Here is a 46,492-nt window from a genome sequence, read left to right as displayed (position 1 = left end):
GTGTAGGGGGTTAGGGAGTGGGCATGCCGATGGAGATGGCGAAGTCGGCGATTTTGTGAGCTTTTTTGCCCAAGTCATATTCCTTACTATCACTTACCGCGTGGTCCAATATGTGTGTGAAATCTGTACGTCTCTTTACCACTCCAAAATTGAAGACGTCCATTCCTCTCCCTATTTTGAAAATATTGTTATCGAACCGTATGTGTCTGTCGTGTGCATACACACTGAAACCCTTCTGACCACGCAGGCGTACATCAATGTTGTTGATTCCGCTGGCATTGAGATAAGCAACCATATCTTTCAGTTCTTTCTTGATGTTCTCTCGCCTGTCAGACACTGTTTCTTTTCTATCTTGGCGCAGTTTTCTAGGGGCTGAATATATCGTAACATTGCAGCCATTAGAGTCTCTATCAAGATATTTAAGGAATCGACACAACCCAGCAATGTTATCATCGTGTACTAAAGCATGTTGATCTACAATCACAACATCTTTCGAATGTTGTGCGAGACTCTGAAATCGTTCTTTCCATAGGGCATCTACAGATGTATCGATTTCGATATGTCCTTTACCCAAGACTTCGGCTCGTTTGAATTTTTCAGACATGTCGATTTCAGACAATCTAATTCCTTCCACATCGCCACAGTACTTGCCTTCGCCGTCAGGTATTCCTAGTAATTCCGCGCGAGATTCCTTCACGATTGCGACCTCGAATTTATCGCTATGCCTTCCTAAATCATCGCACGTTAGAATCTTTTCCCAAGAGAAATTGGCTTTCTCATTCATAGAAAGCCAGCGGTAGGCATTCGTATTTTTGCGGCTTTTGATCACTTGCTCCCACAATGTTGTCCACGATTTGCTTGGGCCTTGTTGCAAACTTGCAACCTTTGTATGGATGGATGATCTGTCCTCAAATGGAGGGAACGCTAGAATGCCGCAGTACGCCCACTGCTTTTCCAAGCGTTTAATGTGAGCAGATGCCTTACCAGAATCGTCTATTGCATCAGGCTCAATGGCGAACTTTACCAGCATGTTCGTCACCTATGCATCCATAAGTTCGTTGAAACCTTCATCAAAGAAGCCATGAGGCCACGCATCTATAAAGTCGCCTTCTTCATCAAGACGGAGAACTTCGATAGTGCTACCGTTCTGCCCTGGATTGACATACAGCACGGAAACATCTTCGGAGTTGATTTCCCCTTCTCGGATGCGGCGCTGTAGACGCAGAATGAGCAGTTCGCTGTGCGTCTCCACAATCCATTGCTTGCGTTTGACGGGTTCGTCCGCAATGGTGTCAATCATAAGATCGGCTAGATGCGCCTGCAACCTAGGGTGAATGTGTATCTCAGGTTGTTCGACACAGATAATCGAATCCTCCGGCGAAGCGATGCCTTCGATTATCACAGGCAGGAGTTGATTTATTCCAAACCCTACATCGGCAAGAGTAACACGTGTTTTCGTGTGTTCATCCTTAAGTGCGATAGTGATATGTTCTCCCGCTAGTTCGGGGGATCCCAATGGTGAGGTGTCAAGCTCGTATGAGATTCGGAACTTCTTAAACCACTCATTCACACTTCCTACAACATTGCTAGGATTATAGTGAAGAATGTGAGGAGTGAATTCACCACGAATACCTGTAGATTCTCTTCCTCCACCAGAGACTGTATAAAGCCTTTCAGGATAGCTACGCAATGGCCCTAAGTACGTGATTCTATCCATATTATACCGATAGTCTGCCATAAGAGGTATTGTCAGTCGATTCGAACGTGGTGTAAATGTACCCGTTTCAATGAAAGGCCTTATTGTATATGGTAATCCGTATGCGTAGAGAGCCGTTTCAACAGATGAATTTTCCAGTAGACTGGACCATTCAGCTCGGGTCATAGAATTTTGTGCCACATCATCTCTGTCATGGCGAATTAGAGACGTGAGATTTTCAGCGGCGAACTTAGCAAAAGAATCTATAGAATCGGAATTTTGCCAGTTGAATTTTGGCGTTTCAAGCGAATCACCATTGTCCGAAGGCTCGGCAAAATTCCGTTCCAACTCCAACTGAATGTCGAGTGCCATTCCTTCATTGTAGTCATGAGTCAATCTATACCCAACTGACGACAATTCTGATGAATCTTTGCTATCGGAATCGTCGGACGGTTCCGCAACAAAAATCAGGTCAACGCAACCAGATAAGCCTTCCGTAAAGCGTTTCCGGAAACGGAAAGAACGGTTTCGACGAGTCGGAATTGGTAACGAGCGTGTGAGTGCCCGTTCCTCCGCATCAAATTCAACCTTTATGCCAAGTTCCAAGTCTATATCGTGCTTGTGTATCAGAGAAGGGAAACTCCCTAGGTCCGCGTACCTTCCACGAGGAATTAACTCCATCGCCCCTTGGTTGTAGTGTCCTTCGTGCGACTGCTTCAGCAGCAGCAACGCCTGAATAATTGAACTCTTACCGCCGGAGTTCGGCCCATAAATCAGCGTGATTTTGGACAGCGGCGCTTCCTGCATTTCGTCGCCGAATGCCTTGAAGTTTCGCAGTCCTATACCTGTGAGCATGCGCGTATCGTCCTGTGTGAAGGCGTGTTCGTTTTTGGTCAGCCACCCATTCTAGCAAAGGCTGGGTGGGTTACAAGGGTTAATTTACGTTGAAGACATTTGCAAGAAGTGGTGGTAGGCACATATTTCACCCCCATCCTAGCCCTTCCCCCATCAAGGGGGAAGGAACTTTTGGTTGCTCTCATCACCCACGAAGGGGAAGGGATTTTTGTTCGTCCTACTCCCCACTCACCAAGCTATTCAGCGCCCTAATCTCCGGCGACTCCGCATCCGCGTTCTGCCACTCTTGCGCCGCCATCTTCAGCGTGTTCTGCGCTTCTGTCTCCGCGCCGTTGTTGCTCTTTGCGCGGGCGAGCCAGTAGCTGTCGCGCACGGAGGAGCGGCGATTGAGACGCTCTCGCAGCATGTCTTCCGCCTTGTCATACTGCTCGGCGCGGATGTACGCCTCTAGCAGTGTGTCCTCGAAGACTTCGCGCTGTGCGTGGCTGCCACCAATTCGCGCGAGCTGCGGGAACACCGGCTCCAGATGGCGCGCGGCGTCTTCGTAGCGGTCTTGCGCGAACGCGCTGATGCCCTTGACAAGCGGAAGCGTTATCTCCTTGGCGAGCGCGTCTCCGTTGGATGCGAGTTCGCGCAGGCGGCTCTTCACGCTGGAAAGCCGCTCTTCGTCTCCGCTTGCGGCGAACGCCAGCGCAGCATGAGCATCTCGGAATGCAGGTCCGGGCGTAACCGCAGCCATGGACGCCTGCTCGCTGATTTCCTCGATAGGGTAGGGTGGGTTGACGCCGCCGTACATCCGCAGTCGCCACATCAGAGACGTGCTGTCTTGCAGCGACGACGCGCTTTTCTCCACGACCGTAGGGCGGATGACATTCTGGTACAGGCTGACGGCGTCGGAGTACTTGCCCTGCGCCAGCTCGAACAGCGCCTGATGCCACGACAGGTGGATGTGGAACGGCGCGCGGCTGTCGTATCCCTTCAGCCAGTTGCCGAGGAAGTCGCCGCCGTCCACCGCGTTGCCGCGCTCGAAATAGACATGCGCGACCGAGTGGGATGCGTGCCCGCTGGTCGGGCGCGCCGCGAGTGATCGTTCCGCCAGGGATAGCGATTCGTCGAGGCGTCCGACTTCGTGGTGCGCGAAGGCGTACTGCCCTAGGAATGCCCAGTCGTCGCCGTAGCTCGGCTCGAGCTTGCTCAGCATCGCGTAGAGTTCGTTGGGGAAGTTCTTCACGCCGGCGCCGCTGCATCCGAGCATATACAAGCGGTTGGATACGCGCATCATCAGGGCGTCTCGCGGGAACTCGTCGAGCATTTCAAGGATGACGGCGAGCGACTGTGGGCCGTGCCCGTTGATGAAAAGCGACATCGCTTCCACATGCTGCTGCTCGCGGCGGGTCGCGCCTTTGACTAGGCGCTTCGCCTCGGCGACGCTTGTCTTGGCGTCTGCGGCGGCGCCCTTAAACAGCTGCGTCATGGCGAGCGCGGCGTGTGCGAGCGCAAAGCCTTCGTCCGTCTCGACAGCCTGCTGAAAGCGCTGCTCCGGCCCGTAGCACTGCTCCAGCAGCAGGTCAACGCCTTCGACATAGTGCTCTGCAGCGGCAGGCGATGTCGTGGTCAGTTCGAGTCCATACCGGTCTCGGATAGTGGCTGTAGCGGTCATGGGTGTGCCTCCTATTTTAGTGTTTCAGTCGGTAAGTTTATCAGTGTGCGGGTTCGGTGTGTCGATATGGCGCTAGGTTCTTGTCGCGGCCGTGCTTGCCAGTTCTTGGCATTGTTCGGCATGTTCCGGTCTTTCAGGTTCGAGCGGCGGCGTCCAGTTGTCGGGCAGCGGCTCGTACAGTGGCTCGATGTTGCTGACGTCAACGGTTGCGCGCGCGACTTCCAGGTCGTACATTTGCTGGAGGTTCAGCCACATTTCGGCGTCCGTGCTGAACGCCTTCGCAATTCGCAGCGCGATGTCCGCTGTGATTGGGGCGTGGCGGTTCATGATTTGGCTGACGCGATATGGCGTGACGCCTAGGACACAGGCGAACTGGGACTGGGTGATGTTCAGGTCTTCAAGGAACTCTTCCAGATGATCACCGGGGTGAATGAACTTAATGTCGCACATTTGTAATTCTCCCTAGTGGTAGTCTGTTACTTCAATTTCTGTGGCGCCGGATTGTGTCCACCGAAAGTATACGCGCCATTGGTCGATGATTCGTATGCTGTACTGGCCTCTACGATTTCCTGCAAGGCTTCAAGTCTGTTGGAGCGCGGGTTGGCAAGAGATACTAAGCTTCGCACCGCAGCTACCCGCTGAACCCTTATTCGCGCCCGTTTCTGGATGTCAGGCGGCAAGCGTCGACTGAGCTCACCGTTGAAAAGCCGTTCGGTGTCTCTGTTTCTGAATCTGCTCACTGCACGATAATAATGCTACGCAATGGCAGTGTCAAAAAACATTGTATATCCTGTTAGATCCCGTCAGTCGTCCGCGAACAAACTCTCCACGAATGATTCCGAGTCGAAGGGGGCTAGGTCGTCGGGCTGCTCGCCGGTGCCGATGAAGAGCACAGGCAAGTCTAGTTCGTCGCCGATGGCGAAGACTACGCCGCCCTTGGACGAGCTGTCCACCTTGGCGAGCAGCACCCCCTCGCAATCGACCGCATCCGTGAAGGCGCGCGCCTGTATCAAGCCGTTCTGCCCGGTGGTGGCGTCGATGGTAAGCAATACCCGCTGCGAATCCGCGCCTTGCCTCGACAGCACGCGCTGCATCTTTTTCAGCTCTTCCATCAGGTTGAATTTGGTGTGCAAGCGACCGGCGGTGTCGATGATGACCACATCCACATCGCGAGCGCGGGCTGCTTGCAGCGTGTCGAACGCGACGGCGCCCGGGTCTGCGCCCTGCTGGTGCGCGACGACATCGACATCGAGGCGCGTACCCCAAACCTGAATCTGGTCGATGGCGGCGGCGCGGAATGTGTCCGCTGCGCCGATGAGCACGCTCTTGCCTTCGTCCTGGTAGAGCTTGGTCAGCTTGGCGATACTGGTCGTCTTGCCCACGCCGTTGACGCCGACCATAAGGATGACGAGCGGCTTTTCTTCAACTTCGAGTGCTTGGTCGGTATCATCGAAATCTACGAGATACAGCAACTCTTCGCGAAGCAGCACGAGCGCGTCCTGCGGGTCGGAGATGCGGCGATCTCGAACCTGGTCGCGCAGTCGTTCGATAACCTTGAAAGTCGTCGCCACGCCCAAATCGGCGGAGATGAGCAGCTCTTCGAGTTCGTCCCAAAGGCTGTCGTCAATCTGCCCGCGCCGGAACAGCCCGGTCATCTGCCCGAAGAATGTCTGCCGGGATCGCTTGACGGCTTGCGCGGTCTTTGTCTTGGTCTCTTGCGTTGATCGGCGGAAGAATTTCAGCATTTGATTGTCGATTCAGTCTCCAACTTGGCTTTGCGCGCTACTGTGGCGGCTCCATCATATTCTAACTGACTTTCGATGATGGTGAATACAAAATGAATGGCGGGATGGCGGCGCCCCGTCCTAACCTTACCCCGTCAAGGGATGACAGGGGTATGTAAAGTACAAGAGACAATTTCACAAGACACTAATGTTGTGGTTATTCCGAACGCAGTGAGGAATCTGAAGCATGTCCCTGCGAAGGCAGGGATCGTTGCATGCAAACCTGTTTTCGATTTTTAGATTTCTCACTTCGCTCAAAATGACAGGTATAAATTGGATATGTGAAATCGTCTTAAAGTACAAAACAATTGTTAGAACTTGGATAACGCATGGCATTGTGGCATCACTTTGTTAGCACATAAAAAGGTAGCCAGAAGCCATGCTCCTCCCGACCAAATGTTACCAGATAATGCGGATGATAGAGTGCTTTCTGCCACACATTAGACCTTCCCAGTTACGCCGCCTGCTGCGCAATGGCAGGATCCGAAAACGGACATGGTTGTTTCCCGAATACTGTCCACAGCCAGCGCCCTGCTTGAAGATAATCTGCCATCCTGATCCCTGGGATACCCGGATACATACCTCTGTCAGCCCCTTGATTGGGGAAGGGGCTCTTGGATTCGCAAGTGATGCTGCTTCGCAACGGGCGACAGCTTGGACGCATCATACGTATAAGGTGCGCTTGCATTATTTGGCGTGCTGCAAATTGGGAAATGTAAGGCATGCAAATTTGGGTTTAAGTTGGCATAAATCTGGTATGATAACGCTAGCCGCACGGATACATTCTTTGATATGAGGGTATGCGCGCGCTTGATGCTGCGCATTGACTGGAAGAAGGACTGCATTTCGGGCTGCTGCTGCAGGCACGACTCATATGGCTGACATAAACGGACGGGCAACGAATTGAACACCGAACAGCCCATAGAACGCGTGGTTGACCGCGCGCAGGAGCCGCTGAGCCGGAACGGCAGCGCGCGCCGGCGTGAGACCACGCGGTCGGTGATGCGCTTTGCAGCCATAATGGCGGTCAACGGGACGCGCAATGTCGGGCGTAGGGCGAGTGCAGGCACGCGTGATGCTGTCGAGGGCGCGATGCAGGCGCTCGGCGCTATGGGCGGCGAAACTCGCGCGTTCGTCCGCGATGCCGTCGTGGGCGTGGTCGAAGGCGCCGGACAGGTCATGACCGTTACCGGACCCGCCATGCGCGACATCGTGGCGGGCGGCATCAGCGGCAGCCGTGAGAATGGCGCGGAGTCAGCAGTGGCGGACGCCGGCAGGGATGTCGTGGCGGGCGCTATCGTCGGCGCGGACTCGGTCGGATTCAACGATGCGGAGGCGATAACCGCCGCAGTCGAAGGCGCGGTCGAAGGTTTTGCAGAAGCAGGCAGCGAGGTCGGCGCGGCGACACGTTCGACCATCCGCGGCGTCATATCGGGCGTTGCGGCGACGGATGGTGACGTCGTGACCGCCACGCGAGACGCTACCAGCTTGCTCATCGCGCGCGCAGCCGGCGCCGATCCGGATATTCCGAAGATTGCCCAAGTGGCATCGAACTCTGTGGACGCCGTGTTCATTGAGGCATGCCGTAACCTTGACATCGGCGACGAGGTGGTCATCGCGGCGGCGACCGGAGGCGTGGACGCCGCATATCGCATAAGCAGACCTTGCGGCGAGAAAGTGCGCGAAGCCGTCATACGCACGGCGACCAACCCAAACGTCGATCTGCCGCCGCGCGTTCAGCGCCGCATGCCGCACATCGAAACGCTGCTCGCCAGCGAACTGACGCCGACCGAAGGCGCATGGCGAATCAAGGCGATGATGAAGTCCGTGCCAATTCTGTATAGGGCGGGCGGAACTGACCTCGCGGCGTCGCTGTCGTTCTTCACCATCCTGGCAATGTTCCCGCTCATCGCCCTGCTGATAGTCGGCGCGGCGTTGCTCATCAACCCGGAAGTCATCCGCGTCTGGATTGAGACCACCGCGATTCACTACTTCCCCGCATCATCCGAGATTATCGAAGAGGTCATACAGTTCGCGCTGACGAACCTGCTCACCGGCTCCGTAGCGTTCGGTATAATCGCGGTCATCGGCATAATGGTCGGCGCGAACGGAATGTTCCGGGCGGCGCACCGCTCGGTGAACAGGATATTCGGCATCGAAAACCAGAATGTACTGGAATCTACATTCATCGAAATGGCCGTCGCAACGGTGCTTGGGCTGCTCTTCCTGCTGTCCATATTCCTGACGGCGTTCTTCCACACCGCCATCAACATCAGCCTGGCCTTGTCGGTAACGCCTTGGAGTATCACGAACTTGATAGCGATAATCCTGAGCGTGCTGTCCACGCTCATTCCTGTGCTGCTGAACGCATTCATCTTCACGGTCGTGTATCACCATCTTCCGAACGCAACCGTGTCGTGGCGAGACGCGACATTCGGCGCGCTGGTAGCGATAGTGATTTTCGAGATAGGCAAGCACATGTTCTTCTGGTTCACAGGCGTGGCAACGCAGCGCAATGTGGTCTATGGGCCCATCGCGTCATTCGTTGTGCTGCTGATGTGGACCTATGTCGGCGGAATGATATTCCTCTATGGCGCAACGCTGACAAGAGTCTCCGGCGAAATGCGGCCGATATCGTTTGCGAGGAATACGCGCTGGCGGTAGGTCTGCGACGGAGGTCCGTTCTCACGCCTATCAACCTACTTACGCCATTTAGCATTCAGAGAGCGATTAGCGCCGTCTGAGTCTAATCCCCTGCGCTCAGCGAGCGACCGGTGTGGATTAGGCGCTGCGCCGTTGTCAGCGTGGTCAGGGCGGCGATTATGCCTAGCACTACTAGCATCACGGCGGGGAACCAGTGCGAGATTATCATGCCTGCGCCTAGTGCCGCTACACGTTCGGGGCGGGTCATTATACCGACTTTGCAGTCTATGCCCAGACCTTCGGAACGCGCGCGCAGGTAGCTGACCATCACCGAGCCACCTACTGCTAGATACACCAGCACCGTGCCTTCTAACGAGTCGTTGCGGGCGTAGTGGATTAGCAAGCCCAGCAGTACAACAATCTCGGATACGCGGTCAACCACGGAGTCTAGCAGCGCGCCGAACGGCGATTCTTTGCCCGTGCTTCGAGCTAGTGAGCCGTCGAACAGGTCTAGCACTCCGGCGAGCAGCATTACCACGCCGCCTGCCCACAGCATCCCTTCGCTTATCAGCCACGCGCTCACGCCGGCTCCAAGCAGCCCTGCGAAGGTAACCATGTTCGGGGATACGCCCATCTTGGCGAGCACACCCGTTACCGGGCGTTCTAAGTAAGTCGATAGCATCTCACGCGCCGCGGCTCTGTTCATTCGCTTGCCTATCTCCCGTCTGCTTATCCGCAATCCGCTTACCCGCGCATACCTACGGCACACCGCGACTCGGATTCCAGCCATGCCTCGCGGGATGCGTCGTAGCAGTCCATCACGCGCCGCGCCACACGCTCCCAGCGATAGTCCTGCACATTCATTGTGCCGGCCGTGGAAAGCTTGCGCCGCAGTTCAGGGTATTGCAGCAGCGATGCAATCGCGTTAGCCAGCGCGCCTTCGTCCTTGGGCGGAACGAGCAGCCCTTCGCTGCCGTGCTTGATGACGCTCGAATAACCCTCGATGCCGCTTGCGACTATCGGTGCGCCCGCCGCCATCGCTTCGAGCAGCACTATGCCGAAGCTCTCCCTGCCCGTCGCAGGCGCGCAGTAGATGTCGGCGGTCTTGTAATAGCGGAACTTGTCCTCGTCCGACACGCGCCCAAGAAACACCACGTCTTTGAGGTTGCGTTCGCTGATAATCCGCAACGAATCGGCGTCTGGTTTGCCGCCGCCCACGACCAATAGCCGCAGGTTGGGCCAGTCCCACTTGAGCTTGCTGTACGCGCCGAGTAGGTACTTCAGGCCCTTGCGCTTTTCCAGCCGGCCGAGGAACAGCAGGTTCAGCATGCCGTCGTTTTTCAGGTGATCGAACGGCTGCGCGTCCGCGAAGTCGTCTACCTGAATGCCGTTGGGGATGATGTCGTAGTCGCCGGGGAAGTGGCGGCTGATGAAGTCGTACGCCGGGCGCGACACTGCGATGCGTCCTTGCAGCATACGAAAATACGGCATTGCGAGATGCTTCGCGCCAATCTTGTACAGATGCGTGCCTTCGTATGTGTGGAATGTGCCGACTGCCGTGGATTCCGCCGGGTCTATCAGGCTGAGCATGTCTTTGCTGATTAGACCGGCGAACGGCTCGTGGAAGTGCACAACATCGAACGCCTCGCGTTCGAGCATCTGCTTTATCTGCGGCTTAAGCCAGACGGAGAACGACACGCGCGCGATAGACCCACCACTCGGAATAGGAACCGCCCTGCCCATCGGGATGAAGTCGTCGTCGTCGATCGCATCAGGGGATTTGCACGGAGCGACAATCTTGACCGTATGCCCCCACTCGCGGAATTGCGCGGCAAGGCTGTTGATGTGGTCGGCGACACCGCCGTGAAAGGCATGGTCGTAAGGCGACACAAGCGCTATTTTGCGATGAGCTTCCATTTGCCGCAAAGCCCTTCCCTTCGTTCGCGTTGTGTCTTCACCCCATCCTGACCTTTCCCCATCAAGGGGAAGGGCAAGAGGAACTGTAATTTTACCTGTTGCTACCTATACCCAATTGATGGAAAATCATCTCGCTAGCTGTCGTCTTTGCCGACGATGAAGTCTTCAAGCATTTGGCGCGCTTCGTCATCGGTGTACTGCACCGGCGGCGACTTCATGAAATACGACGATGGCGCCAGTATCGGACCGCCGAGTCCCCTGTCCTTAGCAATCTTGGCGCAGCGAATCGCATCTATCACGACACCGGCGGAGTTCGGGCTGTCGTGCACTTCGAGCTTCAATTCGACATTCAGCGGCACATCTCCGAAGCTGGTGCCTTCCAGTCGGATGTACGCCCACTTACGGTCGCTGAGCCACGGAACATAGTCGCTGGGACCCACATGCACATTGTCGTCCGGCAGGTCATAGTCAACCTGCGAGGTAACCGCGTTGGTCTTGGAGACCTTCTTGCTGTACAGCCGCTCGCGTTCGAGCATGTTGAAGAAGTCGGAGTTGCCGCCGAAGTTTAGCTGGTATGTGTTGTCGAGCTGAACGCCTCTGTCCATAAAGAGCCGCGCAAGAACGCGGTGAATGATGGTCGCGCCTACCTGCGACTTGATGTCGTCGCCGATTAGCGGCGCGCCGGCCTCGCGGAATCTGCGCTGCCAGTAGTCGCCCTCGCCGGCGGCAATGAACACAGGGATGCAGTTGATGAAGCCGCAGCCAGCCGCGAGCACCTGTTCCACATACCACTTCGTTGCCTGCTCGGAGCCGACGGGCAGGTAGTTGATGACCACATCGACCTCGCGCTCCTTCAAAATGCCCGCGATGTCATCCGTCGGCGCCGGCGCCTTGCGGATGATGTCCGACATATACTTGCCAACGCCGTCGTGCGTCATACCGCGCTGCACGGTGATGCCGGTATGCTCCACATCCTGGAACTTGACGGTGTTGTTGGGCTTGGCGAATATAGCCTCGGACAGGTCCAGCCCGACCTTGCTCGAGTCCACATCAAACGCGGCGACAAAGTTAATGTCCCCCACGCCATATTCACCGAGCACCGGATGCATCAGCCCCGGAATCTCTTCGTTATTGGATGCACCAGCGTACTTGGAGACGCCCTGCACCAGCGAGGAGGCGCAGTTACCCACGCCGATAATAGCGACATTAATGCTTCCCAATTCGTGCACAACTCCTTAAATGAGAGCGAACCTTAACAGCCGCGCAGACGCGACATGCATTGCCCAATAGTAGCACTTGCACTAATCCCCTGACAAGTAAAGGCGGGCGGGACGCAGGGGCTTTCGGTTATTGCGTTGCTCTGCCATGTCATTTCGCGGGAAGCGAGAAATCTAAAATCGCTGTCTATGGACTGCCTTTTCTTTACACAGCGATTTTAGACTCTTCACTTCGTTCTGAGTGACAACAGAAAGATCTTGGGCGGGACGGTTGTTGAATAAGCCCTTTATCGGAATTGGAAGAAAGGTCTGCGATTTCAATCTTTAGAGGAAGGCCAGGATGGGGGGCTCACATACAAAGCCCACTTTCACCATTACACCACACCTCTATCGCGTAATCCTGCCAGTTCAGTATCTTCAATGCCCAGCAGCGAGTTCAGCAGCTCGGCGGAGTGTTCGCCCAGAAGTGGCGGCGGGTTGATGGCAGTGTTGTTGGATGCGAGCTTGATTGGGTTGCCTAACGCTGTGTATTCACCGCGCTGGGCGTCTTGCATTTGCAGCACCATCTCGCGCACTTGCAGATGCTTGTCGTTCAGCACTTCGCGCGTGTCTTGCACCATACCGCACGCCACGCCAAGCGGCACGAGGATGTCCATAGCTTCGCGCTTCGTTATCGTGCGTGTCCAGCCTGATATTATCTGCTCGACTTCGGCAGCATGCTTTCGGCGCGCGGCGTCGGTGGTGTAGCGTTCATCGCCGATTAGCTCGGCGCGTCCGGCGACGGCGAGAATCGTGTCCCACGAATCGCCGCTCAATACTAGCGCGATGTAGTCGTCCGGTCCTTCCGGATGGCAGGGAAATATCATCGACGGCGCGCCCCAGATACGGTTGCCGCTACGCACGAGCGGATTGCCATCCGCGAGCGTGTCTAGCATACGAATGCGCATCAGGTTGACCACCGCGTCTTGCATGGACACCTCTACGCGCTGACTTTCGCCGCTGTTGTCTCGCTGTCGCAGTGCGGCGAGTATGCCGATGGCGCAGTGCAGCCCGGTGCCGGAATCGCCCACACCCGGCGCGACGAATATCGGCTCGCCGCCGGTATCGCCGTTTGCACTCATCGCGCCGCCCATCGCTTGCGCAATGTGCTCGAAGCTCTTGATGTGCGCGAACGGTCCGTATGTCCCGAAGCCCTTGATCGTGGCATAGACAATGCGAGGATTCGCCTGTCGCAGCGTGTCATAGTCCAAGCCGAATTGCTCCATTCGACCGGGTCCGTAGTTTTCTACGACGACATCGGACATGCCCACCAACCGCTTGAATATGTCGCAGCCTTCGTCAGACTTCAGGTTCAGCGTGAGGCTGCGCTTGTTCGCGTTGAACACCAAGTAGTAGAAGCTGTCAATATCGGGAGCAGTCGCCCTCTCGCGGCGCGTGCGGTCGCCGACGCCCGGCTGTTCGACCTTTATCACATCCGCGCCAAGCCACGCGAGCAGCTGTGTGCACGACGGACCGGCTTGCACCTGCGTTAGGTCGAGTATGCGTATGCCGTTTAGAGGGCTGGAGGTGTGTTCGTTGCCGCTGATTTCGCCGTTCATTGTCCGTACCTATTGGGTGTTAGTCCTAGTCGTCCGTTAAGCCAACCGACTGTGAGTGATTTCTCCGTCTGCCACGTCTAATCATTGTGATATATGTCGCCGTCGGCGGTGCGTTGGACGAAGACTATACCATCTTTGCCGGTGTAGCGGCTTCGGAAGTCTTCGAACACGCGCAGGCGCTCGGGCTGGAATTCGGTCGGGCGCTCGTCTTCGTCCAACCATGGGTTGGGGAAGTAGAATCGCAGCAGAGTGGATTCGTCCGCGTCCGAGAAACGCAGGTAGTACAACTTCGCCATCATAGATTCGTGCCCGTGGTTGGAATTTTCCACGAACTGCGCGCCGGCGATGCTGTCCATGTCGAGATGGATGTGCCATTCGCCTGCTTCGATGTTCGCCCACCTGCCCGCAAATTCAGCAGTAATTGTCGGCGGCGCGTGCATCTCGCTCACCGCGCCTCCGGAGTCTATCACCAACAGCATCCCTTCGCAGCCCAGTATGTCGGTAATCAGCGTCTCTATAGTTTCTCTGTCCATCATTCACCCTGCCCTTTCAATTCTTCCCGACTCGGGCCTTCCTGAATAAGGCCTTCTCGATTAAGGTAACATTGACGCTTGCATTCGCAAAGTGGTAGCATCCCATCGTTCAGATAGACCTCCGATGCTACAGGCGGCGTATGCAGCAGCGACTGGCAAACCGCACTCCCTTTTACTACGGCTGGGTGATTCTCGCCGCCGCCGGCAGCGCGATATTCGTGCGCAACGCCGCAGCGAGCCTCACAATCGCCGTATTCGTCTATCCGCTGTCTGAGGAACTCGGCTGGAGTCGCACGCTGATTTCCGGCGCGGCGGCGGCAGGCGGACTCGCTGCGACATTTGCATCTCCCCTCGTTGGCTGGCTGATAGACCGATACGGCGCGCGTGCGGTGCTCACCACGAGCGTCATCGTGCTGTGCATATCGACGATGCTGCTGCGCTGGTCGGATATAACGCTGACGCTGCTCGGCTTTACTATACCTTGGCTATTCTACATCGGCTACGGCACCGGCCGCGTCATATTTTCCAGCCCCGTACAGATTGGCGCCGCCGTTGTGGTGTCGCGCTGGTTCATCCGGCTGCGCGGCAGGACGAACGGCATCCTGAACATAACACACTCGGTCGGCATGACGCTGTTCCCGCTGATTGCGTCGTTCGTCATCGCGCAGAGCGGTTGGCGGGATGCATGGTTTGTGCTCAGCGTCTTAGTGTTCGTAGTCGCGCTTCTGCCCGTTGCGCTGCTAATCTCCGATAGCCCGGAGTCGTTGGGATTGCGTCCCGACGGCGACGAAGAGGAACCTGCGAACGACAACACAGAAGGCGCGCCGCAGGTTGACGCCTCGGAAGAGCCGGATTGGACTTCCGCAGAGGCGCGGCGCACGGCAACGCTGTGGCTGTTCGCGTTCGCGACGGGCTTGCTGTTCTTGATGCAAGCGGGCACGAACACGCACAGCGCAGCGTTCTTCCAAGATCAGGGGCTTGGCACGGTAACCGCCGGCTTTGGCATCAGCTTCAACGCGATTTTCCTCGGCGTGGGAAGTGGTGTTTGGGGCTGGATTGTGGAGAAGGCGCCGGTACGGTTCGTGATGATGGCAGTCGCGCTAGTGATGTCGGCGGCGTCATTCCTGTTTACCACGACGAACACGGCGGTCGAAGCCCTGGCGTACTCCGCGCTGTTCGGCTTCGGGTTGGGCGGCATGCTTACCGTGCCACCGGTCGCCTACGCGGATTATTACGGCAGGCGCTCGCTTGGCACGATTCGTGGCATAACGGAGCCGTTCACCACATTCGGCCAGGCGGTCGGCGTGATGATTCCGGGGCTGGTCTTCGACTACATCAGCGACGAAAGTTACATGCCGTTCTTCATCGCGGCGGGCTGCATCGGCATCGTAACCGCTATAATCTCGCTGTTCGCCACGCCACCACGCCGCAAGGCGACAGACTAGCGACTTATTCATCCCATCAATATGCCCATCGATGTGAGTTAGAACTTGGCTGATTCACGCAAGCGTTCAAGAAACTTTGGCGCGGTAGTCTTAGCCGCGGGGACGGGCACGCGCATGAAATCGCGCACGCCAAAGCCACTGCATCAAGTCTGCGGCAGGCCGATGTTGCTGCTCGTAATGGGCGCCGTCAGGAATGCAGGCATCGACGACATCACGCTTGTCGTGCCGCCGGACGATAAACCTTTCCGCGATGCGCTGGGCAATACGACACGATTTTCCAAGCAGTCCGAGCCGCTTGGCACAGGACACGCGCTGCTACAGGCGCAAGACGCGATGCGCGGCGCAGACAATGTACTGGCGCTCTATGGCGATGTTCCCCTGATTCGCGCATCGACCCTTGCCGCTCTGATACAACGGCACATCGACAGTGACGCGGTCGTTACCCTCATCACATCGCAGGTCGCAAACCCGAAGGGCATGGGGCGCATCGTGCGCGACGATAACGGCAGCATTCGCGCAATCGTCGAGGAGCGAGATGCGGACAAAGAGACACGCGCAATAAGCGAGGTGAACAGCGGGTTTTACTGCTTCCGCACGGACTGGCTGTGGGACAATCTTGCGAATCTGACGCCCGCGCCGAACGGTGAACTTCTGCTGACGGACATCATCGGAGCGGCAACGGCGCAAGGCTTGCTTGTGGCATCAATCGCATCGGACGGCGCATCGAACGATCCGCACGAGACGATGGGCGTGAACGACCGCACACAGCTCGCGCAGGCTGAAGCCGTAATGCGCCGCCGCATCAACGAGTGTATGATGCTAGATGGTGTAACTATGCCGGATGCGGCGAGCGTGTACATCGACTGCGGCGTATCGATCGGGCAGGACACGATCGTGCTGCCCAACACGCATATCAAGGGCGAGACGGTCATCGGCAGCGGTTGCACTATCGGGCCAAGCGCCATAATCGAGAACGCGACCATCGGTGACAACTGCGAGATATTGTCGTCTGTGGTGCGCGATTCAACGCTGGCGGCCGGCGTAGATGTCGGGCCGTTTAGCCACATACGTGGCGGCGCGCGCATCGAGAGCGGCGTACATATCGGCACATCGGCTGAGGTGAAGAACAGCCGCATCGGTCGCGGCACGAAGATGGGGCATTTCAGCTACGTGGGCGACGCCACGCTAGGCGAATATGTAAACATCGGCGCCGGCGCGGTGACCTGCAACTTCGACGGCAAATCCAAGCACGAGACCGTCATCGGCAGGAACGCATTCATCGGCAGCGACACGATGCTAGTCGCGCCGGTAAACGTAGGGGATGGCGCGTCAACGGGCGCGGGGTCAGTCGTTACTAAGGATGTGCCGGACAATGCGCTGGTGGTTGGTGTACCGGCGCGGGAGCGGTGATTACGCGGTAGATGTAAATTTGCGGTGATAGTGTCTGACAGCAGGAGCAATGCGCGAGCGCTTTGACTGTGGCGACGGCTTGGTCTGATGCAGCTTTGGCGGGAGTTCAGAGGCTCTTCACCAGCAGCCTAGCCTTCCCATATCGGGTACAAAAGCAAATGCATATCCCTATAGCGTATCAAGGGGGCTGGAATTCAAGCCGTCGTCTAGCCTATGACCGACAAGACTCCACAGACGCCAGCGGACGCTATTGAGGCATATAAGAGAAGGTGCCTTGCTCGTGGCAAAAGCTTGCCTTGAATGCTTTGAGGGAACTTTGACGCGCGCTTGGAAGGGGCATATGCCATCGTCAACTCAATTGACAATTTCCTCGGAGCAGTTACGCGCTTCAAGCCGAAATATAAGCAATCGGAGTAGTAACGACTGAAAGCCCTCTGTCAGTTCTGTTGACGGAGGGCTTTCTCTTTTACGTTATGCCTGTTGTGGCGGGGAAGGAATTACTTCTCTTCTACCACGGACAGAGGCGCGGTTACGGATGCTTGCATACCGCCGACGGGCTGACCCATCGCTTCTATGGTGTACACATCCGGATCCAGCCCTATCGCTGCGTCGAGTGAGAGTGCGCCGAAGCTATTGGCTGGGCCGCCAACTAGCACCCTGTCATCGCCGCCGGACGCACCGGACGCTACGACTGTTACGAACTCGCCAGGCATGAAGCCTGCGACCATAACCGTAACCGTGCCGTCAATCTCCACGATGTTACTGCTGAGCGCAATGCTAGGTGCGGAGGCAATGCCGCCGGAGCCTACAACCCTGATGGGCACGCTTGCCCTGCTGCCGTCTGCGCCGCTCGCGTAGATTGCGAGGCTATTGGAGCCGCCGTTGGAGGCTTCCATCACACGGGCACCAGTGTTGCCACGGAACGCCGCGCCGAGGTCATCAACCGTGAAGGTGAAGTTGCCTCCCGGGTTCGCCTGAGTCTGCGCCCGAGTGCCGCCGCCTAGGAATGGCTGCAAGTTCCCGTCAACTATCAGGAGCAGTGCGACCGGCTCATTCGGCTGGAAGCCGGAGCCATCTACGGTCAGCGATCCGTTCACGGATACGAGGTCGGAGTCAAGAGCGAGCGCCGCCTGAGGCGAAACGCCGTCCACACCGGCGGGACCCGGAGGGCCTGGAGGACCGGCAGGACCTGGAGGACCAGGATTGCCGGGGTTGCCAGGATTACCGGGTAGGCCGGAGATGCCCGGAAGACCGGGAACGCCCTGCAGACCGGGCAAGCCGGGAGCGCCGGAAATGCCAGGAAGTCCCGCGGGACCCTGCGGACCCTGCGGACCTGCTGTGCACGCTAATAGAAGAACCACTGAGATGGAAAGCAGCAGAGTAAGTATTTTACCCTGCGAAGGGAAACGGTACGTCATTTGACCCCCTCTTCTTATAAAAGTCCTACGCTTGATATTTATCGAAGTATATCAGATTTATCGTCAATTCTGTCCAACATCACGAGCGTCTTTTGCGATGCTCAACAGCGATAGCAATGATAGTCCCGCCGTGTAGCCTTGTCAATACCTTGACGACCCTTTGTCAATCTCCAGCCGGTGCGCGGGCATTCATCGGTAACTCGCGCTGTGTGAATATGCCTGCGCCCTTAACACTGACGACAATGCTATCCATACTCGGCGAAAAGTTCAAGCATTTTCATGAACTGATATTTGAAGATTGTTCAATTTGGACACCCCCGAAACCGCGTTTCGACTCGCCGTGTGCCATAACTGCGTCGGTGATCGAACCAGTTGCGGGCGTTCCAAAGTAGAATCGTAGGCGGGTTCGTGAATGGACGGTTCTGAACGACTTCACCACTCACCGCGCCATCATTGTCATGATGAGCCATCGCAAACTGTCGTTCCGAGCAGAGCGAGGAATCTTAAATTGCCGCACTTCCTTGTTATGCCAGCCGGCAACTGCTATATTTGGGGTATGCCCCCGTAGCTCAGCGGATAGAGCACTGGCCTCCGGAGCCAGGTGCGTGGGTTCGAGTCCCTCCGGGGGTACCACCGCCCACACTGCCCTTATGATGTCGCGCCGTCTTCCTGCCACTTGTGCGGCGAGTCTATGAACCTGTCGAAGCCGCATTCTACGCATAGCGCTTGATAGTCTGACTTTCTTGCGCCTTGCCACTCCAAGCATTGCAACGATTCGCTGATTGGCACATCAAGGCGCAGCGTGGCGAGTTGCTTGTACAGCGCCGCTAATTCCCGCTTCTCGGACAGATTGCGCGCCAATGTGTTGCCGCCGCGCACCTTGATGTCCCACTCGCTAGCATCGTTGGGGATTTCTTCGATGTGCTTGTAGCGTTGCAACACCTGCGCGGTGGATTTGGCGCCCCAACGTGGTACGCCGGGTATGCCGTCCGCGGAGTCTCCGACTAGCGCGAGATAGTCAGGTATCGACGCGGGCGACACGCCGAACTTATCGATGACACCCGCTTCGTCTATCACTTGGTCACGCCGCCTGTCTAGGCTCACGACATTGCTTCCGCGCACGACCTGCGCCAAGTCTTTGTCCGGCGAGCACATCACCACCTGCTCCACGGCGGGGTCGTCCGCCCACCGGCACGCCGCTGTTGCTATGGCGTCGTCCGCCTCAAACTCCATCATTCGCCAGACGACCAGCCCCAGCGTACTCGCCACGCGCTCCGCCAGCTCGAACTGCGCCCTCAAGTCCTTCGGCGTGTCTTCGCCCGTCTTGTAGCCGGCGAACAGGTCGTTCCTGAACGATAAAATCTCACTGTCGAAGGCGCAGGCGATATGCGTAACATCGTCTTGGCGCAGCAATGATAGCAGCGTCTGCAATAGACCACGCGCCGCGCCGGTCGGCTGATCGGCGGGACCGGTTGACTTGGGCATGGCGAAATAGGCGCGGAAGAGTTCGTAGGTGCCGTCGATTAGGTGGATTTTCATGGGATATGTCGTGTGTTGTGTATCGGGATTGATTGGGTGTGATGTATGGGACTTGGGATTATTTTGCACCCATCCTATCGCAATGGCGCGTGATGCTCCCTACCGCATCGAGGTTCACCGCTAACGCGCCGTTAGTCTTTCCTCTCTGCCTGCGGCTTCATCTACGGCTAACGCTTCTGCGGCGCGCGTGTTCTCGTCAATCTTGGTCCTGATGGCTTGGCCTGCCCTGTCCCAATACTCGCGGTTATCGGTTACGAACCTGTGAGACTCGAAGTAGTCGTCCAGCAAGCCGTTGACCTGCGGGATGACATAGCGGGCAACCATGTCCCAGCTTCTGCGCGTGTTCTCGCGATTCGCCCAGTCATGGACGAACCCGATGACGCAGCCGAAGCCGCCCGTAATCTCCATCATTTCGCGTATTCTGGCGACGAGGTCGTCGGGTGTGCCAATGACTGCGGTGCTAAGCTCGGAGAAGGCGACGCCGTCCACGGCTTCATCGGGAGTATCGTAGATGGTGCCGACGCCGCCGGCAAGCGTGCCGATGGTGTATTCGTTATTGTGCCGCATCAAGCCGTGCTTCGCCTGTTCACGCGCTTCCTTTCTCGTCTCAGCGATGTGCCAGTTCAGCACGATACGCCAGTTCTTGCGGTCAACCGTGTTGCCGTGCTTGGCGGCGGACTCTTCGGCAAAGCTCCACTGCAGGGGCAGCGCTCTGATGCCGTCCTGTGTCAGCGAACCGATGGAGAGCACTCCGGCGCGGTGCTTGCCCGCAAGCGTCATACCGGACGGGCTCACGATTGACGCAACGGCGAACTCCATGTCCTTTTGCAGTGGCTTGAGTTGGAGCTTGGCATCTCGCAGCTTGAACCACTCGGATTCGTAGCTGAAACGCTCGTGCGACTCGAAGAGGCGGCGGATGATGCCCATTGCTTCGTCCTGCCTGTCGCGCAGCAGCATGGGGTCTATGCCGAGCGTGTGGGCGTCTGATGGAAGTGCGCCGGGGCCTGATCCGAATATCACGCGACCGCGAGACTGGTGGTCAAGTTGCACCATGCGCTGCGCCACCATGAAGGGATGATGATACGGCAGCGAGACAACGCCCGTGCCGAGCTTGATGCGCTGCGTGCGTTCCGCCGCCGCAGCGAGGAACAGCTCAGGGGATGCGATTATCTCCCAGCCCGTAGAGTGATGCTCGCCGCACCAGAACTCATCGTAGCCAAGATGGTCAAGCAGATCGACCAGCTCAAGGTTGCTCTGAAACTGAAGCGTAGGGTTTTCGCCGATGGGATGGTGTGGCGCCAAAAAAGCGCCGAATCGCAAGTTAGCCAAGTGAGATTCCTCCTGTTGCCGCTGTGTGGTTGCAATTCTTATGATTCTAGTATTGCGTATCATACAACATACGGCGAATCAACATCTCAACTTGAAACGATGGCGTTTCCTTCTAGGTGTTCAAGAGTGTTTTGCTACCGTTCGTGGTGAGCGCTTCAGCAAGTTCAGCATAGGCTCTGTCGAACCACGCGCCCCGAGTTCTCGTCCTTCGACAGGCTCAGGACGAACGGGGTTCTTATTCAAACCACCTGAATGGAAACGCTATCCGAATTGACGGCACTATTCTCACTAAGTCGATAATCTGCTATAATTCAGTAGTTCGCTTGACTGGTGATGACGCGCGGCGTATTTCCAGGGCGGTTAGCTCAGATGGTTAGAGCGCTTGCTTCACACGCAAGAGGTCGGAGGTTCGAGTCCTCCATCGCCCACCATCTGACGCAGATGACCGGATGGCGAAGTGTCAGCAGCGTGCCGAAGTGGCGGAACGGAAGACGCGCTACGTTCAGGACGTAGTATCCTTACGGATGTGTGGGTTCGAATCCCTCCTTCGGCACCAGAACCAAGTTCCGTATTCGCCAGCAGGAGTCCCTACTTCAAGCGCTTGTAGCTCAGTTGGATAGAGCGCAGCCCTGCGGAGGCTGAGGTCGTGGGTTCGAGTCCCGCCAAGCGCGCCACTCCCTTCTTTAACCGCAATTCCGCCCGCACACAGGCCGCCACATCTCGATGGCGCGCACCGCACGGGCGATTAGCTCAGATGGTTAGAGCGCTTGCTTTACACGCAAGAGGTCAGAGGTTCGAGTCCTCTATCGCCCACCATTTTCCACTTCCGTTGTCCTTACAGTCTCACTTGTCGCGCTTTAACTTGACACGCCCTGTTGTCAAGATACAATTGCCAATGGTTTCGATACTGAAAGCAATTGAAAGCAATAGGGAGCGAGCAAATGCCGTTTTATACTAAGGGCGACGTTACTATCCACTATGAAGAGGCCGGTTCGGGATTCCCACTGCTGGTTACACCGGGCGGAGGACTGAACTCCACAATCGCGGGCTGGCCAGGGCAGGTGTTCAACGCGATGGACGAGTTCAAGGACGACTTCCGCTGCATCACGATGGATCAGCGCAACGCGAACGGCGGCGAATCCACCGGGCCGGTGCAGATCGAAGACCCCTGGGGCGCCTTCGCGGACGACCAGTTCGGACTGATGGACCATCTCGGCATAGACAAGTTCGCCTTCATGGGCTTTTGCATTGGCGGGCCGTTCGCGATGAAGCTCATCGAGCGCGCGCCGGAACGCATCGCCGCCGCTGTGCTATGCCAGCCGGTCGGGCATTCCACTGAAACGCCCGATGCCATGTACGACTCCGGGCACGACGTCTGGGGGCCCGAGTTGTGCGCCAACCGCGATGACGTAACGATGGAAATTGTCCATCAGTACCTGCACAACCTGTATCGCATCCAGCCGGACTTTATGTACACCGTATCGCGCGAGTTCGCGACTACCTGCGAGACGCCGCTGCTGGTGATGCCTGACGACACGCCATCGCACGCTCTTGAACCCGCGATGGCGATGGTCGCGCTCGCGCCAAACGCCGAATGCACCGCCTACCCATGGAAGGAAGACGAAGCCTCGAAAACGCAAGCGATAGCGCAGGTTCGCGCCTTCCTGAACCGCAATCAGCCGTAAGCGCAACCATACTGAATCATGCCTTCCCCCAATCAAGGGGGAGGGAATTCACCTACCTATCCTGTAAATCCTGTTAATTGGTACTTGAAGTAACGACAGGAGGACACGCAGATGACGCAGCAACTTCGCCCGAACGACGCTCGGCTGGGTTGGCACGGCGCAATATCCTTTGATGACACGGACGACTGGCGTATGCCGTGGCGCTTGCCGTATGACGAGCTTGCGCTGTTCCCGGCGGACGCGCTGCGAGAGCGTGCGGCGATGCCCGCGGGCGTACGGCTCGCGTTCCACAGCGATACGGAAATCGTCGCGGGGAATGTCGTGCCACAGCCTGCCGATCCTGAAGGCGAGTACATCGGCATCGATCTGTACTGCGACGGCAAGTTCGTTGGCAGCCGCGAGATGGTGGAGCAAGCGGAGTTCCGCTTCGATGGTTTGACGGTAGGCGACAAGCTTCTCGAACTTTGGTTGCCGCAGCACGCTGAGTTTAAGCTGCGCTCACTCACAATATCCGACGGCGCGAGTATCCGCCCATACGATGATACGCGACCGAAGTGGGTAACATACGGCAGCTCCATCACGCACTGTCGCGCGGCGGGCAGCCCCAGCAACACTTGGCCCGCATTTGCGGCGCGAGAGCGCGGGCTGAACCTGACCTGCTTGGGCTACGGAGGCAACTGTCACTTAGAGCCGATGGTCGCCCGTATGATGCGCGACTTGCCAGCGGACTTCCTGTCGATGAAGGTCGGCATCAACATCTACGGCTCGGACAGCCTTAGCCCGCGCACATTCCAATCGGCAATCATCGGCTTCGTGCAAATCGTGCGCGAAAAGCACCCGGACACGCCGTTCGTGGTCATATCGTCAATCTACTCGCCGGGCCGAGAGGATACGCTAAACGGCGTCGGTTTCACGCTAGACGACATGCGAGAGGAAGCCGCAGCAGCAGTCTCTGCCATGCAGGGCAGGGGAGACCGCAACCTTCACTATGTCAGCGGACTAGAGCTATTCAACGCAGATTTAGCGCACCTGCTTCCCGACGACCTGCATCCGAACGCCAAAGGCTACAAGATCATGGGGCAGAACTTCGCGGACAAGGTAGCGGCTAAGTACTTCAGCCTGCCCGCGTGATTCTCTGGCATCCCATCAAGGGCAATTTCGGGCAATTGCTACGAGTCGTTACGCCTTATAGCAAGCCGCCAAATGCGCATCTTCGCCTTCCAACGGCGGGTGCACATTGTCGCGGCAGAAGTCGTCGGCTATTGGGCAGCGGTCATAGAAGCGGCAGCGGGGCGGTGGGTCGATGGGCACGGAAACGCCGCTCTTAATGCTCACCGGAGCGCGCGATACGCCCGGCTGCGGCACCGGCACGGCGGACAGTAGCGCGCGCGTGTACGGATGGCGCGGACTTTGCAGCACGCTCTCGGTCTCTCCAATCTCCACTATCTTGCCAAGATACATCACCGCTATCCGATCGCACATGTAGCGCGCGACCGCCAAGTCGTGCGTGATGTACAAGTAGCTGATGCCGAGCCTGCCTGCGAGGTCTTCCATCAGCCGCATGACGCCCGTTCTGACAGACACATCGAGCATTGATGTAGGCTCGTCCGCGACGACGAACGCAGGCTCTACGACGAGCGCCCTCGCGATTGCGACGCGCTGCCGCTGACCGCCGGATAGTTCATGAGGATGGCGGAACAGGAAGGCGTGCGCAGGCGTCAGCCCGACCATTTCGAGCATATGCGACACCGCGTCCATGCGATCGATGTGATTGCCCATTCCCTGCGTCCGGAGCGGCTCCGCTACTGTGTCGAAGATTGTGCGGCGCGGGTTCATGGACTCGTATGGGTCTTGGAATATCATCTGCGCTCGTCTGCGGAATGCCTTGAGCGCCTTACCCGACAGCGTGGCGATGTCCGTTGGTTCGCCCGCGCCGTCGTCGAAGATGATATGTCCGTCCGTCGGGTCGGTCAGGCGCACTAACAGTCTGCCGGTCGTTGTCTTGCCGCAGCCGGATTCGCCGACAAGCCCTAGGCTGTCGCCCCTACCCAGCTCGAAGTTCAGCCCGTCAACGGCATGCACGAAGCTGTGGCTGCGCTTGAGCCAGTTCCCGCTTTCGACGGGGAAAAGCTTAGTCAGCCCTTCTGCTTTCAACAGAGCGCTGTCGTCGTTGCTGTGTGATTTCCGGGGGAGCGTTGTCATATTTCGCTTGCCGTCTTTTGCCGGATAGTGTATGCCTTGAGACTGATGCAATGCTTGTCGCCGTAATGGACTGTCTGCGTTTGCTTGCAGGTCGCTAATCTCCCGGCGGATTCCAGCAGTATGCCCAGTGCTCGTCCACTTGCACTAGCGGCGGCGCAGTCGTTGCACACTCTTCGGTTGCGTATAGGCAGCGCGGGTGAAAGCGGCAGCCGGACGGCGGATCGAGCAGGTTTGGCGGCTCGCCGCTGAGCGTTGCCAGTTCGCGCTTTTCGCCGGTTACGCTGGGGAATGCCGACATCAGCGCGCGCGTGTATGGGTGGATAGGCGTGTTGAAGATTTCGGATACGCTGCCGAACTCCACTATCTTGCCCGCGTACATCACCCCGACCACATCACTCACTTCGGCGATCACCGCCATGTCGTGCGATATGTAAATCATCCCCATATCCAACTCGCGCTGCACGTTCTTCATCTCGCGCAGGATACGGTCTTGCACGATGACATCGAGCGCCGTCGTCGGCTCATCGGCGATGATTAAGTCCGGTTCGCAGGCGAGCGCCATCGCGATTATCGCGCGCTGCTTCATGCCGCCGCTGTATTCGTGCGGGTATCGCGGGATGAATGCCGTGTCGAGGTTTACTAGGTCGTACAGTTCGCGCACGCGCTCTACGGACGCGGCAGGCGCGGATTCGACATGATACTCCAGCGCCTCGATTATCTGTTCGCCGACGCGGTACACGGGATCGAGTGAGTTCATCGCCGCCTGAAAGACCATCGACACGCGCGCCCATCGGTATTCGCGCATTTCGTCTTCGGACAGCGGCACAAGGTCAAGTCCGTCTAGCACTATGCTGCCTGCCGATATTCGGGCGCTCTCCGGCAGTATCTTCAGCAGGCTGAGCGCGATGGACGACTTGCCGCAGCCCGATTCTCCGACGAGCCCGAACCCCTGCCCGCGTTCTACCGAGAACGACACGCCGTCCACAGCTCGCACTTCTCCCTGCCGCGTGTAGTAGCTCATGGTCAAGTCTTCCACTTGCAAGAGCGCGCGGCTGCCGGTGTTGCGGTCGTCGCTATTGTCGTTGTGCGGCTGATTCGCTGTCTGCGTCATGTGCGCCTTAACCTTGGGTTGACCACTTCGTCAAGCGAGCGCCCGACGAGATAGAACGACGAGCATAGCAGCGTAATCGAAAGGCTCGCGGGGAATATCAGCCACCAGTATTCGGTTACTTGCAGCAGGTAGCCCGCCGATTCGGTCGTGTGAATCATCAAGCCCCAGCTCATTCGCACATCCAGCAAGCCTAGGAAACTGAGTATCGCCTCGGAAAATATCGCGCCGGTTACGGTGAACATCATGTACAGGAACGACAGCGGCAGCAGGTTCGGCACAATATGCACGAAGATAATGTGGAATGGCCCCCCGCCCGCGATTCGCGCCGCGTCGATGTACGGCTTGACGACGATGGACAGCGCCTGCGATTTCAGCACAACGCCCGTGCCGCCGAAGCCGGAAAGTATGCCGATAATCAGCGCAAGCTCGAAGTGTTCAACGCCAATCAGCGCGCTCAGCACGATAAGCACACTGATGCCGGGCATCATTATCATTATGTCCGCGAGCCGCATCAGCAGCATATCCACGACGCCGCCAAAGTACGCCGCCACCGCGCCCACGGTCGTGCCTATGGTCACGGTAACTATGGCGGCGAGCAAGCCGAGCAGAAACTCCGCGCGCGCGCTGAACATCAGCTGGCTCAGTATGTCCCTGCCGAGAGGATCCGTGCCGAGCAGGTGCGTCCGGCTAGGCGGCGCGGGTTGTCGCACTTCGTCGAACGAATAGCCGACAACCGGGTCGTACACGCTCGGCTCCCAGACGGTGTTCATCAGAAGTGGGTGGGACAGCGCGAGCAGTGCGTAGAATGCGATGATGACAATGCCTATCAAGCCGACCCGCGTCCCAATGAAGATAGACCAATTTTGCCGGACGGTGCGCGTTGCCAAGATGACGCGCGCCTTCCACACAGAGTCCGTGTATGCCGGGGCGTCACTGGTGTGCGGTGTGTTCTGCACGGCTGCTAATACCTGATTCTGGGGTCGAGATATACATATAGAATGTCCGCGGCGAGATGCGCCACCAGCACGAATATGCCCACGAACACGAACGCGCCAACGGCAAGCGGCAAATCTTCGGACACGGCGGCGGCGACCAGCGTCTGTCCCATGCCGGGCCAGGAAAATATAGATTCGATGATGACGCCGCCGTCTATGGCGAACGCAAGGCTGAATACGAAGCTGGTAACGACCGGCAGCAGCGCATTCCGTGCCACATGCTTGTCTCGCACCTGATTTTCTGGCAAGCCCTTGGCGCGCGCCGCCAGCACATAGTCTTCGCGCATCGTCTCAAGCATGCTATTGCGCGTCAGCAGCATCGTGCCGGCGAAGCTGATGAGCGTCAGCGTGATTACGGGCAGCGCCATGTGCTTCACGATGTCGAACGCGAGGTGGCTCACGCCGCTCGCCATCCACACGCCCGCGATGGCGGCTGTCGCGACGGCGATTGCGCCAACCTGTATCAGCCGCGCATTTCGCACGCGTCGCTGCGTGGTGAACAGGAAGGCCAGAAACACCACGATGGACAGCACGATGGCGGTGATTATCATGCGGTTGAACACCGTGTTCGCGTCAATCGGCGAGTCCCGCCATAAGACGGGATCGAGAAACTTGCCTATGGGGAACCAGCCCGCCTTGAATGCGAACAGCCATATCATCATAAGCCCGAACCACGGCGTAAACACGGTGTAAAGCGTAACGCCGCTTATCGTGGACGCGTACTCTGTCCATGTTCCCCTACGCCAAGCGATTATCTTGCCTAGCCCGAAGCCCAAATAGAACGAAATCACGGATGCGGTGATGAACAGCACCAGTGTGCGCGGCAGCCGTTCAGCGATGACATCGGACACGCTGCGCGGGTAGTGGCTGAACGACACGCCGAAGTTGCCGGTCAGCGTGTTGCTCACATGCCGCAGATACTGCTTCCATAGCGGTTCGTTGACACCGAACAGTTCTCGCAATTCCTCGCGTGTCTCGGGCGGCAGGTCAGGGTTGAGCGCGTATGTGTTGCTCACATCGCCCGGCTGCGCATTCACGATGAAGAACACGATGGACAGGAAGACGAATAGCGTCAGCAGTATCTGCGCCAGCCTTTTCAGTATGTACTTTGCCATGTGTTGGCTGCTTTACTTTATCAGCGCCGCCGTCTGCAATCCGCCCAAGCCGGTCAGCCCACCAAACACCGTTGTGTACGGATACTCGACCCTAGATGGACGGTATGTGTCCAGCTTGGGTATCGTGAACAGCGGTATGTACGGCAGGTCGTCCGCGAGCATTTCCTGAATGCGGAACATCTTGTCGCGTGCCTCATCGACGCTAGTCTCGGACAGCAGCGAGAACGACAAGTCGTCGAATTCCGGATTGGCATAACCGCCCCAGTTGTGGCCGCCCTCTTCGTTCTCCGGTGCGTGGCGAGAGTGAAAGAAGCTCTCCACATAGTCTGGGAACAGCGACAGACCCCAGCCCAGAATCCAGATGTCCAAGTCTTCCTGCACGGTGTCGCTGAATAGCTCAGCCACCAGCACATTGAAGCCGACGAGATTGGCGCGCGCCGGTATGCCGAGGTCGTTCAGCCAGCGCTCTATCCATATCGCGAATGTCGCGCGCAGCGGGTCATAGCCCGGGCTTGGCGCAATAATTTCGATTGGCTGCATTTCCGAACCGTCCGGCATTCGCAGCCCTTGCGCCTGCACTTCGACGAAATTGCCGTCTTCGCTCATCTGTGGCTCTTGTTCGTAGGTGAATCCGGCTTCTTTCAGCAGCGCGACTGCCTTTTCCAAGCGCTCGGTGCGGGTCATTCCCTTGCCCAACTGCGGCACATCGGCGTTGTGCCAGAACGCGTTGCCCTCCGGCACGACTGAGTACATCGGAATGGTGGAGTCTTGCAGCACGGTCTGTGATACGAACTCCTTGTCGATGATGGTCGCTATCGCCTGACGGAAGCCCTTGTAGCTCATCGGCTCCTTGCGCGTGTTGAAGCCCATGTAGAACATGCCATTGTCCGCGTTGGTGACGATAGACAGGTCATCAGCCGCGCGGATGCGATCCTGAAAGCCCTTTTCCACGCCGAGCGGGTTGAACAGGTAGTCAATGTCGCCGTTGGTCAGCGCGAGAATCGCCGCGTCCTGGTTGCCGTATATGCTGAACAGAGCGGTGTCCACATGCGGACCGATTTCGTATTCAAGTGTCTTATCTCCTCCAGGCTCGCCGTAGAATGACGCTTCGTAGCCGATATTCGGGATAGTCTCGGAGTACGCGCCGTTGGCATACTCGGTGACTACAGCCCCTTTCCAGCTATAGTTGACGTCGGCATCGTTCTCGAAGAATGCGCCTGGTTCCCACTTGCTAAATACGAATCCGCCGGCAGTAGGCTCGCCGTCCGGCACATAGGCGAACAGCGCTTCGATGCTCTGCTGCACATTGTCCAGTGCCTTCACATCTTCAATAACCGGACTCCAGTAATGTTCCGGCATTATCGGCATAAAGCCCAGCCCGAACTGCCATACGCTCAAGCCTGGTGTCTGTGGATTGCCTTCGTCGTCCATCGCCTTGAACAATACCTTGACGCGATGGTCGTCGATCTTCTCCACGCCTTCGACAAATGCGCGATCAACGGCGCTTCCCCAGTCCGCGCCGAGCTGCATGTCGAGCACGGTGTTCACTGTGAAGACGAAATCGTCCGCCGTCATCGGCTCGCCGTCGCTCCACTGGATGCCTTCTTTCAGCGGCACTTCGGCAGTCCAAAGTTCAGTGCCGTTCACCGTTTCTTTGGTAAGCTCGGTCGGGAAGTCGGATGCGACGACCGGCACCCAGTCAAAGCGCTGGTCGGAGTAGCCGTAGAGCGATGCAGTATTGCCTGCCAGCACATAACCCGTCCACACCGAACCACCCGGTCCGCCGTAGAAGTTCCAGTAATTTCTGGTAATCGGCTCGGAGAACAAGCCCATCTGGTAGATGGGTGGTCCTGCGGTAGAATCATCGTCGTCGGATGGTTCCGGCTCCGTCATGACTTCGACAATCTTCTCCACTTCGATTATCTTCTCTACCTCGACCTCCTTGGGCACTTCCACTTCCTTCTCGACGATCTTCTCCACTTCGACTGGCACTTCTACTTCTTTGATGACTTCGACAGTCTTGACGACCTCGACCGGCTCGTTCGAGCAGGCGACAGCCGCCACGACGAGAAGCAGCGTTAGGGGGAGAGCAAAGCGCGCCCAATTGGCAAATGACAGCATTAGTCAACATCCTCACGAGTGGATAGTCATTCCGATAGATGCACTATACCACTTATTGTATAGTAAATGTCAATTCCAACTTGAATATAGTGGGTACAAGCACAATGGACAGGACAAACAGGATAATAATCCTGCTAATCCTGTCCATCGATTGATGTAAAGTAGGGTGTCGCTAGTCGAGTGTCGCGGTGTATTCGCGCTTGACCAGATCCCAGTCAATCTGGTAGCCCAGACCCGGCTCGTTTGGCGCGTGCACCACGCCGCCGGACATGTCGATGTCTTCGACCAAGCCGTACATGTTCGCACCTGTGCAGGGGAAGAACTCGAAGAACTCACAGTTTGGCACGGCCATTGTGATGTGTAGGTTCGCCACATTGTTCAGCGAGTTGCCGCCGTGGTGCACTTCGCATTTCATATTGAAGCCTTCGGCGAGGTGGCACAGGCGAATCATCGGAGTGATGCCGCCGGTAACCGCGACATCGCCGCGCAGTATGTCCGTCGCGTACTGCGTAATCCACTGCGTCATGCCGTAGTACCTACCCGGCGCGTACTCGGTGGACATGATGGGGATGTCCAGTTTCTGGTGCAGCTTGACATAGTTGTAAATGTCCTCTTCCACCAGCGGGTCTTCGTACCAGTAGAAGTTCAGGTCTTCGATGGCGCGGCCGACGCGCATCGCGTCCTCATATTGGTACATCCACATGGAGTCGAGCATCAACTTCATCTCGTCGCCGACCGCTTTGCGAACTTCCTTGCAGATTTCGATGTCGAACTGTGGGTTGCCGTGCGGGTGAATCTTGTGCGCGGTCCAGCCGTCCGCTTTGAATCGCAGCGCCTCTTCGACATACTCGTCGGTCGTCTCCCACCAAGCGGTGGATGAATACACGGGCACGGACTCTTTGCAAGTGCCAAGCATCCTATGGATAGGCTGACCGGCAATCTTGCCGTTGATGTCCCACAGGCAGATATCGATAGCGCCGATAGCGTTCGTGGACACGGAGCGGTTGCGCTTCCACATGTCCCACCATATTGCGCCAATGTCCTGCGGATTGCGTCCCAAGAGCATCGGCTTCAGGAACTCGATAAGTGCGGGAGCATAGTGGTTTGCGCCGACGCTGGACGAGCCTAGGAATGCGTTGCCGCTGATGCCTTCGTCCGTCTCAACGGTTACGATCCCCAGCTGCCGCGTATCGCCGAAGTGAGTCCGCGCGTTGGTCTTCCAAGGCTCGGACTTCCAGTTGAACATCTCTACCTTGACATTGGTAATTTTCATATATGCGCACCTCGATGCAATGACTTATGGGACTATGACCTGTGAGAATAACGCAGACAAGGTTACCACATCAGTCAAATGGTGTAATTTCCCCGCCAATGCCTGACAAGCGGGCGCCGGCGGGTGTACAATTGTGTATGTGCCCCTGTAGCTCAGGAGGATAGAGCAACGGTTTCCTAAACCGTGTGCCCCGGTTCGAGTCCGGGCAGGGGTACCACCTCATTCAAGTTCGCGTCTGCCGCTAGTCCAGCCACGATGTGATACTTTGCGTTGCGCTGCGTCTTGATGCCGGCTCGTTCGCCGGCTCGCCGATGAACAGCGCGCCAACCATCTCCCAGTCGTCGCCTGCGCCGAATGCTTCGGCGAGTTGCGGGTGCTTCGTGACCGACCCTGTGCTCCAATCAACCACCAGACCTTCGGCGACCGCGGCGAGCGCCATGTTTTGCACGGCGCAGCACACGGAGGCATAGTTTTCCTGCGTAGTCTCGTCGTCCCCGCCGGGCACGCTGTACGCGTAAATCAGCGCGGGCGCGTCCAGCACGCGGCGCTTGCTGTCGTCCGCCGACCGCTGCTTCTGCTCCGGATTCGGGTTGGTGACCTTATTGTACGCAACCTGCCACGCCAGCTCGGCGACTCTTTCGCGCGCGGCGCTGCCTTTTCCCAGCACGAAGAAGCGCCATGGATTTGTCAGCCGATGGTTCGGAGCCCAGATAGCCGTGTCCAGCAGGCGCTCCAGCACCTCGCGCGGCACTTCCTTGTCGGTCATATCGTGGGTCGTCCGCCTGCTGTAGATGGCGTCGTACACCGAAGTTGGTGTGTCCGGTACCGCCACATCGCTGCTGTCAATCATGTCTGTAGTCATGTAGCTTCTCTCCTTCCTAAGAAGTCCTTATCGTGTGCTGACTTCGTCGCGTCAACCGCGCCATTTGATGCCTGCCGCTTCATATCATATAGGTATTGCGCACGCAGCACAAAATCTGCGTGTATTTATTGTACTACCGCTTGACCTCCCTATTCCATCATACCCAGTTTGTGTGCAGCCGTCTTATGTTCGTAATCTGTAGTACTTCGAGTGATTAATCTATATTAAGTAAGTAGTATGTCCATTAGGAGCAAAGCGAACCATATAACCGAACAGTAGATTATGTTCAAACCAATGGTATGAATATGCACAAGCCAATAGCGTGTGTATGTCCAAGCCAATGCTACATGTCATGCATGCAGTTGCCCGATGCTGTAGGCGAAATTATTTTGATATTCAATCTGGACTAGCCTCACAAATGATGTAATTATTGATGCACGGCTGACAGAAATGGTGCTTGTAAGCGCCAAAATAGCATGGCAAGAATGCCCATATAGGAGGACTAAATTGAAGCTGAGTACAACTCTAGAAGATTCTTTCAACGACCAGATTAACGCGGAATTGGAGTCGGCGTATCTGTACCTGTCTATGGCGGCGTACTTTGAGGACGAGAACCTGCCGGGCTTCGCGCACTGGATGCGTCTGCAGAACGAGGAGGAGAATTCGCATGCGATGCGGTTCTTCGACTATGTGCACGACAGGGGCGGACGCGCCACGCTGCAGGCTATCGCGCAGCCACCGACAGACTTTGAGAGCCCGCTGGATGTGATGCAGCGCACGCTTAATCATGAGCGCAAAGTTACCGCGCTCATCAACCGCATGTATCAGATCGCCATTGAGGAGAGCGACTACGCGGCGCAGGTAATGCTGCATGAGCTCATCAACGAGCAGGTGGAAGAGGAAAAGACGGCGGAAGAGATTGTCGATCATCTCAAGATTATCGACGGCGACGGCAGCGGTCTGCTGATTCTGGACGGCCGGATGGGCTCTAGAAGCGACGCCGCATAGCCGAAAAGCAGGCGGTCCGTGCCGCCACAAACCGCAAACGATCAACAATTTAGTGCGCACCGCCATAAGCCCGCGCACGCAACAATATCACGAGAGCCATGCCGCCGGTATCTAAGGCGGCGTGGCTCTCTTCTTTTGGCAGACGCTGATGTCGGGAATCTGTCAGAGTCGGTTGCCATAATTTTGTATAGACATACAATATGTATAAGTATAGCAAGACAATAAAGATAGTATTAGGCCACATTCCTATGAGTAGCTATTGACCATGTATGTACATAGCAACAGCGTACTTAAAGCACGATTAATGAGCATGTACAACGATGGATGTGAATGTTGCATGGCTATTACTTTGATGATAACTCTGCAAGGGATGATACCTTTGCCATCGTTGACTTGTCTAATTGCTAGATGATAGACTGACGATAGATTAGTGTGGAGATTGACTTAGTACTATGGCTAGAACTAATACTAAAACCAACTCTAAAATCGATACGGTATCACCATCTCGGCAGCGCCTATCTATGACGGCGGAGAACTACTTGCTGTCCATATATCGGCTGAATGAAGAGGACACAGTTGTTACTTTAACGCAGCTTGCCGAGCACCTGAAAATGCTGCCAGAAGGCGAAGGGCTAGGCACATCATTGCCAACCGTCGGCGGCATGATTCGTCGCCTAGAGAGGGAAGGATTGCTCGCGGTTGATGGTAAGAAGCAGTTGTCGCTTACGAAGAAAGGTCAGCGCAGCGCCGAGGAGATTGTGCGGCGGCACCGCCTGGCTGAGCGCATGGTCGTGGATATGCTGGACGTCGAGTTGCACCGGGCGCACGTCGAGGCGCACCTGCTGGAGCACGCCATCTCCGAGTATCTCGAAGAGCGAATAATGGAAAAGCTCGGCAATCCTACGACCTCACCGTTCGGATACCCGATCCCCGGCACCGACTATGTGCAGCCCGGCCCGTCTTTCCGCTTGAATGAAGCGCCACTCGGCAACAGATTGCAGATTGACAAAATCCCGGTGGACGACGAAGTTCTGCTGAAGCATCTGGTTCAAAATCAGGTGATCCCGGGCAACCAAATCGTGGTCAGGGAAATCAACACATCCACTGGCATAATCGCGTTCGAATGCATGGACGAGGATGTGGTAGTGGGCTACCAAGTCGGTCAGTTTATCTGGGTGCGCTCGGACGACGAGTAACAGGCACGGCAGGGATTTGCTCCCCTGTGCCCCTACTGGCGGCGGCGGTTCATGCTGCCGTTGCCATTCGTCTCGTGCTCGAACTCTGCCAGTGCGCGTATTTGCGCGGGCGTTGGCTTAATGAACGGGCGCACGGCGCGAATGCGGCCTAGTGCTTCGTCCACGCTGCATCCTTTGGAAATCAGGCACGCCGCCGCCATGCTTGGCGCGCGCCCGACGCCTGCCGTGCAGTGAATATAGACTTTGCCGCCTTCCGCTAATGCGCGTTCGATGAATGCGATGCCCTCGCGAATGTGCGCTGCCGAAATCGGGTCGTCGTCGATGGTCGGCAGATGGCAGTATCGCGTCGCGCCGTTGACGCCTAGCGTCAAGCCATGCTCTGCATCATCGAACTCCGCGCGCATGTTGACGATGTGCGTGATCCCCGCCTGCTCCAGGGCGTGCTTTCCGTTCTCGCGGTGCTGTGGTCCGACATACAGCGATTCGGTAACGCGGCTGTATTCGAGCATCGGCACGCCGGTGACCTTCGGAATGCCGCGCGCGTATGCCCAGAGCGCGGTCGTGCGCACGCCCTGCGACTTTAGGCGGTCTCGCACGGTGCGCGCGCCCTTCCCTAGCATTCTCAGCAAAACTACGCCTCGTATGTCGCCGACTCTTCGCCGATGAAACGCATCTGCTCACCGTGTTCGGTACGAATGCGTGAGATGCGCAGTTCCGCGGAAGTCAGCGCTTCGTTGCAAGTCTTCGCGAGCGTGATGCCCTCTTCGTACAGGCGCGTGGCTTCTTCTAAGGGCAGCCCGCCGGACTCCAGCTTCTGCACCGTCTCGTCTAGGCGTTTCTGCGCCTGCTCGAAGGTCAGTTCGCCAAGTGATTGGTCCCGCTTATCCTGTTCGTTGGCGTTAACTTCGCTCATTATCGCTCCTGGCGGTCGTTACTTCGGCTTCTATTTTGCCGTCGTCAAGCGTAATATCCAGAGCGTCGCCCGCTTTGACCTGTGCCCCCGCGCTAACTACGCTGCCGTCGTCGCGCCGCTGCACGATGGCGTAACCGCGCCGCAGCGTGTCATAGGGGTTCAGCGTGTCCAATCGGAGTTTCAGCCCACTTGTGCGCTCAGCGTTTAACGTGATTGTGTGCGTAAGTATGCGATGCGCGGCAGACAGGCGGTCGTCTATCCTCATTCGCATCGTGTCCAAGTCCGGCATGGCGTTTTGCAGGCGCCGGTCGAGTTGTTGCGTGCGGTCTATCCCCGCCGCGAGTTGGCGCGATATTGCTGCGTCTATGCTCTGTGCCGCGCCCACTGCGAAAGCAATCAGCTCCGCTCTGTCGGGGACAACACGCTCGGCAGCCGAGGACGGCGTAGGCGCGCTCAAGTCCGCCACATCATCGGCGATTGTATGGTCGGTTTCGTGCCCAATCGAGCTGACGACCGGCACGGGACAGGCGTATATCGCCCGCGCTACCGCCTCTTCGTTGAACGCCCACAGGTCTTCGAGTGAACCACCACCGCGCGCCACGATGATTACATCGACGCCCGGTTCGCTGCCCGCTGCCTCAATTGCCTCCGCAATCGCCGGCGCCGCGTCCGTGCCTTGAACCGGGGCCGGCGCAATCGCAAGTTCGACTAGCGGATAGCGCCGCCGAACGACATCCTGAATATCATGCCACACAGCTCCGCTGGGCGATGTTACGACCGCTATCTTCTTAGGAAAGCGCGGCAATTCGCGTTTACGGGACTCGTCGAACAATCCTTGCTCTTCCAACTGCAGTCTTAATTGCTCCAATTGCAGCTGAAGTTCGCCCACGCCTTCGGGCTGCGCGATGTCCACGATGATTTGCAGGTCGCCGCGCTGCTCATAGATGGAAACGCGCCCATGCACTATGATTTCCGCGCCGTTCTTCAAATGTTGCATACCGCGTGAGTTGCGGAACATCACACATCCCATCGTCGCGTTTCCGTCGCGCACGCTGAAGTACGCATGGCCTGAACCGGGGCGCGCAAGGTTGGTGACCTCGCCGCTTACCCATAAGTCCCTAAGCACGGAGTCGCGCTCAAGCGTCTGCTTGGTGTACGTCGATATTTGGGAGACGGTGTATATGGTTGCCATTTCACTATGCGCGGGACAGATATTGTCCGGTGCGAGTGTCCACCCTGATTAGCTCGCCTTGGTTGATGAACAGCGGCACATTCACAACAAGCCCCGTCTGGAGCGTCGCCGGCTTAGTGCCGCCTTGCGCCGTGTCGCCACGCACTCCGGGCACAGTCTCGGCGACTTCCAAATTGACCGTAATGGGCAGTTCGATTGCGACCGGATTGTCACGGTAAAGCACGAGATCGACCTCGATTTGCTCCACCAAAAACTGCAATCCGTCCGCTATCTGCTCCGAACTGAGCGGGAATTGGTCGTATGTGTCTGTGTCCATGAAGTAGTACAGATTGTCGTCTTCGTAGATGTACTGCGCTGAGCGGCGCTCGACATCGGCGAGGGTGAAGGCGACATCGTAGCCGGAGAAGGAGCGCTCGACCTGCCTGCCCGTGGTGAGTTCGCGGAACTTGATGCGCATGGTCGGCGCGCGCTGCTGCATCTTGCGCTGTTCGTATTCGAGAACGATGAAGGGCGCGTCGTCCATTTCGATTGCCATGCCCTTTCGCAGTTCCCCGTAGTTGACGGTCATTGTGCGGACTCCTTGGGTTGAGGTCGAGTTGTATTCAGTATCCGGATTGCTAGAGTTTGTGCGAGCGGCTGGTGACGCGACACTTGCCGCCCTCCGTCACCACGCTGTCTTCGCTACGAACGCCGCCTTAGCCGGACAAGTCAAGCGAATGTCGCCTGTCAGGATTGCTTAAGTTTATCGGCGAGAAATTCGAGCGCGAAGATATAACCCTGCCAGCCAAGCCCGGCGATTTGCCCCTGCGCGATGTCGGCGATGACCGAGTGCCGGCGGAACTCTTCGCGCGCGTGGATGTTGGACAGATGCACTTCGACAACCGGCAGACGCGAGTCTATCAGCGCGTCCCGAAGCGACAACCCGTAGTGCGTGATTGCGCCTGCGTTGACCACAATGCCCTCGACATCGGGCGTCAGCGCCTGCAGATAGTCCACGAGCGCGCCTTCGTGATTCGATTGGTAGAACTCCGTATCTACCTCAAGCGCGCGTCCCTTCTCGGCAATCAGCTCTTCAATGTCCGCCAGCGTCTTGGCGCCATAATACGCCTGCTCGCGTCTGCCGAGCATGTTCAGGTTTGGTCCGTTAAGAATGACGATTTTCATACTAGAATATGTCGTCCACCGCGATGCTGAATCCTTCAAGCACGGTCGATGTTACGGTGTCGCCTTCGTAGTAAGTCTGTTCGATTTCCAATGCACCGTCCTTCAGTGTCAAACGCCACACAATCTTGTTGGACGGGTCCATTACCAAATATTCTTTGACACCGTGCAGAGCGTAGAGTTCGCGTTTTTCGTTCCAGTCGCGGCGCGATGTTGACGGAGATAGGATTTCGACCACTAGGTCGGGAGCTCCTTCCAGATATGCTCCGGTGATGATATGCTCCCGTTCCTTTGATATGAACATCACATCGGGCTGCACTACATCGGTGTCTGACAGCTTCACATCAAACGGGGAGAACAAGACGACGCCAAGATTGCGCTCATCCACGAACGGCAACATCCACCTCCCTAGCTTCGCCTGATTCCTTTGATGGTCGAAATTAGCCCCTGGAACCACAATCAACTCCCCGTTAATCAGCTCCCAGCGCTCGTCGTCGGGCATCTTGGCGTAGTCTTCGTATGTCATCAGGCGGGTAGTGGTGACCATTGCCTCTTTCACCCCCATCCTTCCCTTCCCCCTTAGCCTTCGGGGGAAGGGATGTTGAAATCGTCTGCCGGAAGTGTGCGGGTCGCTAGCCGCTAATCTTTGTCTGCGCCATGTCTTCGATGAAGTTGGCGATTGCGGAGTGGTCGGATGCGCCCTTGCCTTCGTTCATCAGCGAGCCGATAATCTGCTGCGCCAGCGCGGTGAAGGGCAGCGGCACGCTAAGCTCGCGCGCCGTCTGCAGGGCGTTGTTCAGGTCTTTCTGGTGCAGGTTGATGCGGAATCCGGGCGTGAAGTTGCCCTCGATCATCATCGGCGCTTTGGCGTTCAGCACCGTGCTGCCCGCGAGTCCGCCCCTGATTGCCTCAAATACGACATTCGGGTCAAGGCCCGCCTTCTTCGACAGCACCAGCGCCTCGCCGACGGCAGCGATGTTGATGGCGACGATAATCTGGTTCGCCAGCTTTGTCGTGTTGCCCGCACCGTAGTCGCCGCAGAATGTGGCGTTGCCCATCGGCGCGAACACATCCACATACTTGTCATACACATCCTTCTTGCCGCCGACCATAATGGCGAGCGTGCCGGAAATTGCACCCGGTTCGCCGCCGCTGACCGGCGCATCAAGGAAATCCACGCCCTGCGCCTCGCAGCCCGCCGCTATCTTCTGCGAGGATGCAGGCGCGATCGAGCTCATGTCGATGACGACCGAGCCGGACGCCGCTCCCTCTAGCACGCCGTTCGCGCCGAGTATCGCCGCTTCGGAGTCCGCCGAGTCGGGGACCATCGTGATAATTAGCGAGTTCTTCTCCGCAACTTCACTCGAAGACGACGCAGGAATAGCGCCCTCGGTTGCCATCTCTTCGATGGCAGTGCCGACGATGTCGTACACCGTTACGGTGTTACCCGCTTTCATCAGGTTTCGCACCATCGGCCTGCCCATAATCCCCAGTCCGATGAATCCTATATCTGCCATTGTTCGCTCCTTTCGAACGGCGCCTTTCGGTCTGCCCATTGACGCCATTATCTTATGCAAAGTGTCCTTGCCATTATCAGACTACGGGGCGTGTATGGTCAAGTGCGGCATAGCGCGGCAGATGGGAATACCTTCCGGCAACCATCCCATTTGGCAGGCGACAGGTCGACAAGGTAGGCGTGCTGATAGCCTGCGGTCAATGGTGATATACTCTGTGATGTTGTTCGTACTTCCTTGCACGCTGGAGCATTGCCGCAGATGCAGATCGTTGACATTACCACCACGCAGCTCAATTATCCGCACACTAATCCGATCCAGGATGCCACAATTCCCATGCCACCGCCGGGCGCAGGTGGTCGCGGGCAGCTCTTCGTACACATTCGCACGGACGAAGGCGTAGAGGGACTGGGCATCGGGCAGTCGTCGCCGGGCGTGCGGCAGGTTGTACTGGCTTTGCGCAATCTGCTGCTTGGCAAGGACCCATTCAACATCGAGCAGCTATGGAACGAGATGTTCTGGCAGGTGCGCGGATACGGGCGCAAGGGCGTCGCGTTCTGCGCTATATCCGCCATCGACATTGGCTTGTGGGACTTGAAGGCGAAGGCGCTAGGCGTGCCGCTGTTCAAGCTGCTGGGACCGTATCGCGAGTCCGTGCCGATATACGGCAGCGGCGGCTGGACGAACTTCAGCGAGCAGGAACTGATAGCGGAGATGGTGGGCTACGCCGAACAGGGCATTCCGCGCGTGAAGATGAAGGTTGGCAAGGACTTCGGGCAGTCCGAGCGCGAGGACATTCAGCGGCTTGCGGCGGTTCGCGGGGCGCTCGGTGACGATGTCGCCATATATATCGACGCCAATAACGGCTACTACCCCAAGCAGGCGATTTACATGGCGCGCGAGTTCGAACAGTATCAGGTCGGCTGGTTTGAAGAACCGCTGATTGCGGACGATGTGCAAGGGCTTGCGGAAGTCAGCCACGCGATCAACATTCCGGTAGCAACCGGCGAGCACGAGTACACGAAGCACGGCTTCCGCGAACTTATCGCGTCGGGTGGCGCGGACATTGTGCAGCCGGATGTCGGCAGGGTTGGTGGCGTTACTGAGTGGATGAAGGTCGCGCATGTCGCGCACGCGTTCAACCTGCCGGTCGCGCCGCATGCAGTGCAGCTGGTTCACCTGCATCTCGCCTGCGCCACGCCGAACCTCAAGGTCGTCGAGTATATGAACACCGGACTAGAAGGCGACCGTGTGTGGTACACCGAGTTTCCGCAGCAGAAAGACGGCATGTGGGCGCCTTATCCGGACAAGCCGGGCTTGGGGCTTGAGCTCGACCCGGCAGCCATCAAGCAGTGGGCAGTATGAGATCATCCGGATCCGCGTCCGTTGCTCGCGGATCGCCCGATGGCAGGTCGTCTCGGCGGATACGCATACCCAGAATGCAGACGCTCGACTCGCTGCGGGCGTATCCGAACTTCCGCTTGCTATGGGTTGGAGACTTCTGCTCTAACAACGCGCTGTGGCTGCAAATGCTCACGGCTGGCTGGCTTGTCCGCAGTCTCACAGAGAACTCGCCGTATTCGACATTCTTGGTCGTAACGGTCGGCGGCATGGCTATGCTGCCCGGCTTGATAATGGCGCCCATCGCCGGCACCCTCGGCGACCGTATGGACAGGCGCAAGCTGATTATCGGCATTCAGAGCTTCATGGCGATGTTCTCATTCCTGTTCGCGGTGCTCGTCGGGCAGCAGCTAGTATCGCACTACCATGTGTATATGTACGTGTTCCTCGGCGGCATTTGTCTGTCCATAACGCAGACGAACCGCATGGCGCTCATCGCCAACACGGTGCCGCGCGCATCTATGGCCAACGCTTTCGCCACGAATGTGCTGACGATACCCGGCACGCGCATGATAGGACCATTCATCGGCGGCATACTCATCACAACGCTGGGTTTCTTCTGGAACTTCACGCTCGAATCGCTGCTATATCTTGGTACGGTGATTGCGTATATGCCGATGAAAACGCCGTATGTCGAGCGCAGAACCGCGCCGAAAGATGTCTCATTCATCGCGGACTTGGTCGCGGGCTTCGTCTATGTCTGGCGGGACAAGCGCGTGTTGCTGTACATCACGATAATCGGATTCGTGCCGAACACGATACTAGAGCCGGTAATGTTCCTACTGCCAGTGTTCACCAGCGAGGTGCTGCGCAGCGGCGCGGATGTTGGCGGATACCTTGTCGCCATCAACGGCTTGGGCGGGCTGCTGATGGCGTTCTTCATCGCATCGTTCGGATTCATATTCCCCAAGGGCAAGATAATTCTCGTTGCTGCCATGGTCAGTTCGGTGTTCATCTTGCTGTTCGCGTATGCTGCACTGCTGCCGCTTGCGATGCTGCTGATAATGCTGTTCGCGCCAAGCCAGACTGCGTTCAGAACCGCGACCGTAACCCTCCAAACGCTGATTGCGCCCGACGAAATGCGAAGCCGCGTAATGAGCCTGCAACGCTACAGCATGGGAGGTGTGGTCATATTCAGCCTGGTCGTCGGCTGGTTCGCGGAGATAACATCGGTATCGATCGCGCTCACGGCGATGGGCATCATCGGCTTGGTCGTTGGGCTGCTATTCTGGGTCTTCGGCGACCAGATTCGCGAGCTGGACGCATAGTCGCATGAGCACGCAGGATACCACAACAGAGCAGCCGTCCACGCTCAGAGCGCGCCCGAAACCACGATTCAGCGTGCGGATTCCGCGCATGCGGACATTCGACTCGTTCGCATACACGGACTACCGCTACCTGTGGATTGGCAACTTCTTCGCGAACAATGCGCAGTGGCTGCAGCTGCTGACCGTCGGCTGGCTGGTGCGCGGGCTGACATCCGGTTCATCGACGTCAACGCTGTTCGTGGTAACGGTGGGCGGAATGAGCCTGCTGCCCGGCCTAATAATGGCGCCAATAGCCGGTACGCTGGGCGACCGCATGGACAGGCGCAAGCTGGTCATCGGCATACAGGCGTTCATGGCGGCGTTCTCGTTCCTGTTCGCCGTTATGGTCGGGCAGCAGCTCGTAACGGTCTGGCACGCGTATATTTATGTATTCGTGAGCGGTGTATGCGTATCCATCAGCCAGAACAGCCGCATGGCGCTGGTTGCGAACACCGTGCCGCGACACGCTATGGCGCACGCCTTCGCCACGAATGTGCTGACAATACCCGGCACGCGCATGATAGGACCGTTCATCGGTGGCATACTCATCACCACGCTTGGTTTCTTCTGGAATTTCACGCTCGAATCGCTGCTGTACCTCGGCACGATACTTGTCTTCCTGCCCATCAAGACACCATACGCGCAGGCAAGGCGGGCAAGGACGAACACATCGTTCCTGTCGGACCTGATTGGCGGGTTCACCTATGTCTGGAAAGACAAGCGCGTGCTGCTCTACCTGACGATGCTGGGCTTCATCCCGAACACGATACTACAGCCGGTGATGTTCTTGCTGCCCGTCTTCACGGACGAAATTCTGCGGCGCGGCGCGGATGTCGGCGGCTACTTCCTCGCTATCAACGGCCTGGGAGGGCTGCTGATGGCGCTTTTCATCGCATCGTTCGGCTTCGTCTTCAAGAAAGGCAATATCGTGCTGTGGTGCGCACTGGGCAGCTCCATATTCATACTGCTATTCTCGTATGCCATAATCTTGCCTCTGGCATTCCTGTTGATAATGCTCTTCGCCAGCACGCAGACCGCATTTCGCACGACCAACGGCACTCTGATGCAGCTGCTGGTGTCGGATGATATGAGGAGTCGCGTAACCAGCCTACAGCGCTACAGCATGGGTGGCGTCATTATATCCAGCTTCGCCATAGGCTGGTTCGCCAGACTCACATCGGTGTCCATGGCGCTCTTGGCAATGGGCATCATCGCGACAATTCTAGCCGCTGCATTCTACATATTCGCCAAGCAGATACGGGAATTGGATGCGTGATGATGGTGTTGATGTAGGGTTAAGTCCCCATCATACCTAGCATTCTTCGTCAATGAGGAAGGGGCTTTGAGAACCTTCCGCGAGGGTATATTTCAAGGAGAGCCGTATGAAGTACCGAACATTAGGCAAGACTGGGTTGAAAGTGTCGTTGGCGAGCTTTGGCACGGGCGGGCCAAGCCAGTTTGGGCAGCGTAAGGGCTTGGAGCAGCGGCAGCAGACCGCGCTTGTGCGACGCTGCCTTGAACTTGTCGTCAATCTGTTCGACACGCACGAGGGCTATGGCGAAAGCGAGATTATTCTCGGCGAGGCGCTGCAAGGCGTGCCACGCGACTCGTATCATCTCGTTACGAAGTGGTCGTACCACAGCGGTGGAGGCGTGGGCAGGGATGCCGCCGCGTTCGCCGAATCGGTCGAGCGCAGCCTGACACGGCTCAACACCGATTATGTGGATGTGATGATGATTCACGGCATACTCGCCGCCGAGTACGACAGCGTGATGGAGCGGTTCGCGCAAACTCTGGAACGCCTTTGCGAGCAAGGCAAGGTGCGCTTCAAGGGATTCAGCACGCGTTACATCGTCGATCCGGCGCAGGAAGTCCTGCCCGTGGCAATGCGGACCGATCCTTACTTCTGGGATGTTGTGATGCTCAAGTACGGCATCCTGAACCAGATTGCCGCGAAGGAAGCACTGCCCTTGGCGATGGAACATGACATTGGCGTGCTAAACATGGCGTCCGTGCGCATCAAACTGCCCGTGCCCGCGCTGCTTGAGCAGCTAATTGCAGAGTGGAAGATTGTGGGATACATCGCGCATGACAGCGTGCCCGCGAGCGACCCGCTAGGCTGGCTGGTTCGCGGCGATGTCGATTCCGTGGTCAGCGCCGCGTACAAGTTCGCCGCAGAGCATCCGGCGATCGCCAGCGTAATCACCGGCACATCCAGCATGGCGCACTTGGACGCGAACATCGCGGCGCTACAAGAGCCGCGCCTGCCTAAAGAAGACAGTACGCGGCTCAAAACCCTGTTCGGCGACATTGCGGAGTATGCTTAGTCGGCGGCGTCCTGCGCGGGTTTTTCCGCATTTTTCTCGCGCTCTAGGCGTTCCAAAGTGCGCTCTGCGATTTTCTGGAAGTATGCTTTCGCCGCTTCCTGATTTTCAATGTGCTGCCACTCGCCGCGCTCGTATGACTCTATCAACTCACGCTCTTCGTCGTCGAAATACTCAAAACCGGGATCTCCCGGAAAGAGAATCTCTTTTCGCTCTATCTTGTCCATTGTTCCCCCTTCGCTACCTGAGGTAGTCGCGTGTAGCCTTTCGACTGGGAATAACTGTTTTCAGAAAGTAGCCTGAGCCTGTCTTTACCGCCGGAACCAAATGAGCGTAATTCTCGATATTCACTACTATCATGACTTGCCCGGGATACCGCTCTTGATTCGGATGGTCGTCGGCATCCAGAATCTCACGCTGCCGGATATGGCGCACCGCACCCTCAAACGAAAGCCTGCGCGTGCGCTTCAGCCAATCGTTCTTCTCTTCGCTGCACTCGAAATCCGCGTTGATGACCTCTTCAAAGTCTAGCATAACTCCGTGATTACAGGACGACCACCGAGCGCAGCACTTCGCCGCGCTCCATCTTGTGGAACGCCTCTTCCACATCGTCGAGCGCGATGGTCTCGGACACGAACATGTCTAGGTCGAGCCGCCCCTGCATATACAGGTCGATGAACATCGGAAAGTCGCGCGTGGGCAGACAATCGCCGTACCACGACGACTTGAGTGAGCCGCCCCTGCCGAATATCTCAATCATCGGCAGCTCAATCTTCATCTGCGGATCAGGAACGCCGACCATCACCACGGTTCCCGCGTGGTCGCGCGCGTAGAATGCCTGCTCGTAGGTTAGCGGATTGCCTACCGCTTCGATCGCCACATCCACGCCGTTGCCGCCCGTCATGTTCCGAATTGCTTCGACTGCGTCCGTCTGCGCCGCGTTGACGGTGTGCGTGGCGCCGAATTCCTTTGCCCATTCCAGCTTGCGGTCGTCTATGTCCACACCGATGATGGTGTGTGCTCCAGCCAGCTGCGCGCCTGCGATAGCCGCATCGCCGACGCCGCCGCAGCCGAACACCGCGACCGAATCGCCGCGTGACACGCCGCCCGTGTTCACCGCCGCACCAAGCCCCGCCATTATGCCGCAGCCAACCAGCCCTGCCGCAGCCGCCGACGCGTCGGAGTTCACCTTGACCGCCTGTCCCGCGGCGACCAGCGTCAGCTCTGCGAACGCGCCGATGCCGAGCGCGGGCGACAAAACGGTGCCGTCTTCCAGCGTCATCGGCTGCCGTGCGTTGGCGCTGTCGAAGCAGTACCACGGGCGACCGCGCAGACATGAGCGGCAGTTGCCGCACGGCGCGCGCCACGCGATTATCACGAAATCGCCGGCTTCCACATTCGTTACGCTATCACCCACCTTCTGCACTATGCCCGCCGCTTCGTGCCCCAGCATGAATGGGAACTCGTCCGTAATCGCGCCTTCGCGATAGTGTAAGTCCGTATGGCACACCCCGCACGCCAGCACGCGAACCAGCACCTCGCCCGGTCCGGGGTCCGGCACAATGATCGTCTGCAGCGAAACCGCTTCGCCCTTCGCCCCAGCTATGACAGCCTTAACCTTATTGCTCATATCTAGTTACCCTCCATGTTACTGATATATCGCGTGCGTATATTAGCATGGAATCGGCGAGGATATGAGACTGCGTGCGGAGTTGCGCGCGCGGGTGGGCATGGCGTGTGGCGTGCGTGCGGTTGCGGTAGATGGCGTTTCCGTTCAGGTGGTTTTGCGATATTGCGCCACTGGATTCCTGCTCCCTGCCTTCGCAGGGACATGCTTCTCAGGAATGACGAACTGAAAACCACTGCATAGTGAGAATACCGGGCTTTTAGGGGCTGCGGTTGTTGATGGGGACGGTTAGCCTGGGAGTGGGGACTTGGGCTGCTGCGGTGTGGGACGACCGGCCGGTCGCCCCTACGAGGTTGTAGCGGGTCAGATTGCCGTCGAGTTTGTCTTGCTCGTCTTCGGGGTCGGGGTCGTTGGGGCCACAGGTGGCGAATGCCATTGCGT

Annotated in this window: 41 protein-coding genes, 6 tRNA genes and 1 pseudogene; 17 read left to right on the top strand and 31 right to left on the bottom strand. The window is 57.5% G+C overall.

Annotated elements, in window-relative coordinates; all coding sequences use genetic code 11:
* Positions 1-10: 10 nt before the first annotated feature.
* The 6 genes and pseudogenes from F4X57_03590 to ftsY all read right to left on the bottom strand — a co-directional run bounded on the left by F4X57_03590 (position 11) and on the right by ftsY (position 5,956).
* Positions 11-1,030 (bottom strand): hypothetical protein, encoded by a 1,020-nt coding sequence (locus tag F4X57_03590; GenBank protein MYC06244.1) that lies wholly within the window; start codon positions 1,028-1,030, stop codon positions 11-13.
* Between the two features lie 9 nt (positions 1,031-1,039).
* Entirely contained in the window at positions 1,040-2,551 is a 1,512-nt protein-coding gene (locus F4X57_03585; protein ID MYC06243.1) for a DUF3696 domain-containing protein, read from the bottom strand.
* 217 nt (positions 2,552-2,768) lie between these two features.
* Positions 2,769-4,211, bottom strand: a complete 1,443-nt coding sequence (locus F4X57_03580) for a tetratricopeptide repeat protein (GenBank protein ID MYC06242.1) — start codon at positions 4,209-4,211, stop codon at positions 2,769-2,771.
* Positions 4,212-4,283: 72 nt separating this feature from the next.
* Positions 4,284-4,661 carry a HigA family addiction module antidote protein gene (locus F4X57_03575; protein ID MYC06241.1) on the bottom strand — a complete coding sequence of 126 codons (378 nt, stop codon included), beginning with the start codon at positions 4,659-4,661 and terminating at the stop codon, positions 4,284-4,286.
* 12 nt (positions 4,662-4,673) lie between these two features.
* Positions 4,674-4,861: pseudogene (locus F4X57_03570) on the bottom strand (plasmid maintenance system killer protein).
* 153 nt (positions 4,862-5,014) lie between these two features.
* On the bottom strand, positions 5,015-5,956 hold the full coding sequence (gene ftsY / locus F4X57_03565) for a signal recognition particle-docking protein FtsY (protein MYC06240.1): 942 nt from the start codon (positions 5,954-5,956) through the stop codon (positions 5,015-5,017).
* A gap of 942 nt (positions 5,957-6,898) precedes the next feature.
* Here ftsY and F4X57_03560 point away from each other — a divergent pair.
* The gene (locus tag F4X57_03560; GenBank protein MYC06239.1) at positions 6,899-8,659 is read left to right on the top strand and encodes a YihY/virulence factor BrkB family protein; all 1,761 of its coding nucleotides are present in this window, start codon (positions 6,899-6,901) and stop codon (positions 8,657-8,659) included.
* An 82-nt stretch (positions 8,660-8,741) separates the two neighbouring features.
* Here F4X57_03560 and F4X57_03555 read toward each other — a convergent pair whose 3' ends face one another.
* The 5 genes from F4X57_03555 to F4X57_03535 all read right to left on the bottom strand — a co-directional run bounded on the left by F4X57_03555 (position 8,742) and on the right by F4X57_03535 (position 13,906).
* Positions 8,742-9,428 carry a CDP-alcohol phosphatidyltransferase family protein gene (locus tag F4X57_03555; GenBank protein MYC06238.1) on the bottom strand — a complete coding sequence of 229 codons (687 nt, stop codon included), beginning with the start codon at positions 9,426-9,428 and terminating at the stop codon, positions 8,742-8,744.
* Positions 9,383-10,555 carry a glycosyltransferase family 4 protein gene (locus F4X57_03550; GenBank protein MYC06237.1) on the bottom strand — a complete coding sequence of 391 codons (1,173 nt, stop codon included), beginning with the start codon at positions 10,553-10,555 and terminating at the stop codon, positions 9,383-9,385. Before F4X57_03550 ends, F4X57_03555 begins: the two co-directional genes overlap by 46 nt.
* Positions 10,556-10,689: 134 nt before the next feature.
* Entirely contained in the window at positions 10,690-11,775 is a 1,086-nt protein-coding gene (locus F4X57_03545; protein MYC06236.1) for an inositol-3-phosphate synthase, read from the bottom strand.
* 371 nt (positions 11,776-12,146) lie between these two features.
* Entirely contained in the window at positions 12,147-13,370 is a 1,224-nt protein-coding gene (locus F4X57_03540) for a formyl-CoA transferase (protein ID MYC06235.1), read from the bottom strand.
* A gap of 77 nt (positions 13,371-13,447) precedes the next feature.
* A complete protein-coding gene (locus tag F4X57_03535) occupies positions 13,448-13,906 on the bottom strand; it encodes a hypothetical protein (GenBank protein ID MYC06234.1) in 459 nt (152 codons plus the stop codon).
* Between the two features lie 137 nt (positions 13,907-14,043).
* Between F4X57_03535 and F4X57_03530 the strand changes: the two genes are divergently transcribed.
* Together F4X57_03530 and glmU are read left to right on the top strand one after the other, a co-directional pair.
* Positions 14,044-15,348, top strand: coding sequence for an MFS transporter (locus F4X57_03530; protein MYC06233.1), 1,305 nt, complete (start codon positions 14,044-14,046; stop codon positions 15,346-15,348).
* A 114-nt stretch (positions 15,349-15,462) separates the two neighbouring features.
* Positions 15,463-16,758 (top strand): UDP-N-acetylglucosamine diphosphorylase/glucosamine-1-phosphate N-acetyltransferase, encoded by a 1,296-nt coding sequence (gene glmU / locus F4X57_03525; GenBank protein MYC06232.1) that lies wholly within the window; start codon positions 15,463-15,465, stop codon positions 16,756-16,758.
* A gap of 497 nt (positions 16,759-17,255) precedes the next feature.
* Here glmU and F4X57_03520 read toward each other — a convergent pair whose 3' ends face one another.
* Positions 17,256-18,176 carry a collagen-like protein gene (locus F4X57_03520; protein ID MYC06231.1) on the bottom strand — a complete coding sequence of 307 codons (921 nt, stop codon included), beginning with the start codon at positions 18,174-18,176 and terminating at the stop codon, positions 17,256-17,258.
* A gap of 558 nt (positions 18,177-18,734) precedes the next feature.
* Here F4X57_03520 and F4X57_03515 point away from each other — a divergent pair.
* A tRNA-Arg gene (locus tag F4X57_03515) sits at positions 18,735-18,809 on the top strand.
* 15 nt (positions 18,810-18,824) lie between these two features.
* Here the strand turns inward: F4X57_03515 and F4X57_03510 are convergent.
* A complete protein-coding gene (locus tag F4X57_03510) occupies positions 18,825-19,715 on the bottom strand; it encodes a flap endonuclease (GenBank protein MYC06230.1) in 891 nt (296 codons plus the stop codon).
* A gap of 120 nt (positions 19,716-19,835) precedes the next feature.
* Complete coding sequence (locus F4X57_03505) at positions 19,836-21,044, bottom strand: LLM class flavin-dependent oxidoreductase (GenBank protein MYC06229.1); 1,209 nt, start codon at positions 21,042-21,044, stop codon at positions 19,836-19,838.
* Between the two features lie 354 nt (positions 21,045-21,398).
* Between F4X57_03505 and F4X57_03500 the strand changes: the two genes are divergently transcribed.
* From F4X57_03500 to F4X57_03475, 6 genes are all read left to right on the top strand, one after another.
* Positions 21,399-21,475: transfer RNA gene (locus tag F4X57_03500), tRNA-Val, on the top strand.
* A 39-nt stretch (positions 21,476-21,514) separates the two neighbouring features.
* Positions 21,515-21,600: transfer RNA gene (locus tag F4X57_03495), tRNA-Leu, on the top strand.
* Between the two features lie 41 nt (positions 21,601-21,641).
* Positions 21,642-21,718, top strand: a tRNA-Arg gene (locus F4X57_03490).
* A 65-nt stretch (positions 21,719-21,783) separates the two neighbouring features.
* A tRNA-Val gene (locus F4X57_03485) sits at positions 21,784-21,860 on the top strand.
* 125 nt (positions 21,861-21,985) lie between these two features.
* On the top strand, positions 21,986-22,729 hold the full coding sequence (locus tag F4X57_03480) for an alpha/beta fold hydrolase (protein MYC06228.1): 744 nt from the start codon (positions 21,986-21,988) through the stop codon (positions 22,727-22,729).
* Positions 22,730-22,840: 111 nt separating this feature from the next.
* The gene (locus F4X57_03475) at positions 22,841-23,860 is read left to right on the top strand and encodes a GDSL family lipase (GenBank protein ID MYC06227.1); all 1,020 of its coding nucleotides are present in this window, start codon (positions 22,841-22,843) and stop codon (positions 23,858-23,860) included.
* Positions 23,861-23,908: 48 nt separating this feature from the next.
* Here the strand turns inward: F4X57_03475 and F4X57_03470 are convergent, their stop codons facing one another.
* The 6 genes from F4X57_03470 to F4X57_03445 form a co-directional block, all read right to left on the bottom strand.
* Positions 23,909-24,931, bottom strand: coding sequence for an ABC transporter ATP-binding protein (locus F4X57_03470; GenBank protein ID MYC06226.1), 1,023 nt, complete (start codon positions 24,929-24,931; stop codon positions 23,909-23,911).
* A gap of 94 nt (positions 24,932-25,025) precedes the next feature.
* Positions 25,026-26,042 carry an ABC transporter ATP-binding protein gene (locus F4X57_03465; GenBank protein MYC06225.1) on the bottom strand — a complete coding sequence of 339 codons (1,017 nt, stop codon included), beginning with the start codon at positions 26,040-26,042 and terminating at the stop codon, positions 25,026-25,028.
* Positions 26,039-26,812: an ABC transporter permease gene (locus F4X57_03460; protein MYC06224.1), complete on the bottom strand. Its 774-nt coding sequence runs from the start codon at positions 26,810-26,812 to the stop codon at positions 26,039-26,041. Before F4X57_03460 ends, F4X57_03465 begins: the two co-directional genes overlap by 4 nt.
* 191 nt (positions 26,813-27,003) lie before the next feature.
* Positions 27,004-28,152 (bottom strand): ABC transporter permease, encoded by a 1,149-nt coding sequence (locus tag F4X57_03455; protein MYC06223.1) that lies wholly within the window; start codon positions 28,150-28,152, stop codon positions 27,004-27,006.
* 12 nt (positions 28,153-28,164) lie between these two features.
* Positions 28,165-30,273, bottom strand: coding sequence for an ABC transporter substrate-binding protein (locus F4X57_03450; protein MYC06222.1), 2,109 nt, complete (start codon positions 30,271-30,273; stop codon positions 28,165-28,167).
* 172 nt (positions 30,274-30,445) lie between these two features.
* Complete coding sequence (locus F4X57_03445) at positions 30,446-31,546, bottom strand: mandelate racemase (protein ID MYC06221.1); 1,101 nt, start codon at positions 31,544-31,546, stop codon at positions 30,446-30,448.
* A gap of 141 nt (positions 31,547-31,687) precedes the next feature.
* On the opposite strand from F4X57_03445, the gene F4X57_03440 reads away from it, so the two are divergent.
* Positions 31,688-31,763: transfer RNA gene (locus F4X57_03440), tRNA-Arg, on the top strand.
* Positions 31,764-31,787: 24 nt separating this feature from the next.
* On the opposite strand, the gene F4X57_03435 is transcribed toward F4X57_03440, so the two are convergent.
* Complete coding sequence (locus F4X57_03435) at positions 31,788-32,408, bottom strand: nitroreductase (protein MYC06220.1); 621 nt, start codon at positions 32,406-32,408, stop codon at positions 31,788-31,790.
* 450 nt (positions 32,409-32,858) lie between these two features.
* Between F4X57_03435 and F4X57_03430 the strand changes: the two genes are divergently transcribed.
* Together F4X57_03430 and F4X57_03425 are read left to right on the top strand one after the other, a co-directional pair.
* Positions 32,859-33,416: a ferritin gene (locus F4X57_03430; protein ID MYC06219.1), complete on the top strand. Its 558-nt coding sequence runs from the start codon at positions 32,859-32,861 to the stop codon at positions 33,414-33,416.
* Between the two features lie 452 nt (positions 33,417-33,868).
* Positions 33,869-34,612: a metal-dependent transcriptional regulator gene (locus F4X57_03425; GenBank protein ID MYC06218.1), complete on the top strand. Its 744-nt coding sequence runs from the start codon at positions 33,869-33,871 to the stop codon at positions 34,610-34,612.
* Between the two features lie 32 nt (positions 34,613-34,644).
* Here F4X57_03425 and F4X57_03420 read toward each other — a convergent pair whose 3' ends face one another.
* The 7 genes from F4X57_03420 to F4X57_03390 form a co-directional block, all read right to left on the bottom strand.
* Positions 34,645-35,232 carry a dual specificity protein phosphatase family protein gene (locus F4X57_03420; GenBank protein ID MYC06217.1) on the bottom strand — a complete coding sequence of 196 codons (588 nt, stop codon included), beginning with the start codon at positions 35,230-35,232 and terminating at the stop codon, positions 34,645-34,647.
* 11 nt (positions 35,233-35,243) lie between these two features.
* Positions 35,244-35,525 carry an exodeoxyribonuclease VII small subunit gene (gene xseB / locus F4X57_03415; GenBank protein ID MYC06216.1) on the bottom strand — a complete coding sequence of 94 codons (282 nt, stop codon included), beginning with the start codon at positions 35,523-35,525 and terminating at the stop codon, positions 35,244-35,246.
* On the bottom strand, positions 35,512-36,717 hold the full coding sequence (xseA, locus tag F4X57_03410; GenBank protein ID MYC06215.1) for an exodeoxyribonuclease VII large subunit: 1,206 nt from the start codon (positions 36,715-36,717) through the stop codon (positions 35,512-35,514). Before xseA ends, xseB begins: the two co-directional genes overlap by 14 nt.
* A 4-nt stretch (positions 36,718-36,721) precedes the next feature.
* Positions 36,722-37,285, bottom strand: coding sequence for an elongation factor P (efp, locus tag F4X57_03405; protein ID MYC06214.1), 564 nt, complete (start codon positions 37,283-37,285; stop codon positions 36,722-36,724).
* A 158-nt stretch (positions 37,286-37,443) separates the two neighbouring features.
* A complete protein-coding gene (gene aroQ / locus F4X57_03400) occupies positions 37,444-37,881 on the bottom strand; it encodes a type II 3-dehydroquinate dehydratase (GenBank protein MYC06213.1) in 438 nt (145 codons plus the stop codon).
* A 1-nt stretch (position 37,882) separates the two neighbouring features.
* Positions 37,883-38,443 carry a Uma2 family endonuclease gene (locus F4X57_03395; protein MYC06212.1) on the bottom strand — a complete coding sequence of 187 codons (561 nt, stop codon included), beginning with the start codon at positions 38,441-38,443 and terminating at the stop codon, positions 37,883-37,885.
* Between the two features lie 67 nt (positions 38,444-38,510).
* The gene (locus F4X57_03390) at positions 38,511-39,395 is read right to left on the bottom strand and encodes a 2-hydroxy-3-oxopropionate reductase (protein MYC06211.1); all 885 of its coding nucleotides are present in this window, start codon (positions 39,393-39,395) and stop codon (positions 38,511-38,513) included.
* A gap of 258 nt (positions 39,396-39,653) precedes the next feature.
* Between F4X57_03390 and F4X57_03385 the strand changes: the two genes are divergently transcribed.
* From F4X57_03385 to F4X57_03370, 4 genes are all read left to right on the top strand, one after another.
* Complete coding sequence (locus tag F4X57_03385) at positions 39,654-40,757, top strand: mandelate racemase/muconate lactonizing enzyme family protein (protein MYC06210.1); 1,104 nt, start codon at positions 39,654-39,656, stop codon at positions 40,755-40,757.
* Complete coding sequence (locus F4X57_03380; protein ID MYC06209.1) at positions 40,754-42,061, top strand: MFS transporter; 1,308 nt, start codon at positions 40,754-40,756, stop codon at positions 42,059-42,061. Before F4X57_03385 ends, F4X57_03380 begins: the two co-directional genes overlap by 4 nt.
* 4 nt (positions 42,062-42,065) lie before the next feature.
* On the top strand, positions 42,066-43,376 hold the full coding sequence (locus tag F4X57_03375; GenBank protein MYC06208.1) for an MFS transporter: 1,311 nt from the start codon (positions 42,066-42,068) through the stop codon (positions 43,374-43,376).
* A 106-nt stretch (positions 43,377-43,482) separates the two neighbouring features.
* A complete protein-coding gene (locus F4X57_03370) occupies positions 43,483-44,427 on the top strand; it encodes an aldo/keto reductase (protein ID MYC06207.1) in 945 nt (314 codons plus the stop codon).
* On the opposite strand, the gene F4X57_03365 is transcribed toward F4X57_03370, so the two are convergent.
* The 3 genes from F4X57_03365 to F4X57_03355 are packed head-to-tail and all read right to left on the bottom strand — an operon-like array spanning position 44,424 to position 46,054.
* On the bottom strand, positions 44,424-44,651 hold the full coding sequence (locus F4X57_03365) for a hypothetical protein (protein MYC06206.1): 228 nt from the start codon (positions 44,649-44,651) through the stop codon (positions 44,424-44,426). The genes F4X57_03370 and F4X57_03365 overlap by 4 nt on opposite strands.
* 13 nt (positions 44,652-44,664) lie before the next feature.
* Positions 44,665-44,958, bottom strand: coding sequence for a toxin (locus F4X57_03360; protein MYC06205.1), 294 nt, complete (start codon positions 44,956-44,958; stop codon positions 44,665-44,667).
* Positions 44,959-44,968: 10 nt separating this feature from the next.
* Positions 44,969-46,054 carry an S-(hydroxymethyl)mycothiol dehydrogenase gene (locus tag F4X57_03355; protein MYC06204.1) on the bottom strand — a complete coding sequence of 362 codons (1,086 nt, stop codon included), beginning with the start codon at positions 46,052-46,054 and terminating at the stop codon, positions 44,969-44,971.
* Positions 46,055-46,492: the final 438 nt, after the last annotated feature.

The sequence above is a fragment of the Chloroflexota bacterium genome (assembly GCA_009840355.1).
GTDB lineage: Bacteria > Chloroflexota > Dehalococcoidia > Lucifugimonadales > JADFKI01 > Bin90.
This window is presented reverse-complemented; position numbering and strand designations above follow the sequence as displayed.

What these genes read in the sequence shown, in the direction of transcription:
- F4X57_03575 (MYC06241.1), bottom strand. Translation starts at nt 4,661, where the DNA reads ATGTGCGACATTAAGTTCATTCACCCCGGTGATCATCTGGAAGAGTTC.
- F4X57_03520 (MYC06231.1), bottom strand. Translation starts at nt 18,176, where the DNA reads ATGACGTACCGTTTCCCTTCGCAGGGTAAAATACTTACTCTGCTGCTT.
- F4X57_03390 (MYC06211.1), bottom strand. Translation starts at nt 39,395, where the DNA reads ATGGCAGATATAGGATTCATCGGACTGGGGATTATGGGCAGGCCGATG.
- F4X57_03450 (MYC06222.1), bottom strand. Translation starts at nt 30,273, where the DNA reads ATGCTGTCATTTGCCAATTGGGCGCGCTTTGCTCTCCCCCTAACGCTG.
- F4X57_03435 (MYC06220.1), bottom strand. Translation starts at nt 32,408, where the DNA reads ATGACTACAGACATGATTGACAGCAGCGATGTGGCGGTACCGGACACA.
- F4X57_03550 (MYC06237.1), bottom strand. Translation starts at nt 10,555, where the DNA reads ATGGAAGCTCATCGCAAAATAGCGCTTGTGTCGCCTTACGACCATGCC.
- F4X57_03465 (MYC06225.1), bottom strand. Translation starts at nt 26,042, where the DNA reads ATGACGCAGACAGCGAATCAGCCGCACAACGACAATAGCGACGACCGC.
- F4X57_03375 (MYC06208.1), top strand. Translation starts at nt 42,066, where the DNA reads ATGAGCACGCAGGATACCACAACAGAGCAGCCGTCCACGCTCAGAGCG.
- F4X57_03395 (MYC06212.1), bottom strand. Translation starts at nt 38,443, where the DNA reads ATGGGGGTGAAAGAGGCAATGGTCACCACTACCCGCCTGATGACATAC.
- F4X57_03380 (MYC06209.1), top strand. Translation starts at nt 40,754, where the DNA reads ATGAGATCATCCGGATCCGCGTCCGTTGCTCGCGGATCGCCCGATGGC.
- efp (MYC06214.1), bottom strand. Translation starts at nt 37,285, where the DNA reads ATGACCGTCAACTACGGGGAACTGCGAAAGGGCATGGCAATCGAAATG.
- F4X57_03475 (MYC06227.1), top strand. Translation starts at nt 22,841, where the DNA reads ATGACGCAGCAACTTCGCCCGAACGACGCTCGGCTGGGTTGGCACGGC.
- F4X57_03385 (MYC06210.1), top strand. Translation starts at nt 39,654, where the DNA reads ATGCAGATCGTTGACATTACCACCACGCAGCTCAATTATCCGCACACT.
- F4X57_03510 (MYC06230.1), bottom strand. Translation starts at nt 19,715, where the DNA reads ATGAAAATCCACCTAATCGACGGCACCTACGAACTCTTCCGCGCCTAT.
- F4X57_03360 (MYC06205.1), bottom strand. Translation starts at nt 44,958, where the DNA reads ATGCTAGACTTTGAAGAGGTCATCAACGCGGATTTCGAGTGCAGCGAA.
- F4X57_03365 (MYC06206.1), bottom strand. Translation starts at nt 44,651, where the DNA reads ATGGACAAGATAGAGCGAAAAGAGATTCTCTTTCCGGGAGATCCCGGT.
- F4X57_03460 (MYC06224.1), bottom strand. Translation starts at nt 26,812, where the DNA reads ATGAACACCGTCTGGGAGCCGAGCGTGTACGACCCGGTTGTCGGCTAT.
- F4X57_03540 (MYC06235.1), bottom strand. Translation starts at nt 13,370, where the DNA reads ATGAACGGCGAAATCAGCGGCAACGAACACACCTCCAGCCCTCTAAAC.
- F4X57_03530 (MYC06233.1), top strand. Translation starts at nt 14,044, where the DNA reads ATGCAGCAGCGACTGGCAAACCGCACTCCCTTTTACTACGGCTGGGTG.
- F4X57_03355 (MYC06204.1), bottom strand. Translation starts at nt 46,054, where the DNA reads ATGAGCAATAAGGTTAAGGCTGTCATAGCTGGGGCGAAGGGCGAAGCG.
- F4X57_03480 (MYC06228.1), top strand. Translation starts at nt 21,986, where the DNA reads ATGCCGTTTTATACTAAGGGCGACGTTACTATCCACTATGAAGAGGCC.
- F4X57_03370 (MYC06207.1), top strand. Translation starts at nt 43,483, where the DNA reads ATGAAGTACCGAACATTAGGCAAGACTGGGTTGAAAGTGTCGTTGGCG.
- F4X57_03430 (MYC06219.1), top strand. Translation starts at nt 32,859, where the DNA reads ATGGTGCTTGTAAGCGCCAAAATAGCATGGCAAGAATGCCCATATAGG.
- ftsY (MYC06240.1), bottom strand. Translation starts at nt 5,956, where the DNA reads ATGCTGAAATTCTTCCGCCGATCAACGCAAGAGACCAAGACAAAGACC.
- F4X57_03580 (MYC06242.1), bottom strand. Translation starts at nt 4,211, where the DNA reads ATGACCGCTACAGCCACTATCCGAGACCGGTATGGACTCGAACTGACC.
- xseA (MYC06215.1), bottom strand. Translation starts at nt 36,717, where the DNA reads ATGGCAACCATATACACCGTCTCCCAAATATCGACGTACACCAAGCAG.
- F4X57_03420 (MYC06217.1), bottom strand. Translation starts at nt 35,232, where the DNA reads ATGCTAGGGAAGGGCGCGCGCACCGTGCGAGACCGCCTAAAGTCGCAG.
- F4X57_03590 (MYC06244.1), bottom strand. Translation starts at nt 1,030, where the DNA reads ATGCTGGTAAAGTTCGCCATTGAGCCTGATGCAATAGACGATTCTGGT.
- aroQ (MYC06213.1), bottom strand. Translation starts at nt 37,881, where the DNA reads ATGAAAATCGTCATTCTTAACGGACCAAACCTGAACATGCTCGGCAGA.
- F4X57_03455 (MYC06223.1), bottom strand. Translation starts at nt 28,152, where the DNA reads ATGGCAAAGTACATACTGAAAAGGCTGGCGCAGATACTGCTGACGCTA.
- F4X57_03470 (MYC06226.1), bottom strand. Translation starts at nt 24,931, where the DNA reads ATGACAACGCTCCCCCGGAAATCACACAGCAACGACGACAGCGCTCTG.
- F4X57_03555 (MYC06238.1), bottom strand. Translation starts at nt 9,428, where the DNA reads ATGGCTGGAATCCGAGTCGCGGTGTGCCGTAGGTATGCGCGGGTAAGC.
- F4X57_03585 (MYC06243.1), bottom strand. Translation starts at nt 2,551, where the DNA reads ATGCTCACAGGTATAGGACTGCGAAACTTCAAGGCATTCGGCGACGAA.
- xseB (MYC06216.1), bottom strand. Translation starts at nt 35,525, where the DNA reads ATGAGCGAAGTTAACGCCAACGAACAGGATAAGCGGGACCAATCACTT.
- glmU (MYC06232.1), top strand. Translation starts at nt 15,463, where the DNA reads ATGAAATCGCGCACGCCAAAGCCACTGCATCAAGTCTGCGGCAGGCCG.
- F4X57_03425 (MYC06218.1), top strand. Translation starts at nt 33,869, where the DNA reads ATGGCTAGAACTAATACTAAAACCAACTCTAAAATCGATACGGTATCA.
- F4X57_03535 (MYC06234.1), bottom strand. Translation starts at nt 13,906, where the DNA reads ATGATGGACAGAGAAACTATAGAGACGCTGATTACCGACATACTGGGC.
- F4X57_03445 (MYC06221.1), bottom strand. Translation starts at nt 31,546, where the DNA reads ATGAAAATTACCAATGTCAAGGTAGAGATGTTCAACTGGAAGTCCGAG.